General features: G+C 52.9%; 47 protein-coding genes and 1 pseudogene (1 of these 48 only partly in view). 27 read left to right on the forward strand and 21 right to left on the reverse strand.

Translation table 11 applies throughout. The features are described 5' to 3' along the window. Window positions 1–9 carry the 5' end (the start) of an Hsp70 family protein gene (locus H0O22_RS12955; RefSeq protein WP_185187019.1) on the reverse strand. The gene continues 1,548 nt to the left of window position 1, outside the view, so only the first 9 of its 1,557 coding nucleotides appear in the window; it begins with the start codon at window positions 7–9; its stop codon lies off the left edge, out of view. 86 nt (window positions 10–95) lie between these two features. Between H0O22_RS12955 and H0O22_RS12960 the strand changes: the two genes are divergently transcribed. The 3 genes from H0O22_RS12960 to H0O22_RS12970 are packed head-to-tail and all read left to right on the forward strand — an operon-like array spanning window position 96 to window position 1,034. Continuing rightward, the gene (locus tag H0O22_RS12960) at window positions 96–401 is read left to right on the forward strand and encodes a hypothetical protein (protein ID WP_185187020.1); all 306 of its coding nucleotides are present in this window, start codon (window positions 96–98) and stop codon (window positions 399–401) included. A gap of 3 nt (window positions 402–404) precedes the next feature. Further along, a complete protein-coding gene (locus H0O22_RS12965) occupies window positions 405–635 on the forward strand; it encodes a DNA-directed RNA polymerase subunit omega (RefSeq protein ID WP_185187021.1) in 231 nt (76 codons plus the stop codon). A gap of 12 nt (window positions 636–647) precedes the next feature. Beyond that, window positions 648–1,034 carry a DUF1818 family protein gene (locus H0O22_RS12970; protein ID WP_370521455.1) on the forward strand — a complete coding sequence of 129 codons (387 nt, stop codon included), beginning with the start codon at window positions 648–650 and terminating at the stop codon, window positions 1,032–1,034. Here the strand turns inward: H0O22_RS12970 and H0O22_RS12975 are convergent. Continuing rightward, a complete protein-coding gene (locus tag H0O22_RS12975; protein ID WP_185187022.1) occupies window positions 997–1,875 on the reverse strand; it encodes an NAD(P)-dependent oxidoreductase in 879 nt (292 codons plus the stop codon). The genes H0O22_RS12970 and H0O22_RS12975 overlap by 38 nt on opposite strands. Window positions 1,876–2,232: 357 nt before the next feature. Here H0O22_RS12975 and H0O22_RS12980 point away from each other — a divergent pair, with 357 nt between their 5' ends. Next, window positions 2,233–2,460: a DUF2811 domain-containing protein gene (locus H0O22_RS12980; protein WP_010315385.1), complete on the forward strand. Its 228-nt coding sequence runs from the start codon at window positions 2,233–2,235 to the stop codon at window positions 2,458–2,460. On the opposite strand, the gene H0O22_RS12985 is transcribed toward H0O22_RS12980, so the two are convergent. The 4 genes from H0O22_RS12985 to H0O22_RS13000 form a co-directional block, all read right to left on the reverse strand. Next, window positions 2,441–3,202, reverse strand: a complete 762-nt coding sequence (locus H0O22_RS12985) for a hypothetical protein (RefSeq protein ID WP_185187023.1) — start codon at window positions 3,200–3,202, stop codon at window positions 2,441–2,443. The two genes, H0O22_RS12980 and H0O22_RS12985, sit on opposite strands and share 20 nt — an antisense overlap. Beyond that, the gene (locus H0O22_RS12990; protein WP_185188448.1) at window positions 3,199–3,657 is read right to left on the reverse strand and encodes an EVE domain-containing protein; all 459 of its coding nucleotides are present in this window, start codon (window positions 3,655–3,657) and stop codon (window positions 3,199–3,201) included. The genes H0O22_RS12985 and H0O22_RS12990 overlap by 4 nt, the downstream gene beginning before the upstream one ends. Window positions 3,658–4,207: 550 nt before the next feature. Then, complete coding sequence (locus tag H0O22_RS12995; protein ID WP_185187024.1) at window positions 4,208–22,114, reverse strand: S8 family serine peptidase; 17,907 nt, start codon at window positions 22,112–22,114, stop codon at window positions 4,208–4,210. 1,136 nt (window positions 22,115–23,250) lie between these two features. Beyond that, window positions 23,251–24,747 carry a tetratricopeptide repeat-containing glycosyltransferase family protein gene (locus tag H0O22_RS13000; RefSeq protein ID WP_185187025.1) on the reverse strand — a complete coding sequence of 499 codons (1,497 nt, stop codon included), beginning with the start codon at window positions 24,745–24,747 and terminating at the stop codon, window positions 23,251–23,253. A 37-nt stretch (window positions 24,748–24,784) separates the two neighbouring features. Between H0O22_RS13000 and H0O22_RS13005 the strand changes: the two genes are divergently transcribed. The 14 genes and pseudogenes from H0O22_RS13005 (at window position 24,785) to H0O22_RS13065 (ending at window position 41,448) form a co-directional block, all read left to right on the forward strand. Further along, entirely contained in the window at window positions 24,785–27,073 is a 2,289-nt protein-coding gene (locus H0O22_RS13005; protein WP_185187026.1) for a hypothetical protein, read from the forward strand. A 113-nt stretch (window positions 27,074–27,186) separates the two neighbouring features. Continuing rightward, on the forward strand, window positions 27,187–27,618 hold the full coding sequence (locus H0O22_RS13010; RefSeq protein WP_221625487.1) for a methyltransferase domain-containing protein: 432 nt from the start codon (window positions 27,187–27,189) through the stop codon (window positions 27,616–27,618). Between the two features lie 671 nt (window positions 27,619–28,289). After that, window positions 28,290–28,745: pseudogene (locus H0O22_RS13475) on the forward strand (hypothetical protein); the annotation flags it as partial. A 66-nt stretch (window positions 28,746–28,811) separates the two neighbouring features. After that, entirely contained in the window at window positions 28,812–29,522 is a 711-nt protein-coding gene (locus H0O22_RS13375; protein WP_255439346.1) for a hypothetical protein, read from the forward strand. A 27-nt stretch (window positions 29,523–29,549) separates the two neighbouring features. After that, window positions 29,550–29,861 carry a hypothetical protein gene (locus H0O22_RS13480; protein ID WP_370521522.1) on the forward strand — a complete coding sequence of 104 codons (312 nt, stop codon included), beginning with the start codon at window positions 29,550–29,552 and terminating at the stop codon, window positions 29,859–29,861. Beyond that, the gene (locus H0O22_RS13025; RefSeq protein WP_185187029.1) at window positions 29,858–32,140 is read left to right on the forward strand and encodes a hypothetical protein; all 2,283 of its coding nucleotides are present in this window, start codon (window positions 29,858–29,860) and stop codon (window positions 32,138–32,140) included. The genes H0O22_RS13480 and H0O22_RS13025 overlap by 4 nt, the downstream gene beginning before the upstream one ends. Window positions 32,141–32,317: 177 nt before the next feature. Then, window positions 32,318–32,716 (forward strand): hypothetical protein, encoded by a 399-nt coding sequence (locus H0O22_RS13030; protein ID WP_185187030.1) that lies wholly within the window; start codon window positions 32,318–32,320, stop codon window positions 32,714–32,716. After that, window positions 32,673–32,906 (forward strand): hypothetical protein, encoded by a 234-nt coding sequence (locus tag H0O22_RS13035; RefSeq protein ID WP_185187031.1) that lies wholly within the window; start codon window positions 32,673–32,675, stop codon window positions 32,904–32,906. Before H0O22_RS13030 ends, H0O22_RS13035 begins: the two co-directional genes overlap by 44 nt. Before the next feature lie 336 nt (window positions 32,907–33,242). Then, window positions 33,243–33,560 carry a hypothetical protein gene (locus tag H0O22_RS13040; protein WP_185187032.1) on the forward strand — a complete coding sequence of 106 codons (318 nt, stop codon included), beginning with the start codon at window positions 33,243–33,245 and terminating at the stop codon, window positions 33,558–33,560. A gap of 557 nt (window positions 33,561–34,117) precedes the next feature. Then, a complete protein-coding gene (locus H0O22_RS13045) occupies window positions 34,118–34,258 on the forward strand; it encodes a hypothetical protein (RefSeq protein WP_185187033.1) in 141 nt (46 codons plus the stop codon). 1,783 nt (window positions 34,259–36,041) lie between these two features. After that, window positions 36,042–36,251 (forward strand): hypothetical protein, encoded by a 210-nt coding sequence (locus H0O22_RS13050; RefSeq protein WP_185187034.1) that lies wholly within the window; start codon window positions 36,042–36,044, stop codon window positions 36,249–36,251. Window positions 36,252–36,261: 10 nt separating this feature from the next. Next, window positions 36,262–37,002, forward strand: coding sequence for a hypothetical protein (locus H0O22_RS13055; RefSeq protein ID WP_185187035.1), 741 nt, complete (start codon window positions 36,262–36,264; stop codon window positions 37,000–37,002). Window positions 37,003–37,105: 103 nt separating this feature from the next. Then, the gene (locus tag H0O22_RS13060; protein ID WP_185187036.1) at window positions 37,106–38,146 is read left to right on the forward strand and encodes a hypothetical protein; all 1,041 of its coding nucleotides are present in this window, start codon (window positions 37,106–37,108) and stop codon (window positions 38,144–38,146) included. Continuing rightward, the gene (locus H0O22_RS13065; RefSeq protein WP_185187037.1) at window positions 38,143–41,448 is read left to right on the forward strand and encodes a FlxA-like family protein; all 3,306 of its coding nucleotides are present in this window, start codon (window positions 38,143–38,145) and stop codon (window positions 41,446–41,448) included. The genes H0O22_RS13060 and H0O22_RS13065 overlap by 4 nt, the downstream gene beginning before the upstream one ends. A 744-nt stretch (window positions 41,449–42,192) precedes the next feature. On the opposite strand, the gene H0O22_RS13070 is transcribed toward H0O22_RS13065, so the two are convergent. The 5 genes from H0O22_RS13070 to psbD all read right to left on the reverse strand — a co-directional run bounded on the left by H0O22_RS13070 (window position 42,193) and on the right by psbD (window position 47,532). Beyond that, the gene (locus tag H0O22_RS13070) at window positions 42,193–43,647 is read right to left on the reverse strand and encodes a tetratricopeptide repeat protein (protein ID WP_185187038.1); all 1,455 of its coding nucleotides are present in this window, start codon (window positions 43,645–43,647) and stop codon (window positions 42,193–42,195) included. 1 nt (window position 43,648) lies between these two features. Further along, the gene (locus H0O22_RS13075; protein WP_185187039.1) at window positions 43,649–44,173 is read right to left on the reverse strand and encodes a DapH/DapD/GlmU-related protein; all 525 of its coding nucleotides are present in this window, start codon (window positions 44,171–44,173) and stop codon (window positions 43,649–43,651) included. Next, window positions 44,170–44,922: a hypothetical protein gene (locus tag H0O22_RS13080; RefSeq protein ID WP_185187040.1), complete on the reverse strand. Its 753-nt coding sequence runs from the start codon at window positions 44,920–44,922 to the stop codon at window positions 44,170–44,172. Before H0O22_RS13080 ends, H0O22_RS13075 begins: the two co-directional genes overlap by 4 nt. A gap of 182 nt (window positions 44,923–45,104) precedes the next feature. Further along, the gene (gene psbC, locus H0O22_RS13085; RefSeq protein ID WP_185187041.1) at window positions 45,105–46,493 is read right to left on the reverse strand and encodes a photosystem II reaction center protein CP43; all 1,389 of its coding nucleotides are present in this window, start codon (window positions 46,491–46,493) and stop codon (window positions 45,105–45,107) included. Then, complete coding sequence (gene psbD, locus H0O22_RS13090; protein WP_185186856.1) at window positions 46,477–47,532, reverse strand: photosystem II D2 protein (photosystem q(a) protein); 1,056 nt, start codon at window positions 47,530–47,532, stop codon at window positions 46,477–46,479. Before psbD ends, psbC begins: the two co-directional genes overlap by 17 nt. Before the next feature lie 184 nt (window positions 47,533–47,716). Between psbD and H0O22_RS13095 the strand changes: the two genes are divergently transcribed. Both H0O22_RS13095 and H0O22_RS13100 read left to right on the forward strand, forming a co-directional pair. Then, window positions 47,717–48,283 carry a photosystem I assembly protein Ycf4 gene (locus H0O22_RS13095; RefSeq protein ID WP_185188450.1) on the forward strand — a complete coding sequence of 189 codons (567 nt, stop codon included), beginning with the start codon at window positions 47,717–47,719 and terminating at the stop codon, window positions 48,281–48,283. 3 nt (window positions 48,284–48,286) lie between these two features. Then, window positions 48,287–48,988 carry a peptidylprolyl isomerase gene (locus tag H0O22_RS13100; RefSeq protein ID WP_185187042.1) on the forward strand — a complete coding sequence of 234 codons (702 nt, stop codon included), beginning with the start codon at window positions 48,287–48,289 and terminating at the stop codon, window positions 48,986–48,988. On the opposite strand, the gene ilvN is transcribed toward H0O22_RS13100, so the two are convergent. Both ilvN and H0O22_RS13110 read right to left on the reverse strand, forming a co-directional pair. Further along, on the reverse strand, window positions 48,985–49,515 hold the full coding sequence (gene ilvN / locus H0O22_RS13105; RefSeq protein WP_185187043.1) for an acetolactate synthase small subunit: 531 nt from the start codon (window positions 49,513–49,515) through the stop codon (window positions 48,985–48,987). The two genes, H0O22_RS13100 and ilvN, sit on opposite strands and share 4 nt — an antisense overlap. Further along, entirely contained in the window at window positions 49,512–50,495 is a 984-nt protein-coding gene (locus H0O22_RS13110; protein WP_255439347.1) for an alpha/beta fold hydrolase, read from the reverse strand. Before H0O22_RS13110 ends, ilvN begins: the two co-directional genes overlap by 4 nt. Between H0O22_RS13110 and H0O22_RS13115 the strand changes: the two genes are divergently transcribed. The 4 genes from H0O22_RS13115 (at window position 50,485) to H0O22_RS13130 (ending at window position 53,043) form a co-directional block, all read left to right on the forward strand. Then, window positions 50,485–51,627: a N2,N2-dimethylguanosine tRNA methyltransferase gene (locus tag H0O22_RS13115; RefSeq protein WP_185187044.1), complete on the forward strand. Its 1,143-nt coding sequence runs from the start codon at window positions 50,485–50,487 to the stop codon at window positions 51,625–51,627. The two genes, H0O22_RS13110 and H0O22_RS13115, sit on opposite strands and share 11 nt — an antisense overlap. An 18-nt stretch (window positions 51,628–51,645) precedes the next feature. Then, the gene (gene petM, locus H0O22_RS13120; RefSeq protein WP_185187045.1) at window positions 51,646–51,747 is read left to right on the forward strand and encodes a cytochrome b6-f complex subunit PetM; all 102 of its coding nucleotides are present in this window, start codon (window positions 51,646–51,648) and stop codon (window positions 51,745–51,747) included. Between the two features lie 61 nt (window positions 51,748–51,808). Next, window positions 51,809–52,771 (forward strand): NAD(P)H-binding protein, encoded by a 963-nt coding sequence (locus H0O22_RS13125; RefSeq protein WP_185187046.1) that lies wholly within the window; start codon window positions 51,809–51,811, stop codon window positions 52,769–52,771. A gap of 56 nt (window positions 52,772–52,827) precedes the next feature. Next, window positions 52,828–53,043, forward strand: coding sequence for a hypothetical protein (locus tag H0O22_RS13130; RefSeq protein WP_185187047.1), 216 nt, complete (start codon window positions 52,828–52,830; stop codon window positions 53,041–53,043). 18 nt (window positions 53,044–53,061) lie between these two features. Here H0O22_RS13130 and H0O22_RS13135 read toward each other — a convergent pair whose 3' ends face one another. From H0O22_RS13135 to H0O22_RS13150, 4 genes are all read right to left on the reverse strand, one after another. Continuing rightward, entirely contained in the window at window positions 53,062–53,940 is an 879-nt protein-coding gene (locus H0O22_RS13135; RefSeq protein WP_221625488.1) for a LysR substrate-binding domain-containing protein, read from the reverse strand. A 197-nt stretch (window positions 53,941–54,137) separates the two neighbouring features. Further along, a complete protein-coding gene (locus H0O22_RS13140; RefSeq protein WP_185187048.1) occupies window positions 54,138–54,620 on the reverse strand; it encodes a hypothetical protein in 483 nt (160 codons plus the stop codon). 17 nt (window positions 54,621–54,637) lie between these two features. Continuing rightward, complete coding sequence (locus H0O22_RS13145; protein ID WP_255439348.1) at window positions 54,638–55,141, reverse strand: DUF2808 domain-containing protein; 504 nt, start codon at window positions 55,139–55,141, stop codon at window positions 54,638–54,640. Window positions 55,142–55,190: 49 nt separating this feature from the next. Next, window positions 55,191–55,367, reverse strand: a complete 177-nt coding sequence (locus tag H0O22_RS13150) for a hypothetical protein (protein ID WP_185187050.1) — start codon at window positions 55,365–55,367, stop codon at window positions 55,191–55,193. A gap of 147 nt (window positions 55,368–55,514) precedes the next feature. Between H0O22_RS13150 and H0O22_RS13155 the strand changes: the two genes are divergently transcribed. Then, the gene (locus H0O22_RS13155) at window positions 55,515–55,685 is read left to right on the forward strand and encodes a hypothetical protein (RefSeq protein WP_185187051.1); all 171 of its coding nucleotides are present in this window, start codon (window positions 55,515–55,517) and stop codon (window positions 55,683–55,685) included. Here H0O22_RS13155 and H0O22_RS13160 read toward each other — a convergent pair whose 3' ends face one another. Then, window positions 55,686–55,850, reverse strand: a complete 165-nt coding sequence (locus H0O22_RS13160; protein ID WP_185187052.1) for a hypothetical protein — start codon at window positions 55,848–55,850, stop codon at window positions 55,686–55,688. Window positions 55,851–56,010: 160 nt separating this feature from the next. Here H0O22_RS13160 and H0O22_RS13165 point away from each other — a divergent pair, with 160 nt between their 5' ends. Then, window positions 56,011–56,196, forward strand: a complete 186-nt coding sequence (locus H0O22_RS13165; protein ID WP_185187053.1) for a hypothetical protein — start codon at window positions 56,011–56,013, stop codon at window positions 56,194–56,196. Here H0O22_RS13165 and H0O22_RS13170 read toward each other — a convergent pair. After that, window positions 56,193–56,699, reverse strand: coding sequence for a hypothetical protein (locus H0O22_RS13170; RefSeq protein ID WP_185187054.1), 507 nt, complete (start codon window positions 56,697–56,699; stop codon window positions 56,193–56,195). The genes H0O22_RS13165 and H0O22_RS13170 overlap by 4 nt on opposite strands. Window positions 56,700–56,787: 88 nt before the next feature. On the opposite strand from H0O22_RS13170, the gene H0O22_RS13175 reads away from it, so the two are divergent. Beyond that, on the forward strand, window positions 56,788–57,036 hold the full coding sequence (locus tag H0O22_RS13175) for a hypothetical protein (RefSeq protein WP_185187055.1): 249 nt from the start codon (window positions 56,788–56,790) through the stop codon (window positions 57,034–57,036). Here H0O22_RS13175 and H0O22_RS13180 read toward each other — a convergent pair. Both H0O22_RS13180 and H0O22_RS13185 read right to left on the reverse strand, forming a co-directional pair. Continuing rightward, entirely contained in the window at window positions 57,033–57,371 is a 339-nt protein-coding gene (locus H0O22_RS13180; protein ID WP_185187056.1) for a hypothetical protein, read from the reverse strand. The genes H0O22_RS13175 and H0O22_RS13180 overlap by 4 nt on opposite strands. Window positions 57,372–57,376: 5 nt before the next feature. Next, the gene (locus H0O22_RS13185) at window positions 57,377–57,556 is read right to left on the reverse strand and encodes a hypothetical protein (RefSeq protein ID WP_185187057.1); all 180 of its coding nucleotides are present in this window, start codon (window positions 57,554–57,556) and stop codon (window positions 57,377–57,379) included. Window positions 57,557–57,671: the final 115 nt, after the last annotated feature.

The following is a 57,671-nucleotide window of genomic DNA, read 5'->3' on the forward strand; positions in this document are numbered from 1 at the left end:
GCCGGCCATTGGCCAAAGCTGAAGGGAAACTGCCGTCTAAGAGGGTGACGCAAAATCAGGCTTCATGGTGAGACAAGCGGGACTTGTCTTGGGTCATGGAGCGGGTTGCTGTTGCCCTTTGGTCGTTCTATCGGGAAGACCCTGAGCAGGCGCGTCGCCTGGATCCGTTGCTGGCGGCCCGCCTGTCCCGGGGTTGGGGCTCCCTTCGGATCGAATGCAGGGATCTAGCCCACCGGGCCATGGTCTGCGGCGTGATCGATTTGCTGCGGCCCCCCTTGGAGGCGTTGCAGTTGGCCCGGGAGATTCGTCTAATGGTCGCCGGTGAGGAGCCAATGGTCTTCCCCGTCACCGTTCCCTTGCCCAGCAGTCTGCTGACCTACGATGAGTCGATCGGCGAATAGTGCATGTATCTCGGCGTCAACGTCAGCCCCAAAGAGCTCGCGCAGCGCGCTGAGAATCTCGTTCGGCACTCCAGCAACCGCTACCTGACCACCGTTCGCATCGCCTTCCGCGCCAAACAGCGTCGGTTTGATGATTTCGATGGTCTGCTGGAGGATTCGATGGTCAAGCCCGTTCAGCGCGCCATCATCGAGCTGAGCGACGAGCAGGATCAGCCTGACCTGCTGCCTGGCTGAGCTTCAAGATCCGTGCCCGTCGTGGCCGTGATTCAGCGTGAAGGAGAAGGGTGGCGGTTGGCTTGGGATGCCGGCCGTCACCCTTTTTCGGTCTTGATTGGCGGTGACGGTTGGGCCGCTGAGCTCAGTGAGGCTGAAGCCTTCGGCCTGCGCGATGGGCTGCGGGATTTGATCGATCAACACCGTCAGCTGATCGATCAGTTGATGGCCGAAGAAGCGATCGAGCTGGAGCTCGAGCGAGGGGGCTGGTGGATCTGCCTGGATGGTGATCGCCGGGGCTGGACCCTGCGGGTGATGCTCAGCCCTGAGCCAGGCCAGCGGGCGATTGAGGGCAGCTGGAGCCGTGGGGCCGCCGCCGGTTTCAGTGCGGCGCTTTCCCAGCTCCATGGCCAGCCGTGAGGGCATGCAGGGCGCAGTAATCGAGCCCATCCAGTCCGGCGTCGCTGGAGCGTTGCAGCAACTGCAGTAGCCCCTTCAGTCCTTCGCCATTGAGCCCCGCGGCTTGGGAGGCCTCGAGGAATAGCGCGAGGTCCTTGCGCAGGTGGGCCGTGGGGAAATTGGGGTTGGCGTAGTCCCCCTGGAGCTCCCGCTCCAATTTCTTGTCGAAGGTCGGGGCGTAGAGGGCGCTGCCCCGCAGGATCTCCATGAAGCTCTCGACGTCCACGCCGCTGCGCTGCACCAGATGCAGCGAGAGGCTGAAGGCGTGAGTGAGGCTCGCGATCAGTTGATTGAGGGCCAGCTTGCAGGCCATGGCGCTGCCGACTGGGCCGAGGTGCCGCGGGGCTTCGCTGAGCTGCTTGAGGAGGGGTTCGGCCGCGGCGAAAACCTCGGGCTCTCCTCCGGCCATCAGCTGCAGCCGACCGACCAGTGCTTCCGGTTTGCTGCCCAGGACGGGGGCTTCGAGGTAGCGCCCGCCCCGTTCCGCCACCCCGGCGGCCAGGGCCTGGCTTTGCTCGGGAGCGATCGTGGCGATTTGAATGACGCCGCGCCCGGCGAGCTGCTGATCGAGCTCCCCCAGGAGCAGCGCTTCCGTGCTGGGCCCATCGCTGAGCACGGTGACCAACCAGTCCGCCTTCCCGGCTACCTCCTGGGCCGTGGGGGCCGTCCGGGCCCCGGCCTGGATCAAGGACTGGCAGCGCTTGGCGGTGCGGTTCCAGACCCAGAGCTCCTGCTCGCCCTCCAGCAGTCGACTGGCGATGGCTCCCCCCAGGAGGCCGGTTCCAAACAGGGCGATGGCCATGGCGTTGGGGGTGAGATTGCTGATGAGATCATCGCTCTGATCAGGACTGCTGATCAGCGTTTTTCTCCCAGGGGAGCGCACGTCTTCCCCAGGGTTTTGCACCGTTTTTCCACAGCCCCAGCCCGAGAGCGGTCAGTGATAGCGGCGGGCTGGGGAGAACGGGACTGGAATCGGCAAGGCCTGTTGACAAGCCCTGAGGCCCCCCGCAGCGGCGCCCCCTGGTGCCCATGGACGGGGCTGCATCCCCTCTGCTGGCTGGTATCTAGGCCTGAGAACGGCTGGGAATGAGCCCGTCAGGGTGCTGTTGACCGTTCCCCCGCGTTGTGGGGAACTAGTCCCATCGACCGCAGGAACGGCATGGAAGCAACTGGAACGGTGAGCATGTGCGCTGAGGTTCCCGAGCCCCTGCTTCAGTCCATGCAGGGCTTCATCGAGGCCCACCCCAACTGGGACCAGTACCGCCTCTTCCAGGCCGCTCTGGCGGGGTTTCTGGTGCAGAACGGGGTGCAGACCCGCGAGATCACCCGTTGCTATCTCGCCAACCTCTTCCCGCAGCAATCGCGCTTCAGCGAGCCCCTCGCCTGATCAGGCGCCATTGGACGTAGCTGTTGGTCACGGTCGTAGCCATCAGACACAGGGCGGGCACGACCACCACGCAGGTGACCGACATACCTGAGCCATCCCAGAGCAGTTCGCTCAAGAGGCCCAAGGCGAAGGGGAGCACGGTGATGGCGAGCAGCATCCCCGCCAGGGCGATTAATCCAGGCCCCTGGTGCTCCAGCAGCACGAAGCCGGCGCGAAAGGCTTTCGTGGCCCCCAGCCCTTCAGCCACCACCAAGCAGGCGTTGAAGAGCTGGCTGAGGGCTAGCCCCCCTCCGAGGACCACACCCAGCACGAGGGGCAGGGGGGCCAGGGGCTGCGCCACCAGCAGCAGAAACGACCAACTCAAAAAGCTCATCAGCACGATCAGGCTGAGGGCGGCGGTGAGGCGCAGGACTCCCCGGGTGAGGTGCCAGCTGCAGGCCCCGTGCCAGCGATAGAGGGAGTGGGCCTGGGGGACCCGCCCGCGGCTCAGGTCCAGCCCAGCCCGGGTGAGCCCATCGATTAGCCAGATCAGGCTGACGGCATAGAGGCTGACGCCCAGCCCGTACAGCAACACCCTGAGGACGGCGTTGCTGACGCCATCCCCCAGACCAAAGACGGTCCAACCGAGCAGGTGCAGGCCAAACAGGCTGGCCGTAAATCCCAGAACAACCCACGGGTGAGCCCTCAGCTGGCTGAGGCTGTCGAGCAGGGCTCGCCCCGGGTGGATCTGGGGTTGCTTCAAAGGGGACCGAGGAGGGCCAAGAGTCGCTCTGCGCTGGCCTCGGGGACCGGCAGGATCGAGAGGCGATTGCCTTGCCGGACGACGGGCAAGTCCTCAACGCTGAACTGTTCCCGCAGGGCATCCAGGCTCAAGAGGGAACCAAACGTGCCGATGTACTTGAGCCGAACGCAGTCCCAGCGCGGTGCCTCCGGTTTGGATTTGGGATCGAAGTATTTGTTCCCTGAATCGAACTGAGAGGGATCGGTGATCCCGGTTTCGATCACTTCCATCATCCCGACAATGCCCGGCGGTTTGGCATTGGAGTGGTAGAAAAACGCCCGATCACCGATGGACATCGAGCGCATGAAATTGCGCGCTTGATAGTTGCGAATTCCATCCCAGAGGGTTGTACCCTCCTTCTGGAGATGCTGGATACCATAGACATCCGGCTCGCTCTTCATCAGCCAATAGTTCAACCTCATCTCACCATGCGTATCAAGGACATCATATCAAGGACATCAAGACAAGCGATGAATTTTTCATGTTCTATCTGATCATAGGCGAAAGTTTGATTCCTCACAAATTCTGCAAGCTATCAAATTGGAGCTGCTGCACTGGGTTCATGATCTGAGCCGCCTGACACACCTAAATGCTGGATGAGAAACCCCTGCAATTTAAATTGCTGGGCTATGAAATAGTATAGAGATTTGCGGATTAATATGTATGGGCAGCGTTGCTTTCGTTCAATAGAACTTTCATGTTGCCAACTCACCCCAACCAAATCTCTTTTATTGCTCTCGACCTGAGCCAGTCCCGATTTCAGCCCTCATCAAACCGCCTTGGAGTTTAAATTTATCTTGCATAGCAAATTATCGATAACCAATGCTGATTAATGGATTTGCAGCGCGACAGCCCTGCCTATGTGAGTGCAGATAACTTATGTTTTCCTCCTCGAGATCCTGATTTTGAGCGTATCAAGCACTCGATTTGATACCCTTCTCTAAGGTTTGATTTTATTGTAAATACTTACAGCATGGGCATACCCGTAATTGAATCAATACCAATCCTATTTGAACTTGTAGCAGTAATGACATCTTCAACTTGCTCATTTGTCAGGTCTGAATCAAGACCGAGCAAGAGTGCTGCGAGACCTGCAACGTGCGGAGTTGCCATTGAAGTGCCGCTCCAGACTTCATAGCTACTGTCCTTGTAAGAAGAATAAATTTCTACCCCTGGAGCAGTTACGTAATTGATGGTTGTTTCACCTGCCTTATTGGACCAGCTAGCAAACTCTTTGTTTCGATCGATAGCCCCGACAGCTATTCCGTAATCACTCGCATAGGCTGCCGGCTTCAAAGGTGAATCGAAACCGTTATTTCCAGATCCCATAACAATCACAACATTCTGCTCATGTGCGTACTTCACTGCACTAAATATTTCAGTAGAACCGCCCCCCGCGAGTGAGAGATTAATTACATCAGCTCCATGATCTGTGGCCCAACGTATACCCGAAGCAATATCTGTGTTGATACCAGCTCCATTTTCATCAAGAACTCGTATTGGCATGATGAGTGAAGACGGTGCCACTCCCCAAACACCCTGTCCGTCATCAGCACCAGCAATTATTCCTGCAACGTGAGTTCCATGTCCATTTAAATCATCAGGACTGTCGTCCATATCTACAAAATCAAAACCTTCAACCAACCGTCCTGAGAATTCCGGATGATCTAGATCAACACCTGTATCAATCACCGCAACAACAATATCTTTTCCGCTGCTGCCGTTTAAATTCTCCGATCCAGCCCAGACGCTTGGAGCACCCAAGAGGTCCAGATTCCAATGATTACCAGCTAGATTTGCTCTTGTATCAAGAGATATCCCAGTTAAAAACTCTGAAGCATACTCAGCGTTAACCGTACCATATCCGTCTACTGTTGAAAAGTTGTCAACAATAGAAAATGATACTTGATTAGAATTACTCGCCGGATTAGCTTCTGCATCAGATAGCAAAGATATATCTTTTACCGCTAAGTTGTACGTGCCCGTGTAGCGATTGTCCCAGCTTCTGACTTCTATGTAGTAGTCGCCGGAATACTCTGCGGTATATGAGAATTGCGAGTCACGCAATTGGCCCAGCAAAATATCATCATTCTGCGATAGTAGTCGGCCATCTTCTGCGCGTAGATACAAATATGTGTCTTCACAAGTAATACCATTACTCGAGAAATCATATGTATAGCCCTCCCGAAGTTGTACATTGAACCAATCCGAGTCTCCAAGAGACTCGAGATTGCCGTTGATGCTATTATCAACATTCAGATTACGTGCAGAGTCTGGTGTCTGACCACTGTCGTCAATAACCGAACTGTACCCTATCTCATAATCACCAGTAAAACGATTTTCCCAGCTATTTGCCTCTAAATAGTATTCACCTGAATACAATGCACGATAAATAAACTTAGAATCACGCTCTCTTCCAAGTACAATGTCATCGTTACTTGCTATCCAAGCCCCATTCTTATCGTAGAGATACATATAAGGATCTTCCAGGGATAACCCATTCATCCAGAATTCGTAGCCATTCCCCTCTTCTAGATGGACTTTAAACCAGTCTTTGTCGTTTATGAATGAAAGTGAGCTATGATCTTTGCCTCCTTCTTCTAGGTATCTATCTGTTGATTTGGAGGCATTAATATCGTTTTCTAGAACAGAGTAAGAAATGCTGTACTCACCTTCAAACATATCATCATGTGAACTTGCGGCAAAATAAACTACCTGGTCGGACTCTGCTTCAATTACTAGCCTAGAATCTTTCGTTGAGGTTGCCCAAGAATTATCGTTACTGGTGAGCACTTCTCCATCCTTATCAACCAAATAAAGATGTGGATCTTCTAGGCTTATTCCATTGAGTCTAATTTCATATGATTTACCCGTAGACACCGCAAGCTTGAACATGTCACGGTCTCCATTCCAATCGATCCTCCCTTCTGCGTTATTCCTATAAGTTAAATCTATTGCATCTTCAGGGAAATTAGTAATATCATCATCGATTGTGTCAATCAAAAGGCTATATTCGCCTACAAACGAGTCGTCAAACGATCCTATGTCAATAAAATACTCGTCCGTAATACTAGAGGTATAGTAAAGGCGGCTGTCGCGGACGACCCCAAGTTGAATATCGTCATTATATGAGATAAGCTGCCCTTGGCTATCTCTAAGTCGTAAATATGGATCCTCAAGTGTGATGCCGTTTAGGCTTATCTTATATGTCTGATTTTCGCTGAACTCAACTTTGTACCAATCACGATCCCCTAGATAATCAAGCGTTCCTCTTAGCTCTGTCTCCACTTCAACAGGATTCTTTGTTGAAGCATTGTCCGGCACAATATCAGATGTTTCTTCAATGCTAAGCGCTAGCTTATATGTTGTACTAAGCCTTTTATCAATCAGCTCAACTGAAATAAAGTAGTCACCTGCGTTTAGTGCTCCTAGCCTCGCCTCTTCGTCTAAATCTTCATCATTAAAAGTAAGAGTATTTATTTTTTCTTTATCTGCATCGAAAATAGTGACCTGTAGATCTGCGCTATATCCGCCCAGCCTAACAAGAACATCTCCAAAAGAATCTACTCGTATTTTGAAAAAATCAATAGTATCAAGTGGACCCAGATACTCTGTAACCTCTGAACCCTGTATTTCGAGTGCAAGACCATCACCATGTGTATTGCCAGCCTCATCCTTGTAGATATTTGACGGCCATGGCATAGCTAGGTTGCTATCTGTAAATATTACCTTTTCAAATCCAATCGCATTTATTCTACGCTCGGTTGAGTTGTTAACGATTAGGTTGTTAGCTTCGAAAGTGTAGTCTTCTAAAGAACCTTTGAGGACAAGGGTGTCATCGCCATCGCCTGCGTCTATCTTGTCTCCGTCTGCTGCATTAACCAAGTCATTTCCTGCACCTGTATTGATTGTCAAGTCTCCATTTGAAGTGATTGTATCCCCACCACGTGAGCCGTAGACAGTATTAAATCCAAGAACAGATATGGAACTACTAGATCCCTCGGCTAAATTAACTATCGATAGTCGGCCCAACTTGTCATCATACACAATTGTACTATCCGTACTGCCTCTGAAGTCTATTATATTGTCGAATAAAATATTGCCGCTGATAGATTCTATGCCACCTATAAAGCGATCTGTATTAGTGCCGCCTTTGACGATCTTCCAGTCCTTTGTAAGAGAAATAGACTGTTCAAACTCTCGATAGTCAATGGTGTCATAACCTTCCGTATTGAAGTAATCATCACTGCCGCCTGAAGCGGTGAATACGTCGTCCCATCTAGTGCCATAAAAGGACTCGCTAGCATCACTTCCATTGTGAGTAATTACTATCTTTCCATCTCGATTTATGTCCTGCTTGAAGAACTCTTCTTTCTTCTCAACTTCCTCAGCATCCAAAAATCCGGTTGAAGATATTGCTCTTCCGGACAAATCTACTGTTAATATTGCTACCTGCTCCCTCTCGGGATTACCAAAAAGAATGTCGTAATAATCGCCTTCAGCGGACATTTCAACGCCAAATGGCTGGTATAAAGCCAAACTGGCTTCGGAAATATTGCTTAACCGGACTTCGGGCGTGTTAATGTAGAAACCACTCGATCCATTGAGTAAACTTGATTCACCCATATTCTCAATGATTTCTAGATCTTCTGCTATGACTCCATTCTTATTTAAATCTCGATTGAAGTACCCTTCGTAGTCTTCAATATCCTGATCATTTAGTATTGAGCTTGACCACATCCTTTCTCCATACTGATTGAACCTGTAAAGCAAGTTTTCTTCTAGATTGCTCCGCCATGCAACTAAGAAGTGGTCGTCATATGTGCTTTTTATCGCTGTAGTAGCCGTCCATCCTGCAGCTAGTGACTGAAGTGGTGAAATGTATTGCTGTCCCTGCCTTAGTTCTATTGAATCATTGATTACAAATCTATCATCTCCTGAGATATTTAAAGTGACGTCGCCGTTTATATCGACTTCCTTGCTCAGGACTTTATTTGTGCTGTAGAGCCTGAAAAGCTCGCTGGTTCCATTCAGATCTATATATGAAACCTGAGCAGAGATTATGGAATCGACATCATTTTGAGAGAGAGAGTATGAGTTGGAGTTAGCGCCGTCAATGGGAGTGTTATTGCGTAACCACTGAATCGAGGGGGAATGAATGCCAGAGGAAGGAATGCCGTCCTGATCAACGAGAGAGGAGAGGTCAATGGAGAGAGTTTGCCCCTCGACGGCATTGCCAAGAATGGAGATGTTGTGTTGTGGTGAGTCGTTTGAGTTTTGAACGACTAGAGGATCAGAGAAGAAGGAAGTTTGTCCACCGCGAGAGTCAGTGGAGATAACGTGAAGCCGCAGAGATGAACCAACGAGTGATTGGTCATCAGGTATTTGGAAGGAGGAAGAATTAGCGGAGGAGATATTGTTCCATTGACCAGAGGAGGAGAGTCTTTGCCATTGGAAAGAGGGAGAGGCTGGTCCGTCCGGGTCAACGAGGTTAGAGAGGGAGGCAGAGAGTGTATTTCCTTCTAGAGGTTCGCCAGAGATGGCAAGAGAGGCAGTGGCTTGATGATCAAAATCAAGGACTGTAGATGGGTTTGATAGTGTGAAGGATTCGTTATTGCCGAAGTTATCTCGATAGGAGATCTGAGCAGAGATTATGGAATCGACATCATTTTGAGAGAGAGAGTATGAGTTGGAGTTAGCGCCGTCAATGGGAGTGTTATTGCGTAACCACTGAATCGAGGGGGAATGAATGCCAGAGGAAGGAATGCCGTCCTGATCAACGAGAGAGGAGAGGTCAATGGAGAGAGTTTGCCCCTCGACGGCATTGCCAAGAATGGAGATGTTGTGTTGTGGTGAGTCGTTTGAGTTTTGAACGACTAGAGGATCAGAGAAGAAGGAAGTTTGTCCACCGCGAGAGTCAGTGGAGATAACGTGAAGCCGCAGAGATGAACCAACGAGTGATTGGTCATCAGGTATTTGGAAGGAGGAAGAATTAGCGGAGGAGATATTGTTCCATTGACCAGAGGAGGAGAGTCTTTGCCATTGGAAAGAGGGAGAGGCTGGTCCGTCCGGGTCAACGAGGTTAGAGAGGGAGGCAGAGAGTGTATTTCCTTCTAGAGGTTCGCCAGAGATGGCAAGAGAGGCAGTGGCTTGATGATCAAAATCAAGGACTGTAGATGGGTTTGATAGTGTGAAGGATTCGTTATTGCCGAAGTTATCTCGATAGGAGATCTGAGCAGAGATTATGGAATCGACATCATTTTGAGAGAGAGAGTATGAGTTGGAGTTAGCGCCGTCAATGGGAGTGTTATTGCGTAACCACTGAATCGAGGGGGAATGAATGCCAGAGGAAGGAATGCCGTCCTGATCAACGAGAGAGGAGAGGTCAATGGAGAGAGTTTGCCCCTCGACGGCATTGCCAAGAATGGAGATGTTGTGTTGTGGTGAGTCGTTTGAGTTTTGAACGACTAGAGGATCAGAGAAGAAGGAAGTTTGTCCACCGCGAGAGTCAGTGGAGATAACGTGAAGCCGCAGAGATGAACCAACGAGTGATTGGTCATCAGGTATTTGGAAGGAGGAAGAATTAGCGGAGGAGATATTGTTCCATTGACCAGAGGAGGAGAGTCTTTGCCATTGGAAAGAGGGAGAGGCTGGTCCGTCCGGGTCAACGAGGTTAGAGAGGGAGGCAGAGAGTGTATTTCCTTCTAGAGGTTCGCCAGAGATGGCAAGAGAGGCAGTGGCTTGATGATCAAAATCAAGGACTGTAGATGGGTTTGATAGTGTGAAGGATTCGTTATTGCCGAAGTTATCTCGATAGGAGATCTGAGCAGAGATTATGGAATCGACATCATTTTGAGAGAGAGAGTATGAGTTGGAGTTAGCGCCGTCAATGGGAGTGTTATTGCGTAACCACTGAATCGAGGGGGAATGAATGCCAGAGGAAGGAATGCCGTCCTGATCAACGAGAGAGGAGAGGTCAATGGAGAGAGTTTGCCCCTCGACGGCATTGCCAAGAATGGAGATGTTGTGTTGTGGTGAGTCGTTTGAGTTTTGAACGACTAGAGGATCAGAGAAGAAGGAAGTTTGTCCACCGCGAGAGTCAGTGGAGATAACGTGAAGCCGCAGAGATGAACCAACGAGTGATTGGTCATCAGGTATTTGGAAGGAGGAAGAATTAGCGGAGGAGATATTGTTCCATTGACCAGAGGAGGAGAGTCTTTGCCATTGGAAAGAGGGAGAGGCTGGTCCGTCCGGGTCAACGAGGTTAGAGAGGGAGGCAGAGAGTGTATTTCCTTCTAGAGGTTCGCCAGAGATGGCAAGAGAGGCAGTGGCTTGATGATCAAAATCAAGGACTGTAGATGGGTTTGATAGTGTGAAGGATTCGTTATTGCCGAAGTTATCTCGATAGGAGATCTGAGCAGAGATTATGGAATCGACATCATTTTGAGAGAGAGAGTATGAGTTGGAGTTAGCGCCGTCAATGGGAGTGTTATTGCGTAACCACTGAATCGAGGGGGAATGAATGCCAGAGGAAGGAATGCCGTCCTGATCAACGAGAGAGGAGAGGTCAATGGAGAGAGTTTGCCCCTCGACGGCATTGCCAAGAATGGAGATGTTGTGTTGTGGTGAGTCGTTTGAGTTTTGAACGACTAGAGGATCAGAGAAGAAGGAAGTTTGTCCACCGCGAGAGTCAGTGGAGATAACGTGAAGCCGCAGAGATGAACCAACGAGTGATTGGTCATCAGGTATTTGGAAGGAGGAAGAATTAGCGGAGGAGATATTGTTCCATTGACCAGAGGAGGAGAGTCTTTGCCATTGGAAAGAGGGAGAGGCTGGTCCGTCCGGGTCAACGAGGTTAGAGAGGGAGGCAGAGAGTGTATTTCCTTCTAGAGGTTCGCCAGAGATGGCAAGAGAGGCAGTGGCTTGATGATCAAAATCAAGGACTGTAGATGGGTTTGATAGTGTGAAGGATTCGTTATTGCCGAAGTTATCTCGATAGGAGATCTGAGCAGAGATTATGGAATCGACATCATTTTGAGAGAGAGAGTATGAGTTGGAGTTAGCGCCGTCAATGGGAGTGTTATTGCGTAACCACTGAATCGAGGGGGAATGAATGCCAGAGGAAGGAATGCCGTCCTGATCAACGAGAGAGGAGAGGTCAATGGAGAGAGTTTGCCCCTCGACGGCATTGCCAAGAATGGAGATGTTGTGTTGTGGTGAGTCGTTTGAGTTTTGAACGACTAGAGGATCAGAGAAGAAGGAAGTTTGTCCACCGCGAGAGTCAGTGGAGATAACGTGAAGCCGCAGAGATGAACCAACGAGTGATTGGTCATCAGGTATTTGGAAGGAGGAAGAATTAGCGGAGGAGATATTGTTCCATTGACCAGAGGAGGAGAGTCTTTGCCATTGGAAAGAGGGAGAGGCTGGTCCGTCCGGGTCAACGAGGTTAGAGAGGGAGGCAGAGAGTGTATTTCCTTCTAGAGGTTCGCCAGAGATGGCAAGAGAGGCAGTGGCTTGATGATCAAAATCAAGGACTGTAGATGGGTTTGATAGTGTGAAGGATTCGTTATTGCCGAAGTTATCTCGATAGGAGATCTGAGCAGAGATTATGGAATCGACATCATTTTGAGAGAGAGAGTATGAGTTGGAGTTAGCGCCGTCAATGGGAGTGTTATTGCGTAACCACTGAATCGAGGGGGAATGAATGCCAGAGGAAGGAATGCCGTCCTGATCAACGAGAGAGGAGAGGTCAATGGAGAGAGTTTGCCCCTCGACGGCATTGCCAAGAATGGAGATGTTGTGTTGTGGTGAGTCGTTTGAGTTTTGAACGACTAGAGGATCAGAGAAGAAGGAAGTTTGTCCACCGCGAGAGTCAGTGGAGATAACGTGAAGCCGCAGAGATGAACCAACGAGTGATTGGTCATCAGGTATTTGGAAGGAGGAAGAATTAGCGGAGGAGATATTGTTCCATTGACCAGAGGAGGAGAGTCTTTGCCATTGGAAAGAGGGAGAGGCTGGTCCGTCCGGGTCAACGAGGTTAGAGAGGGAGGCAGAGAGTGTATTTCCTTCTAGAGGTTCGCCAGAGATGGCAAGAGAGGCAGTGGCTTGATGATCAAAATCAAGGACTGTAGATGGGTTTGATAGTGTGAAGGATTCGTTATTGCCGAAGTTATCTCGATAGGAGATCTGAGCAGAGATTATGGAATCGACATCATTTTGAGAGAGAGAGTATGAGTTGGAGTTAGCGCCGTCAATGGGAGTGTTATTGCGTAACCACTGAATCGAGGGGGAATGAATGCCAGAGGAAGGAATGCCGTCCTGATCAACGAGAGAGGAGAGGTCAATGGAGAGAGTTTGCCCCTCGACGGCATTGCCAAGAATGGAGATGTTGTGTTGTGGTGAGTCGTTTGAGTTTTGAACGACTAGAGGATCAGAGAAGAAGGAAGTTTGTCCACCGCGAGAGTCAGTGGAGATAACGTGAAGCCGCAGAGATGAACCAACGAGTGATTGGTCATCAGGTATTTGGAAGGAGGAAGAATTAGCGGAGGAGATATTGTTCCATTGACCAGAGGAGGAGAGTCTTTGCCATTGGAAAGAGGGAGAGGCTGGTCCGTCCGGGTCAACGAGGTTAGAGAGGGAGGCAGAGAGTGTATTTCCTTCTAGAGGTTCGCCAGAGATGGCAAGAGAGGCAGTGGCTTGATGATCAAAATCAAGGACTGTAGATGGGTTTGATAGTGTGAAGGATTCGTTATTGCCGAAGTTATCTCGATAGGAGATCTGAGCAGAGATTATGGAATCGACATCATTTTGAGAGAGAGAGTATGAGTTGGAGTTAGCGCCGTCAATGGGAGTGTTATTGCGTAACCACTGAATCGAGGGGGAATGAATGCCAGAGGAAGGAATGCCGTCCTGATCAACGAGAGAGGAGAGGTCAATGGAGAGAGTTTGCCCCTCGACGGCATTGCCAAGAATGGAGATGTTGTGTTGTGGTGAGTCGTTTGAGTTTTGAACGACTAGAGGATCAGAGAAGAAGGAAGTTTGTCCACCGCGAGAGTCAGTGGAGATAACGTGAAGCCGCAGAGATGAACCAACGAGTGATTGGTCATCAGGTATTTGGAAGGAGGAAGAATTAGCGGAGGAGATATTGTTCCATTGACCAGAGGAGGAGAGTCTTTGCCATTGGAAAGAGGGAGAGGCTGGTCCGTCCGGGTCAACGAGGTTAGAGAGGGAGGCAGAGAGTGTATTTCCTTCTAGAGGTTCGCCAGAGATGGCAAGAGAGGCAGTGGCTTGATGATCCTGGATACGTTGTTGTGGTATCCGGCCATCTCCATCTAGATCTATGTTTAAACTGCTTTCAATAGATTCTAGTACTGACCTGTCTGATATTTCTGTTGCGTTGATATTCGGATTTCCGAAAACTTCGCCATCCCTAATGTATGTGACAAGAAACGCCTCTTCCTGAATTGTGCTCTTGGTGGTGACTTCTTTGATTACGAGTGATCTGCCTTCTCTTACGAGGCTTCTTGTGGTTTCGAGATGTGCAATTTCCTCGAGGTGGCTTACGACGGCAGTGCTGTTTAGGCTTTCAATGTAAACGGTTCCGCGAACCGTTCCCTGAAATAGTCCATCAGCTTCCCATTGGCTGATGTCAGGAGAAGGTTCATCCGTCGACGCGGTTATATTGTCTCTTGTATCTGCAGTGGCTTGATGATCAAAATCAAGGACTGTAGATGGGTTTGATAGTGTGAAGGATTCGTTATTGCCGAAGTTATCTCGATAGGAGATCTGAGCAGAGATTATGGAATCGACATCATTTTGAGAGAGAGAGTATGAGTTGGAGTTAGCGCCGTCAATGGGAGTGTTATTGCGTAACCACTGAATCGAGGGGGAATGAATGCCAGAGGAAGGAATGCCGTCCTGATCAACGAGAGAGGAGAGGTCAATGGAGAGAGTTTGCCCCTCGACGGCATTGCCAAGAATGGAGATGTTGTGTTGTGGTGAGTCGTTTGAGTTTTGAACGACTAGAGGATCAGAGAAGAAGGAAGTTTGTCCACCGCGAGAGTCAGTGGAGATAACGTGAAGCCGCAGAGATGAACCAACGAGTGATTGGTCATCAGGTATTTGGAAGGAGGAAGAATTAGCGGAGGAGATATTGTTCCATTGACCAGAGGAGGAGAGTCTTTGCCATTGGAAAGAGGGAGAGGCTGGTCCGTCCGGGTCAACGAGGTTAGAGAGGGAGGCAGAGAGTGTATTTCCTTCTAGAGGTTCGCCAGAGATGGCAAGAGAGGCAGTGGCTTGATGATCAAAATCAAGGACTGTAGATGGGTTTGATAGTGTGAAGGATTCGTTATTGCCGAAGTTATCTCGATAGGAGATCTGAGCAGAGATTATGGAATCGACATCATTTTGAGAGAGAGAGTATGAGTTGGAGTTAGCGCCGTCAATGGGAGTGTTATTGCGTAACCACTGAATCGAGGGGGAATGAATGCCAGAGGAAGGAATGCCGTCCTGATCAACGAGAGAGGAGAGGTCAATGGAGAGAGTTTGCCCCTCGACGGCATTGCCAAGAATGGAGATGTTGTGTTGTGGTGAGTCGTTTGAGTTTTGAACGACTAGAGGATCAGAGAAGAAGGAAGTTTGTCCACCGCGAGAGTCAGTGGAGATAACGTGAAGCCGCAGAGATGAACCAACGAGTGATTGGTCATCAGGTATTTGGAAGGAGGAAGAATTAGCGGAGGAGATATTGTTCCATTGACCAGAGGAGGAGAGTCTTTGCCATTGGAAAGAGGGAGAGGCTGGTCCGTCCGGGTCAACGAGGTTAGAGAGGGAGGCAGAGAGTGTATTTCCTTCTAGAGGTTCGCCAGAGATGGCAAGAGAGGCAGTGGCTTGATGATCAAAATCAAGGACTGTAGATGGGTTTGATAGTGTGAAGGATTCGTTATTGCCGAAGTTATCTCGATAGGAGATCTGAGCAGAGATTATGGAATCGACATCATTTTGAGAGAGAGAGTATGAGTTGGAGTTAGCGCCGTCAATGGGAGTGTTATTGCGTAACCACTGAATCGAGGGGGAATGAATGCCAGAGGAAGGAATGCCGTCCTGATCAACGAGAGAGGAGAGGTCAATGGAGAGAGTTTGCCCCTCGACGGCATTGCCAAGAATGGAGATGTTGTGTTGTGGTGAGTCGTTTGAGTTTTGAACGACTAGAGGATCAGAGAAGAAGGAAGTTTGTCCACCGCGAGAGTCAGTGGAGATAACGTGAAGCCGCAGAGATGAACCAACGAGTGATTGGTCATCAGGTATTTGGAAGGAGGAAGAATTAGCGGAGGAGATATTGTTCCATTGACCAGAGGAGGAGAGTCTTTGCCATTGGAAAGAGGGAGAGGCTGGTCCGTCCGGGTCAACGAGGTTAGAGAGGGAGGCAGAGAGTGTATTTCCTTCTAGAGGTTCGCCAGAGATGGCAAGAGAGGCAGTGGCTTGATGATCAAAATCAAGGACTGTAGATGGGTTTGATAGTGTGAAGGATTCGTTATTGCCGAAGTTATCTCGATAGGAGATCTGAGCAGAGATTATGGAATCGACATCATTTTGAGAGAGAGAGTATGAGTTGGAGTTAGCGCCGTCAATGGGAGTGTTATTGCGTAACCACTGAATCGAGGGGGAATGAATGCCAGAGGAAGGAATGCCGTCCTGATCAACGAGAGAGGAGAGGTCAATGGAGAGAGTTTGCCCCTCGACGGCATTGCCAAGAATGGAGATGTTGTGTTGTGGTGAGTCGTTTGAGTTTTGAACGACTAGAGGATCAGAGAAGAAGGAAGTTTGTCCACCGCGAGAGTCAGTGGAGATAACGTGAAGCCGCAGAGATGAACCAACGAGTGATTGGTCATCAGGTATTTGGAAGGAGGAAGAATTAGCGGAGGAGATATTGTTCCATTGACCAGAGGAGGAGAGTCTTTGCCATTGGAAAGAGGGAGAGGCTGGTCCGTCCGGGTCAACGAGGTTAGAGAGGGAGGCAGAGAGTGTATTTCCTTCTAGAGGTTCGCCAGAGATGGCAAGAGAGGCAGTGGCTTGATGATCAAAATCAAGGACTGTAGATGGGTTTGATAGTGTGAAGGATTCGTTATTGCCGAAGTTATCTCGATAGGAGATCTGAGCAGAGATTATGGAATCGACATCATTTTGAGAGAGAGAGTATGAGTTGGAGTTAGCGCCGTCAATGGGAGTGTTATTGCGTAACCACTGAATCGAGGGGGAATGAATGCCAGAGGAAGGAATGCCGTCCTGATCAACGAGAGAGGAGAGGTCAATGGAGAGAGTTTGCCCCTCGACGGCATTGCCAAGAATGGAGATGTTGTGTTGTGGTGAGTCGTTTGAGTTTTGAACGACTAGAGGATCAGAGAAGAAGGAAGTTTGTCCACCGCGAGAGTCAGTGGAGATAACGTGAAGCCGCAGAGATGAACCAACGAGTGATTGGTCATCAGGTATTTGGAAGGAGGAAGAATTAGCGGAGGAGATATTGTTCCATTGACCAGAGGAGGAGAGTCTTTGCCATTGGAAAGAGGGAGAGGCTGGTCCGTCCGGGTCAACGAGGTTAGAGAGGGAGGCAGAGAGTGTATTTCCTTCTAGAGGTTCGCCAGAGATGGCAAGAGAGGCAGTGGCTTGATGATCAAAATCAAGGACTGTAGATGGGTTTGATAGTGTGAAGGATTCGTTATTGCCGAAGTTATCTCGATAGGAGATCTGAGCAGAGATTATGGAATCGACATCATTTTGAGAGAGAGAGTATGAGTTGGAGTTAGCGCCGTCAATGGGAGTGTTATTGCGTAACCACTGAATCGAGGGGGAATGAATGCCAGAGGAAGGAATGCCGTCCTGATCAACGAGAGAGGAGAGGTCAATGGAGAGAGTTTGCCCCTCGACGGCATTGCCAAGAATGGAGATGTTGTGTTGTGGTGAGTCGTTTGAGTTTTGAACGACTAGAGGATCAGAGAAGAAGGAAGTTTGTCCACCGCGAGAGTCAGTGGAGATAACGTGAAGCCGCAGAGATGAACCAACGAGTGATTGGTCATCAGGTATTTGGAAGGAGGAAGAATTAGCGGAGGAGATATTGTTCCATTGACCAGAGGAGGAGAGTCTTTGCCATTGGAAAGAGGGAGAGGCTGGTCCGTCCGGGTCAACGAGGTTAGAGAGGGAGGCAGAGAGTGTATTTCCTTCTAGAGGTTCGCCAGAGATGGCAAGAGAGGCAGTGGCTTGATGATCCTGGATACGTTGTTGTGGTATCCGGCCATCTCCATCTAGATCTATGTTTAAACTGCTTTCAATAGATTCTAGTACTGACCTGTCTGATATTTCTGTTGCGTTGATATTCGGATTTCCGAAAACTTCGCCATCCCTAATGTATGTGACAAGAAACGCCTCTTCCTGAATTGTGCTCTTGGTGGTGACTTCTTTGATTACGAGTGATCTGCCTTCTCTTACGAGGCTTCTTGTGGTTTCGAGATGTGCAATTTCCTCGAGGTGGCTTACGACGGCAGTGCTGTTTAGGCTTTCAATGTAAACGGTTCCGCGAACCGTTCCCTGAAATAGTCCATCAGCTTCCCATTGGCTGATGTCAGGAGAAGGTTCATCCGTCGACGCGGTTATATTGTCTCTTGTATCTGCAGTGGCTTGATGATCAAAATCAAGGACTGTAGATGGGTTTGATAGTGTGAAGGATTCGTTATTGCCGAAGTTATCTCGATAGGAGATCTGAGCAGAGATTATGGAATCGACATCATTTTGAGAGAGAGAGTATGAGTTGGAGTTAGCGCCGTCAATGGGAGTGTTATTGCGTAACCACTGAATCGAGGGGGAATGAATGCCAGAGGAAGGAATGCCGTCCTGATCAACGAGAGAGGAGAGGTCAATGGAGAGAGTTTGCCCCTCGACGGCATTGCCAAGAATGGAGATGTTGTGTTGTGGTGAGTCGTTTGAGTTTTGAACGACTAGAGGATCAGAGAAGAAGGAAGTTTGTCCACCGCGAGAGTCAGTGGAGATAACGTGAAGCCGCAGAGATGAACCAACGAGTGATTGGTCATCAGGTATTTGGAAGGAGGAAGAATTAGCGGAGGAGATATTGTTCCATTGACCAGAGGAGGAGAGTCTTTGCCATTGGAAAGAGGGAGAGGCTGGTCCGTCCGGGTCAACGAGGTTAGAGAGGGAGGCAGAGAGTGTATTTCCTTCTAGAGGTTCGCCAGAGATGGCAAGAGAGGCAGTGGCTTGATGATCAAAATCAAGGACTGTAGATGGGTTTGATAGTGTGAAGGATTCGTTATTGCCGAAGTTATCTCGATAGGAGATCTGAGCAGAGATTATGGAATCGACATCATTTTGAGAGAGAGAGTATGAGTTGGAGTTAGCGCCGTCAATGGGAGTGTTATTGCGTAACCACTGAATCGAGGGGGAATGAATGCCAGAGGAAGGAATGCCGTCCTGATCAACGAGAGAGGAGAGGTCAATGGAGAGAGTTTGCCCCTCGACGGCATTGCCAAGAATGGAGATGTTGTGTTGTGGTGAGTCGTTTGAGTTTTGAACGACTAGAGGATCAGAGAAGAAGGAAGTTTGTCCACCGCGAGAGTCAGTGGAGATAACGTGAAGCCGCAGAGATGAACCAACGAGTGATTGGTCATCAGGTATTTGGAAGGAGGAAGAATTAGCGGAGGAGATATTGTTCCATTGACCAGAGGAGGAGAGTCTTTGCCATTGGAAAGAGGGAGAGGCTGGTCCGTCCGGGTCAACGAGGTTAGAGAGGGAGGCAGAGAGTGTATTTCCTTCTAGAGGTTCGCCAGAGATGGCAAGAGAGGCAGTGGCTTGATGATCAAAATCAAGGACTGTAGATGGGTTTGATAGTGTGAAGGATTCGTTATTGCCGAAGTTATCTCGATAGGAGATCTGAGCAGAGATTATGGAATCGACATCATTTTGAGAGAGAGAGTATGAGTTGGAGTTAGCGCCGTCAATGGGAGTGTTATTGCGTAACCACTGAATCGAGGGGGAATGAATGCCAGAGGAAGGAATGCCGTCCTGATCAACGAGAGAGGAGAGGTCAATGGAGAGAGTTTGCCCCTCGACGGCATTGCCAAGAATGGAGATGTTGTGTTGTGGTGAGTCGTTTGAGTTTTGAACGACTAGAGGATCAGAGAAGAAGGAAGTTTGTCCACCGCGAGAGTCAGTGGAGATAACGTGAAGCCGCAGAGATGAACCAACGAGTGATTGGTCATCAGGTATTTGGAAGGAGGAAGAATTAGCGGAGGAGATATTGTTCCATTGACCAGAGGAGGAGAGTCTTTGCCATTGGAAAGAGGGAGAGGCTGGTCCGTCCGGGTCAACGAGGTTAGAGAGGGAGGCAGAGAGTGTATTTCCTTCTAGAGGTTCGCCAGAGATGGCAAGAGAGGCAGTGGCTTGATGATCAAAATCAAGGACTGTAGATGGGTTTGATAGTGTGAAGGATTCGTTATTGCCGAAGTTATCTCGATAGGAGATCTGAGCAGAGATTATGGAATCGACATCATTTTGAGAGAGAGAGTATGAGTTGGAGTTAGCGCCGTCAATGGGAGTGTTATTGCGTAACCACTGAATCGAGGGGGAATGAATGCCAGAGGAAGGAATGCCGTCCTGATCAACGAGAGAGGAGAGGTCAATGGAGAGAGTTTGCCCCTCGACGGCATTGCCAAGAATGGAGATGTTGTGTTGTGGTGAGTCGTTTGAGTTTTGAACGACTAGAGGATCAGAGAAGAAGGAAGTTTGTCCACCGCGAGAGTCAGTGGAGATAACGTGAAGCCGCAGAGATGAACCAACGAGTGATTGGTCATCAGGTATTTGGAAGGAGGAAGAATTAGCGGAGGAGATATTGTTCCATTGACCAGAGGAGGAGAGTCTTTGCCATTGGAAAGAGGGAGAGGCTGGTCCGTCCGGGTCAACGAGGTTAGAGAGGGAGGCAGAGAGTGTATTTCCTTCTAGAGGTTCGCCAGAGATGGCAAGAGAGGCAGTGGCTTGATGATCAAAATCAAGGACTGTAGATGGGTTTGATAGTGTGAAGGATTCGTTATTGCCGAAGTTATCTCGATAGGAGATCTGAGCAGAGATTATGGAATCGACATCATTTTGAGAGAGAGAGTATGAGTTGGAGTTAGCGCCGTCAATGGGAGTGTTATTGCGTAACCACTGAATCGAGGGGGAATGAATGCCAGAGGAAGGAATGCCGTCCTGATCAACGAGAGAGGAGAGGTCAATGGAGAGAGTTTGCCCCTCGACGGCATTGCCAAGAATGGAGATGTTGTGTTGTGGTGAGTCGTTTGAGTTTTGAACGACTAGAGGATCAGAGAAGAAGGAAGTTTGTCCACCGCGAGAGTCAGTGGAGATAACGTGAAGCCGCAGAGATGAACCAACGAGTGATTGGTCATCAGGTATTTGGAAGGAGGAAGAATTAGCGGAGGAGATATTGTTCCATTGACCAGAGGAGGAGAGTCTTTGCCATTGGAAAGAGGGAGAGGCTGGTCCGTCCGGGTCAACGAGGTTAGAGAGGGAGGCAGAGAGTGTATTTCCTTCTAGAGGTTCGCCAGAGATGGCAAGAGAGGCAGTGGCTTGATGATCAAAATCAAGGACTGTAGATGGGTTTGATAGTGTGAAGGATTCGTTATTGCCGAAGTTATCTCGATAGGAGATCTGAGCAGAGATTATGGAATCGACATCATTTTGAGAGAGAGAGTATGAGTTGGAGTTAGCGCCGTCAATGGGAGTGTTATTGCGTAACCACTGAATCGAGGGGGAATGAATGCCAGAGGAAGGAATGCCGTCCTGATCAACGAGAGAGGAGAGGTCAATGGAGAGAGTTTGCCCCTCGACGGCATTGCCAAGAATGGAGATGTTGTGTTGTGGTGAGTCGTTTGAGTTTTGAACGACTAGAGGATCAGAGAAGAAGGAAGTTTGTCCACCGCGAGAGTCAGTGGAGATAACGTGAAGCCGCAGAGATGAACCAACGAGTGATTGGTCATCAGGTATTTGGAAGGAGGAAGAATTAGCGGAGGAGATATTGTTCCATTGACCAGAGGAGGAGAGTCTTTGCCATTGGAAAGAGGGAGAGGCTGGTCCGTCCGGGTCAACGAGGTTAGAGAGGGAGGCAGAGAGTGTATTTCCTTCTAGAGGTTCGCCAGAGATGGCAAGAGAGGCAGTGGCTTGATGATCAAAATCAAGGACTGTAGATGGGTTTGATAGTGTGAAGGATTCGTTATTGCCGAAGTTATCTCGATAGGAGATCTGAGCAGAGATTATGGAATCGACATCATTTTGAGAGAGAGAGTATGAGTTGGAGTTAGCGCCGTCAATGGGAGTGTTATTGCGTAACCACTGAATCGAGGGGGAATGAATGCCAGAGGAAGGAATGCCGTCCTGATCAACGAGAGAGGAGAGGTCAATGGAGAGAGTTTGCCCCTCGACGGCATTGCCAAGAATGGAGATGTTGTGTTGTGGTGAGTCGTTTGAGTTTTGAACGACTAGAGGATCAGAGAAGAAGGAAGTTTGTCCACCGCGAGAGTCAGTGGAGATAACGTGAAGCCGCAGAGATGAACCAACGAGTGATTGGTCATCAGGTATTTGGAAGGAGGAAGAATTAGCGGAGGAGATATTGTTCCATTGACCAGAGGAGGAGAGTCTTTGCCATTGGAAAGAGGGAGAGGCTGGTCCGTCCGGGTCAACGAGGTTAGAGAGGGAGGCAGAGAGTGTATTTCCTTCTAGAGGTTCGCCAGAGATGGCAAGAGAGGCAGTGGCTTGATGATCAAAAGCACCTATTTCATTATCCCCATTACTTAGGTAGCTAGTACCAAAGAAATCGTTCAATCTATTCCAGAAAGCTAATGGATGAATTTCATCCAGGCTGATATAACCATTTACTTTTCCATCTGTATTAAGTACCAAAATCTTATGTCCTTCTTCCACTTGGCTCATGGGTAATTCCGCGTATTTATTTGCTGTCAGTACAAGGACTGTATTTGAATCGTAGTATCCAGCACCTATAATCTTCGACGAGTCGGCTTCTCGCCCTCCCCATGTTATGTATCTTGTTTTGCTGTCTTCGCCACGCAAGTAATAATCATTTGTATTAATACCTACTTCAACCTTTATCCCATCCTGATTTAAAACTACATTCGTATTCTCTCCGATTTCTCCATCTTGATTTAAGTCTATATCGGAAGCAAACTCCCACTTGGCAATCTCATTACTTTCCAGGCTGAAACCTAGCTCTACCTTTTCGAGGACTGCATCAGTTCTGTCGCTTTTTATACTCGTTAAATAGTACGCCTCAGACTCAACCAACTCTCTCTCAACTGTCTCTATCTCTACTAATGATCTTCCGACTTTAGTCAGCTTCCGTGAATAAGTGTATTCATATTCCGCTGGTGTATACGATAATATCGTGGCTTCAACGTCCGATGATGCATTTGCGCCGAGGACGATCTCTCTTTCTTTGAATATGGATGCTTTTAATTCAATACTTTCTGCGAAAAGACTCTTGTTCCAGAGTCTATAATGCTCCTCGTTTCTGCCTACATATGTATTGCCAAAGGTCTCAACTTGATTGTAAATATATACTGGCTTAGAGGTATGAAGCGTTAATTCGTCTTCCCCAACGACCCTGTATCGCACATGATTATCTTCATGCCTGGTCCCTAAAACCAAATCAAATCCTTCAACTCCTGTTGGAGCAAAAGCTGACAAATCCTTTGACTCTTCCCATACTATCTGATAACTTTCATCTACAATAGACTCTATAGCTGAGCTTGATGCTGATATTACCTCGCCGACTAGAGGTATATGATTACTGTAATGATCCGAGGGACTTCCAAGGCTGGATTCCCGCACATCTGCGTCCCAAAGCCTGTCAGGGCCCATCGCTAGTACTTCTCCCCAACCACAGCGTATATCATCATAGCCAACTCGTCAACAGAGTTGTGTTGCTCTCGGCTTTAAAGCCATTACTGCAGCGCTTTAATCTTTTTTTCGCATATAGCCCAATCATTCTGACGGATTAATGTCACCGATTTATACCAAAGCATTCTACGATGCGTTGCGATATCCAAATCTTCAATATATCGCCAACCTGGTGGACTTGCCGCAAGCACCAAGCATTCTTTGCCAAGGGCACCAGCTATATGGGCCACAGTCTGCTCACACGTAATAATTAAATCTAGATTTTCTATTAGTGCGGTTAATTCTTCTATATCTTCACCAAGTTTCTCGAATACCTTGATATCTACATTGTAGCAGCTATTTGCTGCATTGATCTGATCTCTGTCTGGTCTATGTTGCAACGAAATCCATTCTACATTTAATCCTTTGCCTAAGATCTTCCACTCTATAAGCGGAACTGATCGCTTCTCAATAGCATCTCTCCCAACTCCTCCCCGCCATCCTATTCCCACTCTTAAGCATTTTGAGTTTGCTAACTTCCTCGCCCACTTTTTCTTTTCAACCTCATCGCATGTTAGATAGGAGGATCTTTGTGCTATGTCCTCTTTAGTAGTGTAATAAACACCAGCAAGGCTTGCTAGCCTCATGAAAACGTCATATTCCTTATATCTATTGTCGTTTACCCTGGTTTCAATGATGAGGCCTGGTATGCATCGCTTGAAAACGCTTGCCAGCCTTTTATCAGCATAAACCACATGCCTTAGAGAATCTTTTACAACCTTAGCCAAAAGAGGCATAAACATTATTGCATCTCCAATCCCCTCATCAGTTATTATTGCAACACTTTTGCCTCTGATTTCATCTCCTGGATGCCAATTACATCTTAGCCAATCTAAGTTCCATGTTCTAGGACGATTCTCAAACTCACGCCAACCTTCCTCGAATCTCCCACTCCGCAGTAAACTTAGAGAAAGATTAAGACGTACATTATGTGCATCATTCTTTTTCAACGCTTGTTTATACCAAAATATTGCTTCACCATCTAATCCCAAGTTTTGATAGCAATTTGCGACCGAAAAGTAAGCCGCTCCCCATTCCGGTCTCTTTATAACTATCTCAAGCAATCTATCTATGGCCTCTCTGTATTTCTTCTTTTTGATAAGTGATAAACTATAGTTGAACTGAACTATCTCATCCTCTTTCTTTAATAATGCTAATTCTCTTAGAGCCTTTTCTGCCTTATCGACATCTCCTATCTCTTGTTCCACCAATGAGTAGTACATTATAGATAAATGCTGTTGGCTTTCTGTCAGTCCATGTGAGTTATACTTCTCATGCGCATCATCTAGGGTTCTTACAGCATCAAGCCAATTCTGCCTATTTATATAGCAAGCAACCTCATTCATCCTTATTGTGAAGCTATCTACCGAATCCTTGATGCTTGATTGCACGAATGCAATGCATTTCTCAAACTCTCTGCTGTTTACAAGTCTACAACTTATTTGTTCGGCAGCTTTTATACGATCTTCCATCGAAGCCTCATCGCCGGTCCAGTCTCTCATTATGCTGTTTATTTGACCAGCATACCTCACTTTGTTGATGCCACCTGATCAAAACCTATTTCACGAAGCCCTGTCCCATCATTTGAGTGGTCAGTTTTCCTTCGCTGAAGATAAATATCGTAAATACATAGAAAACTGCGATAGCCTTACAGTTGCTTGCACAAACTTGGCCGCCTTACTCATAAAAAAAGGGCAGCATCACGAAGCTTCTCTATTCTTAGACCGTGCACTTCTGTACAACCCTGCATATCCGGAGGCTTTGTCTAACCAGGGTTATCTCAATCTGCTTTCCTCAAACTACGAGCAAGCAGTAGAATTTCTAACCCGCTCTCTTTATTATAAACCTCATCTCCAAGAATCTCTTCATCACCTGTATACCATTTATACTCGAACGGATTGTCTTCAATCCTTATTGCCTTACCTTGAGCGTGCACTCTCATCATCCTTTGATCCTGATATTCTTTTACTTCATGCTCAAGTTCTCTATACCATCGAAGGCCCTGAAAGGGCATTACAAGTGTTTAATGAAAGCTTGGAAAAGTCAATACATGAACTACTCCCATCTATATACTCTCGCTTAGGCTACTTCCACTTATCCTTTACGCGTGACTATAATCGTGCCTTATATTGCTTTGATTATTCGATTACACACTCAGCCACTCCAGAAGAGGCCGACTTAGTCAATAAGGGTGAGTGCTTACGACTGCTCTTGCAATTGCCTGAGTGTATCAAGTGGATTAATAAGTGTCTCCATGTTCATCCTCGATCGGTTTCTCTCATTAACCTTAAAGCTGCTGTCAATCGTCAAGCAGGCGATAATAATTCAGCTTTAACACTCTTCAATCTTGCTTTAAAACTTGATTCAACTAATACTCAAATCCTTATCAATAAGGCACTATGCCTGTGCGACCTTGGAGATATACCCCAAGCTCTCTCTACCTTGATTCTCACACGTAAGATTGACCCCCAAAATGCATTCTGCTTACAAGCTTTAGGAGAAATCTACTTTAAGAATGCACAGCCTGTTTACGCACTTCAGAGCTTTTTACAATCCATATACTTCAATCCACGTTCTTTTGATGCCTGGGACTCTATCCTTTACTTCCTTAGCTTTACTCGCGTCGCATCTACCTTGGAACGTTCTAAGCTAGTCGATTCTTATCATGCTGCCTTATCAACTTTGCCAAGCTGTTCATTCAATAGTCCTTCTTCTTGCGAAAATAGGCCCTTACGTGTCGGTATCCTCAGCGCTGAGATTGGTAATCACGCAGTCTCCTTCTTCCTCGAATCACTTCTCTTAAGTTCTAACCCTGATAAAACTCTCTTTTTTGTTTTTCCCACACGAGACAGATCCCACGAAAAGGCATGGTCTACAATTAAAGACAGTGTATATGCATTCGTTCCGATTTATAATATTGATGATAATGCCGCACACCGACTCATACTTGACTTTGAATTGGATGTGGTTATTGATACATCCCACCATATGTCGTTCAATAGACAACTACTTCTTTATCGTAGGCTTGCACCTGTTCAGGCCCATTACATTGGAGTGCATGGTTCTACCTATTTACCCACAATTGACTATTTTATTGGCGATAATATTATTACGCCAGAGGAGTTCCAATGCGAATTCTCTGAGAGGCTGGTCAATCTCTCTAGGACTTGGGTTTCCTTTACTCCACCCCCACGTTTACCCCTGATAAACGATGCTCAGCTCTCTAATATTCGTTTCGGCTGCTTTAATAACTTTATGAAGATAACTCCAGAGACCATTGAGTTGTGGTCGTCTGTCCTAAGAGCTTTTCCTGGAACCTCTCTGCTTCTCAAGAGTTCTCTCCCTCGCGAGACTGATGACTCCAGGAAGTCCGATATAATCGCTTCTCTCTCTCAAGCTGGGGTCGACCCATCAAGAGTCGAATTTGCACCATACCAAGACTCCTGGATGTCTCATATGAACCTTTATAACTCTATCGACATTTCACTGGATACATTGCCGCTGACCAGCGGTACAACCGCCTTTGACTCTCTATTGATGGGCGTTCCACTTGTTGCATTCAGTTCACCCTGGATCGGTGGTCGCCTCTCTCATTCCATTATGAATGGTTTAGGACGTCTTGATCTTGTTGCATTCTCAACAAACGAGTATCTCGCTATTGTTGGCAATCTCACGGAGCATATCAATAAAAAAGCCTATTCTAGGTCGCAAATGCGACGACAATTCTTAGATTCTGAACTGTGCAACTCATTCTCCCTCTATGAATCTTTTGTCAGCACTCTTAAACGACTGCACAGTGAAGCACTGTCGTCTTATTCGAATACCTAAAAATGACTAAACTCCATCTTGGTTGCGGTTCAAAGTTCATCCCTGGTTATGTACATATAGACTCAACGCACTATCGACATCTTGACTTCTGCGCTGATGTCTCACATCTTCCGATGATTCCCGACCGATCGGTTGATCTTATTTATGCTTGTCATGTTCTTGAGCATTTTGACCGTAGATCCTTCCCTAATGTTCTGCGAGAGTGGTTTTCCAAGCTTAAGGATGGAGGAATTCTTCGTTTGTCGGTACCTAATTTTGAATCAATTGTTCAAGTTTACATCTCTGAAGGTTTCCAAGATGGGCTCAGCGGCCTAATTGGTCTGCTTGTTGGTGGTCAGCGTGATGCCTCTGATTTTCACAAAATGATCTTTGACTACAACTTGCTCTCTTCCTCACTTCTCGAAACTGGTTTTTCTCACTGTCGACTTTGGGATTGGCGGTCCACGGATCACTCATGCGTTGACGATTATTCTCAGGCCTATTTGCCTCATTTAGACAAAATCGACGGTCGTCTCATGAGCTTGAATGTTGAAGCAGTAAAGTGACCCACAACCCACGCGTCATTGATTTCTGTGCTTGCTCTAGCTGCCTTTTTGGCCACCAGCCCCTTATCTCTTTCATCGCCTTCGCTTTATCAAGGCGCTGGTCACCTTCTTTCACAGCAACCGGCTTCATCCCCAAAGTCTCGACAAACCTTCAAGGAATCGTTTATTAAGGGAGTTTCAGATTCGTGCACCGAATCTCCCAATTCTGATATCCCGGAGAGGAAACGTCCTATTTACTGCCCTTGCTACGCAAATATCTTTTCAAAATATACTGAATCTGAATTAAAAGCCATCAACAGTATTGCAATCGAGTCTGATCGCTCTCGTGCCATCTTGAGACTCATGATAGAGCCAGATAGACGCGTGTGCACTCGTCGCATCGAGTAGTCCAGCGAGACTAGTGGCATATCTTTTGCTGTGACACTTCCTCGCTTGGCTGCTGCATATCGGGGTTTTTCTTGGCTACTCTTCGCGGGATTTGCCAGCTTCTTGTGCAGCCTCGTAAGCAACCGAACGGCCGTAAGGGAATTGCTTTCAACCTTCTGCTGAGGGTCTCTCTCATCGGCACCAGCGGTTCGCCTACGAGTCGCTCGTCACGACGCTCATCGCCGATTAACAGAGCTTTAGGTCTGTTCGTCGCGCTTTTGTCTATAGGCAAGCTTTTGACGCCGATGGCCGCATTTGCGGCGGCCATCGAAGTCGATAACGGCGCTGGCGGTACCACCAACGCAGAAACAAGCACCCGCACTGCTGGGGAAGTACCAGTTGGCGCACTGAATCTCGGTACTTCTCGTGGAGACCCAGACGTCTCTGGTCTCACAACTATTACGGGAGCTACCGCTGGTGTCGTCGCAATCGGTGACGCTCAGACAACTGCGAACACCTCTGGTGCCATTGCTATTGGTTTTGACGCAACCGCTGTATCAGTTGACGCACTAGCCGTTGGCTCTAGCGCTAAGGCCACCGGTATTGCTGGTGCTGCCTTTGGTAATGACTCGTCCGCTTCCACAAACGCGGTCGCTGTCGGTACTAGTTCAACTGCTCAGGCTGATGGTGCTGTCGCTGTTGGTCAAGATGCACTAGCAGCTAGCGAAAACGCTATTGCCGTTGGTAACAGCGCACAAGCCACTGACGACAACGCGACAGCGATTGGCGCCCTGTCCAGTGCCACCACCAACGCAGTGGCAGCTGGTGTGAGCGCCAGAGCACTAGGTGCACAAGCAGTTGCGGTTGGTGATGACTCCGTCGCCACCACCCAGTCGATCGCAACAGGTGCCAGTGCCCGAGCCAACGGTGCAACAACAGTTGCGGTTGGTTATGACGCGAATGCAGTGACGCTGAACGGCATCGCCGTTGGTAACAGCGCACAAGCCACGGACGAAAACGCGACAGCGATTGGCGCCCTGTCCAGTGCCACCACCAACGCAGTGGCAGCTGGTGTGAGCGCCTCAGCAACAGGTGCACAAGCGGTTGCGGTTGGTGATGACTCCGTCGCCACCACCCAGTCGATCGCAACAGGTGCCAGTGCCCGAGCCAACGGTGCAACAACAGTTGCGGTTGGTTATGACGCGAATGCAGTGACGCTGAACGGCATCGCCGTTGGTAACAGCGCACAAGCGACGGACGACAACGCCACAGCGATCGGTGCCCTGTCCAGTGCCACCACCAACGCAGTGGCAGCTGGTGTGAGCGCCTCAGCAACAGGTGCATCAGCGGTTGCGATTGGTGATGACTCCGTCGCCACCACCGGACGGCAGTGTCAGCGGTCCGGTACTAAGCGCCACAGCAACAGGTGCATGCAGCAGTTGTCGGTTGGTGTGACTCCGTCGCCACCACCCAGTCGATCGCTACAGTGCCAGTGCCCGAGCCAACGGTGCAACAAACAGTTACGTTTGGTTTTATGAACGCGATGCAGTTGAACGCTGAACGGCATCGCCGTTGGTAACAGCGCACAAGCGACGGACGAAAACGCGACAGCGATTGGCGCCCTGTCCAGTGCCACCACCAACGCAGTGGCAGCTGGTGTGAGCGCCTCGGCAACAGGTGCATCAGCGGTTGCGATTGGTGATGACTCCGTCGCCACCACCGAAGCAGTGGCAGTCGGTATTACGCACCGCACAGGTTCACAGCGGTTGCGGTTGGTGATGACTCCGTCGCCACCACCCAGTCGATCGCAACAGGTGCCAGTGCCCGAGCCAACGGTGCAACAACAGTTGCGGTTGGTTATGACGCGAATGCAGTGACGCTGAACGGCATCGCCGTTGGTAACAGCGCACAAGCCACGGACGACAACGCGACAGCGATTGGCGCCCTGTCCAGTGCCACCACCAACGCAGTGGCAGCTGGTGTGAGCGCCTCAGCAACAGGTGCATCAGCGGTTGCGGTTGGTGATGACTCCGTCGCCACCACCCAGTCGATCGCAACAGGTGCCAGTGCCCGAGCCAACGGTGCAACAACAGTTGCGGTTGGTTATGACGCGAATGCAGTGACGCTCAACGGCATCGCCGTTGGTAACAGCGCACAAGCCACGGACGAAAACGCCACAGCGATCGGTGCCCTGTCCAGTGCCACCACCAACGCAGTGGCAGCTGGTGTGAGCGCCTCAGCAACAGGTGCATCAGCGGTTGCGATTGGTGATGACTCCGTCGCCACCACCGAAGCAGTGGCAGTCGGTATTAGCGCCACAGCAACAGGTGCATCAGCGGTTGCGGTTGGTGATGACTCCGTCGCCACCACCCAGTCGATCGCAACAGGTGCCAGTGCCCGAGCCAACGGTGCAACAACAGTTGCGGTTGGTTATGACGCGAATGCAGTGACGCTGAACGGCATCGCCGTTGGTAACAGCGCACAAGCGACGGACGAAAACGCCACAGCGATTGGCGCCCTGTCCAGTGCCACCACCAACGCAGTGGCAGCTGGTGTGAGCGCCACAGCAACAGGTGCACAAGCAGTTGCGGTTGGTGATGACTCCGTCGCCACCACCCAGTCGATCGCAACAGGTGCCAGTGCCCGAGCCAACGGTGCAACAACAGTTGCGGTTGGTTATGACGCGAATGCAGTGACGCTCAACGGCATCGCCGTTGGTAACAGCGCACAAGCCACTGACGAAAACGCGACAGCGATCGGCGCCCTGTCCAGTGCCACCACCAACGCAGTGGCAGCTGGTGTGAGCGCCTCAGCAACAGGTGCATCAGCGGTTGCGGTTGGTGATGACTCCGTCGCCACCACCCAGTCGATCGCAACAGGTGCCAGTGCCCGAGCCAACGGTGCAACAACAGTTGCGGTTGGTTATGACGCGAATGCAGTGACGCTGAACGGCATCGCCGTTGGTAACAGCGCACAAGCCACTGACGAAAACGCGACAGCGATCGGCGCCCTGTCCAGTGCCACCACCAACGCAGTGGCAGCTGGTGTGAGTGCTCAAGCAACGGGTACATCAGCGGTTGCGATTGGTGATGACACCAGAGCCACCGACAACGCAGTGGCAGTCGGTATTAGCGCCAACGCAACAGCTGCACAAGCAGTTGCGGTTGGTGATGACTCCGTCGCCACCACCCAGTCGATCGCAACAGGTGCCAGTGCCCGAGCCAACGGTGCAACAACAGTTGCGGTTGGTTATGACGCGAATGCAGTGACGCTGAACGGCATCGCCGTTGGTAACAGCGCACAAGCCACGGACGAAAACGCGACAGCGATCGGCGCCCTGTCCAGTGCCACCACCAACGCAGTGGCAGCTGGTGTGAGCGCCAGAGCACTAGGTGCATCAGCGGTTGCGATTGGTGATGACTCCGTCGCCACCACCCAGTCGATCGCAACAGGTGCCAGTGCCCGAGCCAACGGTGCAACAACAGTTGCGGTTGGTTATGACGCGAATGCAGTGACGCTCAACGGCATCGCCGTTGGTAACAGCGCACAAGCCACGGACGACAACGCGACAGCGATTGGCGCCCTGTCCAGTGCCACCACCAACGCAGTGGCAGCTGGTGTGAGCGCCAGAGCACTAGGTGCATCAGCGGTTGCGATTGGTGATGACTCCGTCGCCACCACCCAGTCGATCGCAACAGGTGCCAGTGCCCGAGCCAACGGTGCAACAACAGTTGCGGTTGGTTATGACGCGAATGCAGTGACGCTGAACGGCATCGCCGTTGGTAACAGCGCACAAGCCACGGACGAAAACGCGACAGCGATTGGCGCCCTGTCCAGTGCCACCACCAACGCAGTGGCAGCTGGTGTGAGCGCCTCAGCAACAGGTGCATCAGCGGTTGCGGTTGGTGATGACTCCGTCGCCACCACCCAGTCGATCGCAACAGGTGCCAGTGCCCGAGCCAACGGTGCAACAACAGTTGCGGTTGGTTATGACGCGAATGCAGTGACGCTCAACGGCATCGCCGTTGGTAACAGCGCACAAGCCACGGACGAAAACGCCACAGCGATCGGTGCCCTGTCCAGTGCCACCACCAACGCAGTGGCAGCTGGTGTGAGCGCCTCAGCAACAGGTGCATCAGCGGTAGCGATTGGTTGATGACTCCCGTCGCCACCACCGAGCAGTGCAGTCGTATCGGCGCCCACAGCACCAGGTGCCTCAGCGTTGGCGGTTTGTGATGACTCCCGTCCGCCACCACCAGTCGATCGCAACAGGTGCCAGTGCCGAGCCAACGGTGCCAACAACAGTTGCCGGTTTGGTTTATGCGCGAATGCAGTGACGCTGAACGGCATCGCCGTTGGTAATAGCGCACAAGCGACGGACGAAAACGCCACAGCGATTGGCGCCCTGTCCAGTGCCACCACCAACGCAGTGGCAGCTGGTGTGAGCGCCACAGCAACAGGTGCACAAGCAGTTGCGGTTGGTGATGACTCCGTCGCCACCACCCAGTCGATCGCAACAGGTGCCAGTGCCCGAGCCAACGGTGCAACAACAGTTGCGGTTGGTTATGACGCGAATGCAGTGACGCTCACGGCATCGCCAGTTGGTAAACAGCGCAAAGCGGACGGCGAAACGCGACTAGCGATCGCGCCGCCTGTCCAGTGCCACCACCAACGCAGTGGCAGCTGGTGTGAGCGCCTCAGCAACAGGTGCATCAGCGGTTGCGGTTGGTGATGACTCCGTCGCCACCACCCAGTCGATCGCAACAGGTGCCAGTGCCCGAGCCAACGGTGCAACAACAGTTGCGGTTGGTTATGACGCGAATGCAGTGACGCTGAACGGCATCGCCGTTGGTAACAGCGCACAAGCCACTGACGAAAACGCGACAGCGATGCGGGCGCCCTGTCCGTGCCACACCAATTAAAACCAATCAAAGAAAAAAGAGTGGTTTAGAGTAAATGGGAGTGCAAAAGAGGAAGTTAGTCACTAAATTGAAACGGAATGAAAGAAAGGCGAAGAGAAGAAGGAAAATGAAAAAAGATAAGGCGAGAAAAAACGAAAGGAGGAAGAAAAGAGGGGGTGAGACCAAATGGAACGAGGGGGGGCAAAAAAAAACCACATAAAGAGGGGGGGGGGAGGTAAGAAAAAAGGAAGGGGGGGGAGGAGGGGCGAAACGGAATGAAGGCAGGGGGACGGGGGGGGAAGAAAAAGAGAAAAAAGAACAAGGGATGGGGGGGGAGGGGGGGGGGAAAAAAAGGAAATGAGGAGGACAAAAAAGAGATGGGTAAGGAATAGGCAAAAGAATGACAGAAAAAACAAGAAAAAAGTAAGAAAGGGAAGGGGGGGAGGGGAAGAAAATAAGAAAGAAGAAGGGAGAGGGGGGGAAAAAACAAGGGAGGACAGAAAGGGGAGAAGAAGGAAGATGGGGGGGGAATGGGGGAAGAAAACACAAGGACAGGGAAAGAAGAAGGAGAGCAGGACAAGGGAGGGCGAGAAAAAAATAAAAGTAGGAAAGAGGGAGAGAGAAGAGAGAGGAGACGCGGAGGAAAGGGGAAAGAAAACAGGGGGGGAGGAGTAGGGGAAAGGGGGGGGGGGGGGGCAGAGAGAAAAAAAAGGAAAGGGGGAAAAAAAGCGAGGGACAGGGAGGAGAAAGGCAAGTAAAGAGAAGGGGAGGACGAAAAGGGGAGAGAGGAGGAGGAAAGGCAATAACAGAAGGGGGGGGGAGGGAAAAGAAAATAGGAGGGGGGGGGGGGGGAAGGGGAGGAGAGGGGGGGGGGGGAAGAGGAGGGGGGGGAGGAAAGAGAAAGAAAGAAACGGGGGGGGGGGGGACGAAGAAGAAGGAGCGCAGACACAAAGGGGGAAAAGAAAGAAGGAAAAAAGACAGGAGAAGAAGGAGAGAAAGTAGGGGCGAGGGAAGAGAAAGAGAACCGACAAAGAACAAAGAGTAGGGGAAAGGAGGAGAAAAGAGAAAGAAACAAGAAAAGGGGGGGAAGACAAAACAAGGGGGGGGGGAAAGGGAGAGGAAAGAAGGAGGAGAGAAAGAGAAACAATAAAAAGACCAAAAATAAAAGAACAAGGGAAACAAAGTACGAAAGGAGAGGGAGAAGAGCGGGAGGGGAAGAAGTAAAGAAGAGAATGGAGGACAACGAAAGAAAGGTCAAGGTGAGAACGAAGAAAAAAGAACAAGAAGGCAAAAAAAAAGAAGGGGGACCCGAAAGAAAAAAGGAGAGACTAAAGAACAAGAGAGGGAAAGGACACGAGACGAGCAGGGAATAGAGAAGGTGAAAAGGAGGAAAAAAAAATAAACGGGGGGGGGGAAAGAAACAGAGACGGCGCGACAAGGAAAAAGTTACCACAGACAAAAGGAGGGACAGGTAGAAATGAGAAAGGAGGGATAAAAAGAGGGGGAGGAAGGGGAAAGAGGGGAAAAAGAGGGCAAAAGTACAAGGAGAGGGCGGAGGAAAAGGAGAGAGGGAAAGGGGCAGGAGGGGGAGGGAAAGAGTAAAACGCGAGGGAGGGAGGAAAGGGGGAGAAGACAAGGGAGAAGGAGGGAGGAAAAAAAGCGGAACGGGGGGAAGGGGGACGGGGAGGGAGGGAAAAAGAAGGGGGGAGATGGGGAAGGGAAAGAGACGGGGCAGAAAAGAAGAGGAAGAACAACAGGGAGATGTATAAGGCAAGAGAGGAGGTAGGGCGAAAAAAAAGAGGGGGGGGGAAGAGAACAAAGGAAAGAGAAAGTGGGGGCCGGGGGAGGAACGGAAAGGGGGAGAGTCAAGAGCAAAGCGTTCAATTGAATTTACATGGAAAAATCAAAATAAAAAGAGGCTTGCACCTAGAAGGAAAACAAGAGCAAAACAGAAAAGAGAATAGATGACTCAACGGGGAAACGAGGAACGAAAGACCAACAAAAGGGGAAAAAGAAGGGCAACAACGGGAACGAAGACATCGCGGCCGGAAGGAAAGAGATGTCTATAGAAGAGCAAGAAGAAAGATAAGAGAGAAGCAGACGGAGGGCGGAATACGAACAAGGAATAAAGGAAGTATTGAGCGGATGGAGGGGGATAGGGAACAATGTGGCCAAGCGCAGGAAGAAAAATAAAAAGGTAAGTATACCAGGGTACTCGCTAGTTATCAAGGGTAATTAAATAAAGCAAGAATCACAAAAAAATAGAAAACAAAGTTAAGAATGGTAACGAACTGAAAGTCAATAGGACCAAAAAGAAACAGGTAGAAACAAGTTAAGAAAATGACAAGAAAGCGGAGAAAGAACTCCTGAGAGCAGGAATGGGTAGATAAAGCAAAGGGGCAACATGGGACAACAACAAACAAAATAAAACGTAAACAGCGAAAGCGGACCGGAACTAAAAGAGAAAGAAGTACAATTAAGAACAGACTAAAGCACCACAAACAAAGGAAAGGGCGACAAAGTGAAAAGTCGCGAAGAACGTAGCAAGAGCAATAACAGTGAGAGAAGAGGCTGTAACCAACAAAACAGCAGAAGGGAGGGGAAGAAAAAAGGGAGGAGAAATGTAAGAGCACAGAAAAACATATAAGACGCAGAGGGTAAGAAGAAAAATACGAGGGAAAAGACGCACAAGAGAGGAAACAGAAAGAAAGGAAAAGCCGTAGTAAGAAAGGGGAAAAAGAGCGGCAGAAAAAAAGAGGCGGGAAGAGCGAAAGGGAGCGAACAAAACGGATCGGAGTGCGCAAAAGATGGAGGGAACGAAGAGAGTGGAAAAGAGAAAAGCTATTCAGTGGAAGCGCCCGAGGGCATAGGATACAGAGACAAGAAAAGAACGGACGCACGAGACAAAATAAGAGAGGGAAGGACAAAAAGGGGGGGGAGAGAGAAGAAAGAAAGGAGGGGGGCCAACCACGACCTAATAAATAAAGAACAGGGGAGGAAAAAAAAGGAGACAAAAAAGAGAGCAAAGGGATAAAAGGTAGGAGAAAGAGACAGTGCGAGAGAGAGAGGAGGGAGAAAACAGAGACGTGTAAGAGGGGAAAAAAGGGATGAAAACAAAGGAATAAAGGACATGACAGCAGTCGCGTGGCAGCTGGTGTGAGTGCTCAAGCAACGGGTACATCAGCGGTTGCGATTGGTGATGACACCAGAGCCACCGACAACGCAGTGGCAGTCGGTATTAGCGCCAACGCAACAGCTGCACAAGCAGTTGCGGTTGGTGATGACTCCGTCGCCACCACCCAGTCGATCGCACAGTTGCCAGTGGCCCGGCCAACGGTGCAACACAGTCGGTTGGTTTTTTTCTGACGCGAATGCAGTGACGCTGAACGGCATCGCCGTTGGTAACAGCGCACAAGCGACGGACGAAAACGCGACAGCGATCGGCGCCCTGTCCAGTGCCACCACCAACGCAGTGGCAGCTGGTGTGAGCGCCTCGGCAACAGGTGCACAAGCGGTTGCGGTTGGTGATGACTCCGTCGCCACCACCCAGTCGATCGCAACAGGTGCCAGTGCCCGAGCCAACGGTGCAACAACAGTTGCGGTTGGTTATGACGCGAATGCAGTGACGCTCAACGGCATCGCGGTTGGTAACAGCGCACAAGCCACTGACGAAAACGCCACAGCGATCGGCGCCCTGTCCAGTGCCACCACCAACGCAGTGGCAGCTGGTGTGAGCGCCAGAGCACTAGGTGCATCAGCGGTTGCGGTTGGTGATGACTCCGTCGCCACCACCCAGTCGATCGCAACAGGTGCCAGTGCCCGAGCCAACGGTGCAACAACAGTTGCGGTTGGTTATGACGCGAATGCAGTGACGCTGAACGGCATCGCCGTTGGTAACAGCGCACAAGCCACGGACGACAACGCGACAGCGATTGGCGCCCTGTCCAGTGCCACCACCAACGCAGTGGCAGCTGGTGTGAGCGCCTCAGCAACAGGTGCATCAGCGGTTGCGGTTGGTGATGACTCCGTCGCCACCACCCAGTCGATCGCAACAGGTGCCAGTGCCCGAGCCAACGGTGCAACAACAGTTGCGGTTGGTTATGACTCGAATGCGTGACGCTGACGGCATCGCGTTTTAACAGCGACAAGCCACGGACGAAAAAACGCCCCAGCGTCGGGGCGCCCTGTCCAGTGCCACCACCAACGCAGTGGCAGCTGGTGTGAGTGCTCAAGCAACGGGTACATCAGCGGTTGCGATTGGTGATGACACCAGAGCCACCGACAACGCAGTGGCAGTCGGTATTAGCGCCAACGCAACAGCTGCACAAGCAGTTGCGGTTGGTGATGACTCCGTCGCCACCACCCAGTCGATCGCAACAGGTGCCAGTGCCCGAGCCAACGGTGCAACAACAGTTGCGGTTGGTTATGACGCGAATGCAGTGACGCTCAACGGCATCGCCGTTGGTAACAGCGCACAAGCCACTGACGAAAACGCGACAGCGATCGGCGCCCTGTCCAGTGCCACCACCAACGCAGTGGCAGCTGGTGTGAGCGCCTCAGCAACAGGTGCATCAGCGGTTGCGGTTGGTGATGACTCCGTCGCCACCACCCAGTCGATCGCAACAGGTGCCAGTGCCCGAGCCAACGGTGCAACAACAGTTGCGGTTGGTTATGACGCGAATGCAGTGACGCTCAACGGCATCGCCGTTGGTAACAGCGCACAAGCCACGGACGAAAACGCCACAGCGATCGGCGCCCTGTCCAGTGCCACCACCAACGCAGTGGCAGCTGGTGTGAGTGCTCAAGCAACGGGTACATCAGCGGTTGCGATTGGTGATGACACCAGAGCCACCGACAACGCAGTGGCAGTCGGTATTAGCGCCAACGCAACAGCTGCACAAGCAGTTGCGGTTGGTGATGACTCCGTCGCCACCACCCAGTCGATCGCAACAGGTGCCAGTGCCCGAGCCAACGGTGCAACAACAGTTGCGGTTGGTTATGACGCGAATGCAGTGACGCTGAACGGCATCGCCGTTGGTAACAGCGCACAAGCCACGGACGAAAACGCGACAGCGATCGGCGCCCTGTCCAGTGCCACCACCAACGCAGTGGCAGCTGGTGTGAGCGCCTCAGCAACAGGTGCATCAGCGGTTGCGGTTGGTGATGACTCCGTCGCCACCACCCAGTCGATCGCAACAGGTGCCAGTGCCCGAGCAACGGGCCAAACCAGTTTGCGGTTGGTTATGACGCGAATGCAGTGACGCTCAACGGCATCGCGGTTGGTAACAGCGCACAAGCCACTGACGAAAACGCCACAGCGATCGGCGCCCTGTCCAGTGCCACCACCAACGCAGTGGCAGCTGGTGTGAGCGCCTCGGCAACAGGTGCACAAGCGGTTGCGGTTGGTGATGACTCCGTCGCCACCACCCAGTCGATCGCAACAGGTGCCAGTGCCCGAGCCAACGGTGCAACAACAGTTGCGGTTGGTTATGACGCGAATGCAGTGACGCTCAACGGCATCGCCGTTGGTAACAGCGCACAAGCGACGGACGAAAACGCGACAGCGATCGGCGCCCTGTCCAGTGCCACCACCAACGCAGTGGCAGCTGGTGTGAGTGCTCAAGCAACGGGTACATCAGCGGTTGCGATTGGTGATGACACCAGAGCCACCGACAACGCAGTGGCAGTCGGTATTAGCGCCAACGCAACAGCTGCACAAGCAGTTGCGGTTGGTGATGACTCCGTCGCCACCACCCAGTCGATCGCAACAGGTGCCAGTGCCCGAGCCAACGGTGCAACAACAGTTGCGGTTGGTTATGACGCGAATGCAGTGACGCTGAACGGCATCGCCGTTGGTAACAGCGCACAAGCCACTGACGAAAACGCCACAGCGATCGGCGCCCTGTCCAGTGCCACCACCAACGCAGTGGCAGCTGGTGTGAGCGCCTCAGCAACAGGTGCATCAGCGGTTGCGATTGGTGATGACTCCGTGGCCACCACCCAATCGGTCGCAACAGGTGCCAGTGCCCGAGCCAACGGTGCAACAACAGTTGCGATTGGTTATGACGCGAATGCAGTGACGCTGAACGGCATCGCCGTTGGTAACAGCGCACAAGCGACTGATGATCAAGCGATCGCAATCGGCGCCAAATCGACAGCTACCACCAACGCCGTTGCTACTGGTCCGAGCGCAGAGGCTTCTGGTGTCAATGCTGTTGCGATCGGTCTTGATGCCACCGCAGTGACGCTCAATGGCATCGCCGTTGGTAACAGCGCACAAGCCACTGATGAAGAGGCAATCGCGGTTGGCAACCTTTCCTCGGCTACTACAAGTTCAGTTGCCATGGGTAACCAGGCGGTAGCAAATGGTTCCAGCTCGGTCTCTATTGGTAAATTCACCACAGCATCGACCACTGATGCTGTTGCTATTGGATCCAGTGCTATTGCATCTGGTGTCCAGTCAATTGCTCAAGGTCGTGATTCTGGAGCTGCCGGATCTAACGCATCGTCCATTGGTACCAACTCACGTGCGGCAAACGCCAACAGCATTGCTTTTGGTACTAGCGCCAGATCTAATGCTGTTCGAGCGGTCGCGGTAGGTACTGAGTCTTCCGCCTCCAAAGCTGACGCAGTTGCGGTTGGCTCTAGCACTGAGGCAGCTGGCGTAAGTTCTGTCGCTGTTGGTCTCGATGCAACAGCCTCCACAATCAACGCGATCGCCGTTGGTAACAGCGCACAAGCGACTGATGATCAAGCGATCGCAATCGGCGCCAAATCGACAGCTACCACCAACGCCGTTGCTACTGGTCCGAGCGCAGAAGCTTCTGGTGTCAATGCTGTTGCGATCGGTCTTGATGCCACCGCAGTGACGCTCAATGGCATCGCCGTTGGTAACAGCGCACAAGCCACTGATGAAGAGGCAATCGCGGTTGGCAACCTGTCTACGGCAACTACAAGTTCGATTGCTATGGGCAATCAATCTGTTGCCAACGCCTCCAGTTCACTGGCAGTTGGTCGTCAGGCTCAAGCAACGGGTATCAATTCGATTGCCCAAGGCGTCTCTGCGTCTGCTTCTGGCCTCCGCTCCACTGCCATAGGTCAGACATCTGGTGCAGACAGCACTGATTCGACTGCAGTTGGTACTAACGCCCAAGCTTCAGCCACTGGAGCTACCGCGATTGCAACCAACTCAGCCGCCCAGGGTCGTAACTCGATTGCTGTTGGTACATCCGCACGTGCAGTCACTTCTTCTGACGTGGCCGTCGGCACTAATTCAGTTGCTGACAGTCAGCAGGGGCCATTCGCTGCAACGGCAGTTGGTCGAGGAGCTCAAGCCCGAGGTCAAGGAACAATTGCTATTGGTGAAGGAGCCCAAGCAATCAACCAAGGCGGAACATCTGCAGGTGGTGCAGTAGCAATCGGTTCACGGTCGCAAGCTCTCGGTGAGGACTCCTCCGCGTTCGGTCTCGAAGCTGACGCGCTTGGAGCACGATCCACAGCTCTTGGTACTCAGTCATCTGCTACGGCACTTAATTCAACCGCTCTTGGTGCTGGAGCAAGGGCTGATTACTTTGGATCCACCGCAATTGGTGCCGGAGCTGCTACCTGGAGATCTAATCAGGTTGTAATTGGAACACAGAGCTCCAATTACGCACTTCCTGGTCTCGCACCTGGTGGTAATTATGTTGGCAAAGCCAATCAGAATCCTTCGATTAACGGCACAAGGATTCTCACCACTGATGCAAACGGCGTTCTTGGTACAGGCTTTGACCCTGACTTTGTTGAAAGCTCAATTCAGCAGCTGGGCCAGGGCATCAAATCTCAAGTTGCTATGTCTGCAGCCTTGAGTGCAGTACCCACCTACGTCCCCAGTGACGATGAGTTCGCTCGATGTGGAATTGGTGCAGGTGGCGCTTCCAGTGTTGGTGCAGCATCACTTGGCTGTGCTATCAAGATTGGCAACCGTGCCTCACTTAACGGTGCTGTTGCTATCTCTAACAACACCGATTACGGATATGGAACACTTAGCGGAACTGTCGGTCGTGTCGGCCTCACATTCCCGCTGGGCGTTATTCACAAGAAGGCAACCCCTGCTTCAGTAGATGATCAGGCAATTGCGGCTCTTGTGACTCAACGTGATGCTCAGATTACTTCTCTTAATGAGCAGATTTCTGATCTCACTGATCAAATTGAAGCCCTCACATCAAAGGCTTCTTCTGAACAGCCCAATGAACAGACTGATCAACTTATACAGGTTCTACGTGAACAAATTTCTGAGCTTGAGTCTCAGCTGTCTGATTACTCTGATCTTGCCGCTGCTAACCAGGAGCTCAACGATAAGCTTGCTCAACTTCAAGCACAGATTTCTGCCCTTGAAGCTGCAGCATCAGCACCTCCTTCCTCTCAGATCTCTGATTTGGAAGATCGCTTGAATCGTCAAGACGAACTTATTCAGAAGCTTCTTAATCGCTTAGAAGCCTCTAATGCGTCCCCATCTATTCAATCCTCGCTTCCACCATCAGATGCTTCTATAGTTGCTGTTCCAGTCAAACCTGTCTTCTAACGACACTCAAAAGCCCGATCTAAGATCGGGCTTTTTTTTTATGCGTTCACTCCTCACATTCATTCCCTGCCTTCTCTGCCTTCAGTCTCCTGTTTTTGCCGCGTGTTTTGACACCCTCTCTCGACCATCTGCTTCGAATTATCAACCAATCCCAATCTGCCCTGTCACAGAGATCCACAACTGCTTCGCCGCTCCACCCCTTGTTCTCATATTTGATTTCATACCATCTCCTGTCAATGCACTTCCTGCTTCATCACTCACACCATCACAACTTTCTGCGAGACTAAGAGATCTGGTACAAAGAAATATCGATAACAACACAATCCTCAAGTACGTCTGTCGCGCACTTCCCCTAAAGCCTTTTGACTTGCACGACTGCTTTAGTTCTTCAGATTCCAGGACACCACTCTATTCATCTCTTCCATTCTTTGCATCTGGCCTCCTCTTCCCCTCTCGGTCTAAATTCCCTTATTATCACAAATACCGACCTGCCAGTCTCCCAGGATACTTTGCAGAATATAATTGTCACCCTCAAAAACAAGACCAGATCCAGTTGAGGCAGTATCACTGGGGGCCTACTCAGAAAGAATATATCAAGGACGAAGTTCCGGTGATCTCTAACTACTCTGGAACATCCACGCTTGTATTGAAAATATCTACTTTCTCAACTTCAAGTTTCCTGCAAAAGAAATCCAGAAAAACCATGGGCTTCTCGATTGACCCAAGTGCACCGCAAATTCTCTATCAGAACCTAGTGCCAGATCGTTTAAGATAGTCAGTATTATATTGCTCCGACTTTTCATCCCTCAGTTGCTTTAGTCTCCTTCGTATCGCTTCAATTTCTTTATCCCAACTTCCAAAGCAATCTTGCCTTATAATTTCAACGCTTTCCCACCAGGCCATTCTGTTCCCTGAGGTTCCATACCTCCACTCGGGGACTTTGGGTACAAGCGCCAGTGTCTTTTTGCCCATAGCTCCCCCAAAGTGAACCGCAGTTTGTTGGACCGTAACCACCACATCCACTCTCTCAACCTGTTCGCAGAAAACTTCCATATCGTTCTTTTCATTAAACTCGCATGATATCTGTATACCGAGATTCTCATGTGCTTTCTCGATCTCGAGTCGAGTCTCACCATATTGTAAATTAACCCAATCTATCCCTTGCTCTTTTAGCAATGGGTAAAACGCTTCAAGACTTAGACTTCTACGCTCTTTCGTCCTTAACTCACCGCCTCCCCTCCATGCTATTCCAACACAAAGACGTGATGTACGGGTATTGTTAAATCTCGAGCTCTCTCTTGCGACTACATACGGTTTCACTGGCTTTATGCTTTTCCCTTTTGTGTTTCTACAGATATAGCCTAGGCTCGCAATCCCAAGGATCGCTTGACAAGCTCCTATTTCTTCCGCTTCTAGTCTGCTAGTAGCACGAATCCCTTTTAGTGACCTCTTCAGTATGGGTTCAAGTCTCCTATCGCATAACAATGTTATTGACTTGCACTCTTTCTTTATCTCTTGAAGTAAACCTGCAAACATTATTACATCGCCATAGCCCTGCTCAACCATCACAAGCACGTCCTTTCCCCTTAGGCTTTCACCTGGTTTCCAGGTTGGTTCAATCCCTGTGATTCTGGATATACCCGGTCGCTGCTCATATATCTTCCAACCTTCCCTATATCGCCCCCTTCGGAGGAGTGTATAAGCAATATTTGTGCGAGCTTGTTCACCCTCTGGCAAATACTCTATCGCCTTAAGATAGTATTCTTCGGCAATATCGCGTCTGCCGGCATCTTCAAGGGCAAGCGCAATATTATTCATTGAGGGTCCATGCTTCGGGTTGAGTCTAAGCGCATCTTCGTAATATCCTATTGCTTCTGTGGTATTCATTGTTTCTCTCTCGAGATTCGCTAAGTTGTAGTAAAGTCCAACTCTTTTGTATCCCGTCTCAACAGCTCTTTTGTATGCAGCTATTGCGCCTTCGGTGTCATTCAGTTCCGCTCTTGCAAAGCCGCAGTAAAACAGAGCCTCACCAGCGATATCTGTTTCATGTTCCTCTAAAGCAGTTGCGAACAGAAGCTCGCCGCTTATTAATGCATCCATGTAGTTTCTGTCTTGTATGAAGGCCTCTATCTCCCTTAGGTACTTATCAAATTCCTTCTTTTTTCTCGATCTTTTATCTGTTCCATGTCTTTTTGACATGCTACCTCCTCCGCTTCTCAGTGCATGATGCTCCTCCATATGCGACCCACCCTGCGCCGATGCTTCTTGTCACAATGCTTCCTGATCCAATTATTGCGCCATTCCCGATCACGACACCTGGATGAATAATCGAATTCATTCCAATGAGAACATCTTTGCCTATATGAATCATTTCGCTTGATGGTTCCTGAAAACGCATCGGTTTTTCTGTCGACATCCCGTGGCTTGTTCCGCATATCGTGACCCCCGCCGCGATCATTGTGTTATCACCGATTGTTAGCCCACTCCTCACCTCGTATATCTTGACGCCTGGTCCAAACGAGACGTCTTTGCCTGACTTTATTCTGCCCGACGACGTCCTAAATATCACTCCAGGGTAGAACGTATTTCTTTCACCTACATCGATTGATCCGTTCAATCCGGTGCAAAATATGCATCCTGGTTCTATATGAGACGATGATGGCAGCTTGATCTTCGGGCCTTCAATTATTGTCGTCTCGTGTATGAAAGGAAAATCTCTACTCATATCGCAGCTGCATAAATGCGCGCATCATCCTCGAACAGGGCTTGTGCAATCTCGTACAATTCAGCATCCATTATCGCAGATGCGAACTTATTGTCACTAACGAAATTTTCAATTGAATCAAGCTTCTTGTCCTTCAGCTCTTTCTTTGAGTCTAGTTCTCTTATATTCGGCACCATGCTCTCGCCGTTCTGTATTGTTTCCATTTGCACTCCCCTTTCTCCTAGCCACCAAGCAAGTTTATCTAGGCTACCTTCCTTGAAAATATTTGTGTATGACTCTGGCTTGAAGATCAAGCATGTTTCCTGTGGACACCACCAGTGGCTTGCTACTGAAAGGTCCTTCCTGCTTGCCAACATTCTTGCTAGTTCCATCATGCTCAGACTATCCCATTGCCTTCCTGTCATTTGATTCCATGTATCAGCGCAGCCATCTCTATTGCTCTTGAGATGAGCGGGAATCATTGCCAATCTTTTCGCTGGATGCTGAATAACTGCAAAACTATTGCACCTATATTTGTACAGTTCTTTTAATTCGATTGCGAATATGTGATCGTTTTGTTGGAGCGCTTGATCTTGTCCTGCAATCTCAAATCCATTCTCTCTGAACAGTGCGCGTCGTATTTGATTGCAACTTGCCCCCGGTACTCTTGAATACATAATCTTTTTCTCCCAAAAGCCAAGGGAGTGCAGCCTTGAGAATTCCAGCCATTCGTTCCTGAGTGAGTGGGAGCCGGACTCGTTGAATCTCACATTTATCATTTATTTATCCTACCAGAACCTTGGCCACATATCTTTTGTCTGGATTCCAGATTGCAATTTTTTCATCTTCCTGCTTCGACCTACCCCTTTTGCTACTTCTTTTGCTCCCCTTATTCGTCCAATAAAAAGCCCTCGCCATTCGGCGAGGGCTGTAGGACGATCGCTGAGATGAATCAGTCGAGGTCAGGCATGGCCAGGGTCGGCTCGGCCTTACGGTCGATGCCCTTCTCGAAGCCAGCAGCAGCAGCGCGGGCGCGGCCGGCGTGCCAGAGGTGACCCACCAGGAAGAAGAAGGCGAGAACGAACTGAGTCGCAGCCAACCACTGACGGAGGTTCACGAAGTTCACTGAGTTGGGCTCGGTGATGATGCCGCCCACGGAGTTCAGAGACGCGTTGGGGGCGTGGGTCATGTACTCAGCCGCGCGGCGCACTTGCCAGGGCTGAATGTCGTTCTGGAGCTTGTCGAGGCTCAGGCCGTTGGGGCCACGCAGGGGCTCCAGCCAAGGACCACGGAAGTCCCAGAACCGCATGGTCTCACCACCAAAGATGATCTCGCCGGTGGGGGAGCGCATCAGGTACTTACCCAGACCGGTGGGACCCATCGCGGAGCCGATGTTGGCGCCGAGGCGTTGGTCACGCACCAGGAAGGTGAAGCTCTGGGCCTGGGAGGCTTCGGCGTTGGTGGGGCCGTAGAACTCCGAGGGATAGGCGGTGTTGTTGAACCAGATGTAGGCCGAAGCGATGAAGCTCATGAAGCTCAAAGCGCCAAGGCTGTAGCTCAGGTAGGCCTCACCGTTCCAGATGAAGGCGCGACGTACCCAGCCGAAGGGTTTGGTGACCACGTGCCAGATGCCACCGAAGATCAGGGTCAGACCCAGCCAGATGTGGCCACCGATGATGTCCTCCATGGAGTTCACACCGATGATCCAGCCCTCGCCGCCAAAAGGTGCGCGGAAGAGGTAGCCGAAGATCACACCGGGATCGAGGGTCGGGTTGGTAATCAGGCGAACGTCGCCACCACCAGGTGCCCAGGTGTCGTAGACGCCGCCGAAGAACATGGCCTTGAAGACCAGCAGCAGGGCGCCAACGCCGAGAAGAATCAGGTGATAACCAATGATGTTGGTCATCTGGTTCTTATCCCGCCAATCCTGGGAGAAGAACGAAGAGTAGTTCTCGAGGATTTCGGGACCACGCAGGGCGTGGTAGAGGCCGCCGAGGCCGAGCACGGCGGAGCTGATCAGGTGCAGAACACCAACGACGAAGAAGGGATAGACATCCACAACTTCACCGCCAGGACCCACGCCGTAGCCGAGGGTCGCGACGTGGGGGAACAGGATCAGGCCCTGCTCGTACATGGGCTTGTCGAAGGTGAAGTGGCTCACCTCGAACAGCATCATGGCGCCAGCCCAGAAGACCATCAGGCCTGCGTGAGCGACGTGGGCGCCGAGAAGGCGACCGGAGAGGTTGATCAGACGGGCGTTACCCGACCACCAGGCGTAGCCGGTGGAGTCGAGGTCCTTCCCGCCGATCCCGGAGAGAGAAGGATTAGAGAGCGTTACCACGGGGCAGAACCTCTTCAGGGAAGACGAAGTTTTCGTGCGGTTGGTCCGCGGGGGCCATCCAGGCGCGCAGGCCTTCGTTCAGAAGAATGTTCTTCGTGTAGAAGGTCTCGAACTCGGGGTCCTCAGCAGCGCGGATTTCCTGCGACACGAAGTCGTAGGCACGCAGGTTGAGGGCCAGGCCAATGATGCCGATGGAGCTGGTCCAGAGGCCCATGACGGGCACGAACAGCATGAAGAAGTGCAGCCAGCGCTTGTTGGAGAACGCGATCCCGAAGATCTGGCTCCAGAAGCGGTTGGCGGTGACCATCGAATAGGTCTCTTCTTCCTGAGTGGGCTCGAACGCCTTGAAGGTGTTGGCCTGCTCGCTGTCTTCAAACAGGGTGTTCTCCACGGTGGCGCCGTGGATGGCACACAGCAGTGCCCCGCCGAGGATGCCGGCCACGCCCATCATGTGGAAGGGGTTCAGGGTCCAGTTGTGGAAGCCCTGGAGGAACAGCAGGAAGCGGAAGATCGCTGCCACGCCGAAGCTCGGAGCGAAGAACCAGCTGCTCTGGCCGAGGGGGTACATCAGGAAAACGCTGACGAACACCGCAATCGGGCCGGAGAAGGCGATGGCGTTGTACGGACGGATGCCGACCAGACGGGCAATCTCGAACTGACGCAGCATGAAGCCGATCAGGGAGAAGGCGCCGTGCAGGGCCACGAAGGTCCAGAGACCGCCGAGCTGGCACCAGCGCACGAAGTCGCCCTGGGCTTCTGGGCCCCAGAGCAGAAGGAGAGAGTGGCCCATGGCATCAGCCGGGCTGCTCACCGCAGCGGTGAGGAAGTTGCAGCCCTCCAGATAGGAGCTGGCAATGCCGTGGGTGTACCAGGAGGTGACAAAGGTGGTGCCGGTCAGCCAGCCACCCAGTGCCAAATAGGCAGTGGGGAACAGGAGCAGACCCGACCACCCGACAAAAACGAAGCGGTCGCGCTTGAGCCAGTCATCGAGGACGTCGAACCATCCCCGCTGCGGCGCGCGCCCTACAGCGATCGTCATGGGTGGGAAAACCGCGAGCTGTGGGTTACCGGGCGATGGTAACAACGTTCATTCGCGCTGCGAGAGGGGTTTTGACGGGCTGACACGGCACGTCACCATTGCGTTTTTGGGTATATGTGCCTACCGCTCTCTCAGACGGGTGCGTGGGGGAGCGAAGATGGCAAGCCCTCGGTTCCTGCCCTCCATGGCATCGGCCCCCGCCGCCAAGGCTGCCCCGTCCTCTGATCTGCTCGAGCAGGCCGTGGTGGGCTCCCGCCGTCTCTCCAATGTCTTGGTGGCCGCTGTGGTGAGCACCGGGGGCTTGGGCTTCCTCCTGACGAGTGCCTCCAGCTACCTGGGCAAGGATCTGCTCCCGATCGGCCACCCCGCCTCCCTCACCTGGGTGCCCCAGGGTTTAGTCATGGGCCTCTATGGCATCGCAGCGGCGCTGCTCTCTACCTATCTCTGGGCCGTGATCGCCATTGATGTGGGCGCCGGCAGCAACAGCTTCAATAAAAAGAGCGGAAAGCTCACGGTCACCCGCCGCGGCTTCCGGGAGTTGATCAGCGTGACCACCCCACTGAGTGAGATCCAGGCGGTCAAGATCGACGTCCGCGATGGCCTGAATCCCCGTCGTCGCTTGGCCCTGCGTGTTCAAGGTCGCCGTGATCTGCCCTTGACCACGGTTGGTGAGCCCATGCCCCTGGCGGATCTCGAGCGCGGTGGCGCCGAACTGGCTCGCTTCCTTGGCGTTCCCTTGGAAGGGGTCTGAGCCATGGTGCGCTCCCTACTTCTCGCTCTGCTCTTGGTGCTGAGCCCCATGGGGCTGGTGGCCTGCGCGGCTCCCACGACCAGCGCCGATGTCGGCTGCGGCACCTCCGGCGTCCCTTGCTTGCAGGGCAAGGCCCTCGTGGAACTCAAGACCAGCAAGGGCGTCGTTGAACTGAGCCTCGATGGCGCCGAAGCGCCCCTGACGGCGGGCAACTTCGTCGATCTGGTTCGCCGTGGCACCTACGACGGCACCGTCTTCCACCGGGTCGTCAAAGAGCCGATCCCCTTTGTGGTGCAGGGCGGAGACCCCCAGAGCTCCCAGCCGGACACCCCGGTGTCGGCCTTGGGCACTGGCAGCTTCATCGATCCTTCGAGCGGTCAACCGCGTTTCGTCCCGCTGGAGCTGCTCTTTGACGGCGAATCCAGCCCCCGCTACGGCGAGGTCGTGACCAGCCCGACCCAGCAGCAGCGCCTGAAGCTCTCCCACGAGCGGGGTTCCCTGGCGATGGCCCGCTCCAGTGACCCCAATTCAGCGAGTGCGCAGTTCTACATCGCCCTGCGCACCCTGCCGGAACTCGACGGCCGGTATGCGGTCTTTGGCCGCGTGACCAAGGGGATGGACGTCGTCGATCAGATCAACCAGGGGGACAAGTTGATCAGCGCCAGAGTCCTTGAAGGGGGAACGCTGGTGCGGGACCCCAATTAGGCCGGGACCCGCTTGTCCAGGCTGGTGACCTTCAGATAGGCCGTATTCACTCCGGAGGCGCGCTCCAGAGCGATGCGGCCCGTGCGGGCGATTTCCATAATCCCGTAGCCCTCGAGCACGTTTGTGATCGCGACGAGCTTGCCGGGGTCGCCCACGACCTCGATGACGAGGGCGCTGTCGGCGACGTCGACGACCTTGGCGCGGAAGACCTGGACGAGATCCAGGATTGCTGCACGGTTCTCGGGGGGTGCCGAGACCTTGATCAGCATCAGTTCCCGCTCCACCGAAGGAATCGGCGTGAGGTCGGTCACCGCCAGGACGTTCACCAGCTTGTCGAGCTGTTTGGTGAGCTGCTCCAGGGTTTGCGCGTCACCGTCCACCACCATGGTGAGCCGAGATTTGCCGCGGTTCTCGGCGGGGCCGACCGCGAGGCTTTCGATGTTGAAGCCGCGACGGGCAAATAGACCAGCGATGCGGCTGAGTGCACCGGATTCGTCTTCCACCAGCACCGAGAGGGTGTGCTTCATGCCCAGGGCTGTTCGTGTGGCTGACCGCTACCCAAGTTACGTGCCAGCCAGGTGATCACCACGCTGTTGAACAACTCCGGCCGCTCGTCATGGGGGCAGTGGCCCAGCTCCTGAAGCAGTTCCAGCTGCAAATCGCCCTTGTGGGGGTGCAGTTGCCGGCTGATCTGGGGCGGGACCAGGCGGTCCTGGCTGCCCCACAGCACCAGGAGCGGCTGCTGCATGCGCTGCAGCAGGCGCGCGGCGGTCGCCTCCCGGGGCCTGAGGGCCATGCCGATGCTCATCGCCCGTAAGGCCTGGGCCGCCTGGGGGCGCAGGGCGGGCCGAGCGATCAGGCGCCGCAGTTCGCCATCGACCGCCCCCTGGTCCTGATAGGCGCTGCGCAATCCCAGATCCAGCAGCGGCGTGCGGGCGATCAAGGGCACCAGCAGCTCCAGCGGCAGGATCCGGCAGAGCAGGACCACCACGCGGCGTTTCCAGGTGCGGCGCCAACGGGCCCGCCGCCGCCGGATGGGCAGCAGCAGCGTTGGATCCGGTAGAGGCGCAGCGACCACGCCCTGCACCCAGCTGGGGAAGAAGACCGCACAGGTCACGGCCACGAGGCTGCCCAGGGAATTGCCTACCAGCACCGCCGGGCCTTGGACGATCTGCTCGAGGAAGCCCTGGAGCTGCCGGGCCCAGAGCCGGTTGTCGAGCGGGCGATGGCGCCGGTGCGGCGGTTGGCTGGAGTCGCCAAAGCCGACGAGGTCCAGGGCGTACACGCACCAGCCGGCCTCAGCGAGCGCGGCGGCGTTGCGGCGCCAGTGACCGCTGGCCGCGCCGAAGCCATGGAGGAGCACCAGGGCCGGTGCCGTTCGCTCGCCGATGACACGCCAGTGGCAGGCATGGCCCTGCCAGTGCCAGGTCCCGTGCTCTCCCCAGTGCACCCCCGCAGAGGCAGGCTGGAGGTCGAATCGCGGTGGCGCAGTCACAGTGGCCGACACGGCTAGCCCAGCTCACTATTGCGAAGGAGCGGCGCAACTGCTGCTGGGACCTGGCTTTTTTCGGCCGCAATCCCGTCCCTCCCGGGATGCCGGGGTGCTGCTGACCCGTTGGCTGACGCGGGAGCGCCCTGGGCGGGTCCTCGATGTGATGGCGGGCTGCGGGATCCGGGCCCTGCGCTACGGCCTCGAGGGCCGGGCCCAGGAGGTGTGGGCGAACGATGCCGACGTCGATCGCTTGCCTCTGCTGCAGCAGAACCTGCAGCCCCTGCAGGAACGTCGCTTGGAGCTCAGTGCGCGAACGGCGCAGCACCTGCTGGCTGACTGCTTGATGCAGCAGCGGCGGTTTGATCTGCTCGATCTCGATGCCTTTGGCTGCCCGACGGCCCTGGTGCCGCTGGCTCTGGAGGCCCTGGAATTCGGTGGTGTTCTCTACCTGGCCAGCACCGATGGCCGCTCCCCCACCGGCCATGACCGCCCGGCGGCGATCCGCTCCCTGGGGGCCGCCGCCCGGGCCCACCCCTCCAGCTGGGAGTTGGCCCTGCGCCTGCAGCTCGCCGTGGTGTCCAAGGCGGCCTGGGCGATGGGTCGCGGGATTCGGCCCCTCTTCTCCTTTAGTGAGGGCCGGACCTTCCGGACGGCGATTCAATTGCGGCGTCGTCCCGAGCCGCAGGAGGAGGAGCAGCTCGGGCTGTGGGCCTACTGCCATCGCTGCGCCGAGCACTCCCAACAAAGCCTGCTGCGCCTCCGGCGCTGGCCGGCCTGTGGCTGCGGCGATGACCCAGCGGCACCCCTGGCGATTTCAGGACCCCTCTGGCTGGGCCCCCTTCAGGACCCGCAGGTCTTGGGGGAGCTGTTGCAGGACGCCCAGGCACTGCCCAAGGAAAGCGTGGCGCCAGCGAGCCGGCGGCTGCTGGAGGGACTGCGGGCGGATGACGGGCTGCCGGTCTCCTGTTGGCCCGTCGATGCCCTGGCCAAACGCCTCGGCGGCGGGCCGCCTCGCTTGGATGCGCTGATCGACTGTCTGCGGGCCGAAGGCTTTGCGGCCCAGCGCTCCGGGGTGATGTCTGCTCAGTTCCGCTGCAATGCGCCCTTCTCGCGCGTGGTGGAGCTGGCTTCTGCGCTAAATAGGTAGCCGTTACGGCTTGGGTTCATGGCCTCGGAAATCTTCGGCACCGCAGCGCTGTTCTGGATTCTGATTCCCCTGGGTCTGGTGGGTGGCGCCCTGCTGCTGAAGCTTCAAGGCGACAACTGATCCCCAAATCGCGGGCCGGATCGGCTCGCCTTTAGGCTCGCTCCTCTCTTGAGTCAGCCCGATGCAGGTCCTGGTGATCGGTGGAACCGGAACCCTGGGTCGCCAGATCGCACGTCAGGCCTTGGATGCCGGCCATCAGGTCCGCTGCATGGTTCGCTCGCCGCGCAAGGCAGCGTTCCTGCAGGAGTGGGGTTGTGAGCTGACCCGCGGCGATCTGCTCGAGCCCGACAGCCTCGACTACGCCCTGGAGGGCCAAGAGGCCGTCATCGACGCAGCCACCGCCCGCGCGACGGATCCCGGCAGCGTCTACGACACCGACTGGACCGGAAAGCTGAATCTCCTGAACGCCTGTGAGCGGGCTGGGGTCAAGCGTTTCGTCTTCCTGTCACTGCTCGGCGCGGAGAAGCATCGCGATGTCCCCTTGATGGACATCAAGCACTGCACCGAGCAGGCGCTGATCGACTCCGACTTCGATTACACGATCCTGCGGGGTGTGGCCTTCATGCAGGGCCTGATCAGTCAGATCGCGATCCCGGTTCTCGAAAGTCAGACGGTTTGGGTGAGCGGCACGCCGACGCCGATCGCCTACATGAACACCCAGGACCTGGCCCGCTTTGCTGTGGCGGCCCTGAGCCGGGCTGAAACCAGCCGCAAGGCGTTCCCGGTGGTGGGGAACCGTGCTTGGAGCACCGGTGAGATCACCCAGATGTGTGAGAAATACACCTCCAAGAGCGCTCGCGTGATCCGAGTGCAGCCCTTCCTGCTGCGTCTGATGCAGAGCATCAGCGCCTTCTTTGAGCCGTCGGTGAACGTCGCGGAACGTCTGGCCTTCGACAAGGTGATGGGCGGCGGCGAACCCCTTTCGGCACCGATGGAGGAGAGCTATGCCGCCTTTGGCCTCGATCCGGCGGAGACCACCGACATGGAGGCGTATCTGAAGGAGTACTACGACACGATCCTCAAGCGCCTGCGGGACATGGAGGCGGACCTGGACAAGGACGCCAAGAAGAAACTGCCCTTCTGACCCCTGGCAGGCGAACTGGTTCGCTTGTACTATTGAATCGGTTTTGAGGTGATTCGGTGGCCATTGCTCAGATCAAAAACCTGCAGCGCCGTCTCGGTTTGCTTGAGCAAGAGGCCGTCGAAGAAGTGAGCCGCGCCTGCGGTAACGACCTCTGGCAGACCGTCGGCTTCGATGTCGTCGACAGCATGGAAGACGCCGATCGCCGCGCCCGCGCGAACTACTACTACGGGCAGCTCCAGGTGGTGCGTGAGCTGAAGGACGTCATCGGCTAGGGATATCAGCGCTCCTGTCTAGAAGCAGAGCGTCAGATCCTCGTGCTCGGCTGCTTTACGGGCGACGCGCTCTTTGAGGCAAGCAAGAAGACTCTGGATTCTGTCTTCGCCAGCGAGGTCTCTCCTGACAACCAGGCTCTCGCCGCTGATCAAGTTGAGGTTGTAGTCAATTGGGGTGAGATCGTTCATGACCTCCAGTCCCAAGCAGGTCGCATAGCCAAGGGTGACTTCATCCTTGGTCCGTCCTTCCCAGTGCTCTTCTTGGTAGCGCTTCATTCGTGCTTCCGTTGACCAAAGGCCTTGCGAGCGAAGAATGGCTTCGGTCTTGGGAAACCAGCCCTCGGGTAACGCCAGGGACGGGAAGGCTTCTAAGTCTTGCTGTGAAAGATTGCTTTTTCCGACAAGGGGGTGATTCTGATTCGCCACAAGCTTGACGGGTGTGTGGCAAAGGTCGATCACATAAAAGTCGGGGTCATCGATCTCTGGAAGATCGGGTTGATAGCTTCCGATCCATGCATCGATAACGCGGTCTTTCAACAAAGAGAGCGGTCGATTCATCCCAAAGTGGTTCCAGACCCCGTTCTCCCAGCCTTCGGGGGCGGGCTGGGCCAGTGTTGGTCCCGCCCAGAATGTGGCTTCGAGTCGCAGGTTTTCGCTCTCGTTTCTGAATCTGTAGAGCTGATGAACTTTGCGTTCGAGATTGAGAAGCGTTGTATCGCCTTTGATTGACCACTCGCTGAGTGGGTCTCTGAAAAGCTTGATTCCAAAAAGTTTTTGTGTCTCGGTGTTTCTCCTCGAGACGGTGCTCTGCGCGACGAATAGCCTTTGTGCGGCCTCTTCTCCGGATCTCAACCAGATTTGAAGGTCAAAGGCATTTAAGTCTTCAACCGTGATCAAGGCTTTGGTCTTGTTTTTTTATTTCTACCCTCAAGAGGCTCGGAATGCAAGGGTTGGCATCTGGTATGCGTTTATTGCATAAATATCTACTCCATGTGTTGATTGCGCTCCTTGCGGTGTTCGATTGCTCGGTCTTTTGTGTTTTTGGGTTTGCTTCCTTGAATTGAGTCAATAGGAATCAAGTCTTTTGACTGTCGCTAGGCCGTCAGGGCCCGGATCGGCACGCCGCAGGAATAGAGGTGCCCCGGCACCAGGGCTACCAGAGCCAGTTCGCCGTCCTCATGGCAGGCCTTGCTCTTGGTGACAAAGGCAGCTGCGTCGTTGGCTCCCCAGACCAGTTCGCCCTTGGCCTCTTCCCGGTACTCCTCCCAGAGTTCAGCGAATTCCTCGCCGTCGGCTCCGTTGAGCAGGAACTGAATGGCGTTCTCGGGGCCGACCTCTTCGTGGAGCACGAAGAGCTGTTGGATCAGCGGGTGATCGACGGTGCGGGAGATGCGCAGCACGGACCCGATCGTGCCGATCGCACTCTCATGGACCCGGGTTGGCGCCTTTCGGGCATCGATGACGGCCACGGGCAGGGCCAAGGACCAGCTGGCTTGGGTTTCTGCTTTGCGCGCAATGTCTGCGAGCTCGTCGCGCACGCTCTCCACCAGAGCCTGGATCCCGCTGTCCTTCGCCATGGCAGCAGTGTCTCCTATTAACGATCCCAGCCATCCAGGATTTCCATCCGCGCGAACCCGAGCGGAGCAGCCGAAGGGTTCGGTCCTGCCGGAAGCGCCTCGACCGCAAACAGATAGAGGTCGTTCAGAGAGGGATTGTTGGGCGGCCGCAGAACCACGGTCAGTGTCGAACCTGGAGGTGGTGGATCGGGAAAATCCACACGCATGCTGCGTTTTTGCTCATGGAACTGGGCTTCGACTGGAATGGCCTCGCCTTCTTGGCGCGGGCGGCCGAAGAACGCGCTGGTTTCCTTGGGATCGATCCAGAAGGTTTGATCGCTCCCTGAGGTTTGGGTGATCACCAGGCCCCCGAGATGGACACCCGCGTTCTCGGCCAGCGCGACCGTGAAGTTGTACTCGGGGCCGCCGGCATCGACGTACCAGTCGTAGTTGGTGAACTCCACCCGCCAGGGGGGCTGGGTGAAAAAGCTCTGACCGTTGAGTTCGAGCGTCCAGCCTGGGCTGGAAGTCAGGACGCTCAATAAGCCGATCCTCAGCCAACGGCTCAGCTTGAGTGCGGCCATCGCTGGCTTACGCGGCGAGATCCTTCTGCTGTTGCTGGCGCAGGCGAAGGGCCACAAGCTTCTCCTTTTCGCGGAGGGCCTCCAGTTGCTCGCTTGAGACACGCGGGTTATGGACCTCCCAATCCCGATCTGCCGCCAGAGCGGCGTCTCCTGGGCCTGCGCTGTTGGAAACGCTGTGTTCCATGGTCTGGCGCTGCGGCTTCGTCTACTCCAGCACTCTCACGGCATCGCCGGATCAGGTCTTAATGCTTGTGTAAGGCCCGGTATTTCTGCTCTGGACGCCGTTCTTCCACTCGTCGTAGGAAAAGAGCCACAGCCAGAGGAGGAGACCATGGCTGATCAACGCAACCTCGAATCAGGCAGCTGCGAACGCCGGACCTGCTTGAAATGGCAGCCCTCTGGGGAGCTCTCCGAGCATGACTTCGCGAATCTGATGGAGCTCCTGCTTGTGGCAGACCAGGAGCTCCACGCTGACGATCACTGTGATCTGAAGAGCGCTTGATCAGCGCAGGGCAACGGGTTGCTGCTGCTCGCTGGCGCGGGCCAGGTCTTCGCTGAGGACCAGGAGCGCCATGCCCATCAGGGCGAGGGCAGTGCCGCGGTCTTCCGTGCTGCAGTTCTCGATGAGCCGGGCCGTTTCGAGGTGTTGGCTCCAACTCAGCTGCATGCGGGTGCATCAGGCGTGACTTGACTATCAATGCAGCGAGGACGCCTGCGTGGCTCTGATTACAACCTGAAACACTGACAATCCAGCGGCTCGGTAGTTCTGGTTACGTCTTTCCTGGTTCAGGCTGATACGTTTCGATTGCTCATCGGTTGAAGGCACGATGTCCAACTCGATTGAACTCACCGTTGGCCAACAGTTTGAAATGGAGCGGTTCAATCGCGCTTTGGATGCCACAACGGATCCAGATCAATTGCGCAGCCTGGCGAAGCAGTTGATGCAGGCTTGGCAGACGCAGAAAGCAGCGACGAAGTGGGTTGTTGAGCAGCAGAGCGGCCGCTGCGACTAAGACAGCCAGTCGAGGGGAAGCGAAAAGGTCAGGACCCCGTGGGTGTTGGCCGTTGGCCCGGGGGTGACCGCAACGCAGGCCAGCTCTCGATCGTTCCAGGCCTCCCGTGATTTCGCCACAAAGGCTGCAGAATCACCGACGGACCACACCGCGTGTCCCTTTTCTTCGCGCTCTTCTCTATAGCGCTCGTAGATCTCCGTGAAGGCTTCTGCCTCAGAACTATCGAGAAATTCCGATAACGCCAGCTCGGGGTCGCTCTCTCGAGCACGCTTCAGGAAGGACTGAAGCAAGGGGCTATCTAGGGCGCTGCTGGCGACCAGGACCGAATTAATCGTTCCCACGTGGGTGGTCACCACCTGAGGGGCTGCGTTGCGGGCATCGATCACCGCACAAATGGTGGAGAGGGACCACTCCCGCTCGGCCTTGACCAGGTTGGCCGGTGCGCGCAGCAGCTGACGCACGTCGCCGACGAGATTTTTGACGAACTGCTCGGAATCCCCCATCGCCCCATCTCCCCTTTGGCAGACCGTAGCGATTGCGGAGCTTGGATGAAGCGACTAGGACTGCTGGGCGCAGCCTGGATCCCGGCGGATGCTGGTTTTGAACATCACCAACGCCTCCAAGGTCGTGGCGGCCAAGACGAATCGCTTCTTTGAAGCGCTCACACCCGACCGTCTCGATCAGAAGCTGGTCGAGGAGCAGGTGATGAAGGGGCTGATCGAGCAGCTCAGGGCCGAGGGCATCGAGGCCGAGGTGGCCCTCGTCGATGGCCTCGAGTTCGGCAGCAAGGGGGTCTTGGTCACCGAGCGCCTGCGCACCAAGCACCGCGAACGCATCTAGCGCCGCTGGCGCCACTGCCAGAAGGCTCGGATCAGCTTCCGGTGGGGTGGGGTGACATCCACCATCGGCCGCGGGGCGGCCTGTCGATAGAGGGTCTCAAAGAACGGCTCCAGCGGCGTCCCCTGGCAGGGGTTGCGCTGTTGTGCCGCGACCGTCTGTTCGGCCTCCTTGCGCAGCCGCCGCAGGGTCGGGATCAGCATCAGGCTGACCACTAGCGCCATCAGCAGCAGGTAGGGCAGCAGGCTGGCCAGCCAGATCGTGGCCACCACGGCAGCAGCACCCTGCAGCAGGACCGTGATCCAGCGGGGTCGTGTGCGGCCAGGCAGCTGTTTCACAGGCGTTAGTCCTTGAGCACCGCGTGGAAGTCGCAGACCTTGCTCAGGCTCTCCTCGCCGCAAAAGTCAATGGTGTTCCTCGAGCGCTGCAGCCGCAGCTGGGAGGAGAGCAATCCGCTGCCCAGGAGTAGGACCCAGAAGCTGAGGACCGCTGCTGTTCGAAGCAGATCCCCGGCGCTCCTCAAGACTTAGCTGCTCCCGGCATGGCCCTTGTGCTCGAGCACAACGGCAACTTCTCGGATTAACTCTCGCACTCCATAGAGAGCCAGAGCGCTCACAATGCCTGCAACCAGTAGGGGC

The organism is Synechococcus sp. LTW-R, from assembly GCF_014217875.1.
GTDB lineage: Bacteria > Cyanobacteriota > Cyanobacteriia > PCC-6307 > Cyanobiaceae > Vulcanococcus.

Coding starts and splice junctions, on each gene's coding strand:
- H0O22_RS12960 (WP_185187020.1), top strand. CDS start 96: ATGGAGCGGGTTGCTGTTGCCCTTTGGTCGTTCTATCGGGAAGACCCT.
- H0O22_RS12965 (WP_185187021.1), top strand. CDS start 405: ATGTATCTCGGCGTCAACGTCAGCCCCAAAGAGCTCGCGCAGCGCGCT.
- H0O22_RS12975 (WP_185187022.1), bottom strand. CDS start 1,875: ATGGCCATCGCCCTGTTTGGAACCGGCCTCCTGGGGGGAGCCATCGCC.
- H0O22_RS12980 (WP_010315385.1), top strand. CDS start 2,233: ATGGAAGCAACTGGAACGGTGAGCATGTGCGCTGAGGTTCCCGAGCCC.
- H0O22_RS13000 (WP_185187025.1), bottom strand. CDS start 24,747: ATGAGAGACTGGACCGGCGATGAGGCTTCGATGGAAGATCGTATAAAA.
- H0O22_RS13005 (WP_185187026.1), top strand. CDS start 24,785: ATGCCACCTGATCAAAACCTATTTCACGAAGCCCTGTCCCATCATTTG.
- H0O22_RS13010 (WP_221625487.1), top strand. CDS start 27,187: ATGATTCCCGACCGATCGGTTGATCTTATTTATGCTTGTCATGTTCTT.
- H0O22_RS13040 (WP_185187032.1), top strand. CDS start 33,243: ATGAGGAGGACAAAAAAGAGATGGGTAAGGAATAGGCAAAAGAATGAC.
- H0O22_RS13045 (WP_185187033.1), top strand. CDS start 34,118: ATGGAGGACAACGAAAGAAAGGTCAAGGTGAGAACGAAGAAAAAAGAA.
- H0O22_RS13070 (WP_185187038.1), bottom strand. CDS start 43,647: ATGTCAAAAAGACATGGAACAGATAAAAGATCGAGAAAAAAGAAGGAA.
- H0O22_RS13075 (WP_185187039.1), bottom strand. CDS start 44,173: ATGAGTAGAGATTTTCCTTTCATACACGAGACGACAATAATTGAAGGC.
- psbD (WP_185186856.1), bottom strand. CDS start 47,532: ATGACGATCGCTGTAGGGCGCGCGCCGCAGCGGGGATGGTTCGACGTC.
- H0O22_RS13095 (WP_185188450.1), top strand. CDS start 47,717: ATGGCATCGGCCCCCGCCGCCAAGGCTGCCCCGTCCTCTGATCTGCTC.
- H0O22_RS13100 (WP_185187042.1), top strand. CDS start 48,287: ATGGTGCGCTCCCTACTTCTCGCTCTGCTCTTGGTGCTGAGCCCCATG.
- ilvN (WP_185187043.1), bottom strand. CDS start 49,515: ATGAAGCACACCCTCTCGGTGCTGGTGGAAGACGAATCCGGTGCACTC.
- petM (WP_185187045.1), top strand. CDS start 51,646: ATGGCCTCGGAAATCTTCGGCACCGCAGCGCTGTTCTGGATTCTGATT.
- H0O22_RS13125 (WP_185187046.1), top strand. CDS start 51,809: ATGCAGGTCCTGGTGATCGGTGGAACCGGAACCCTGGGTCGCCAGATC.
- H0O22_RS13140 (WP_185187048.1), bottom strand. CDS start 54,620: ATGGCGAAGGACAGCGGGATCCAGGCTCTGGTGGAGAGCGTGCGCGAC.
- H0O22_RS13150 (WP_185187050.1), bottom strand. CDS start 55,367: ATGGAACACAGCGTTTCCAACAGCGCAGGCCCAGGAGACGCCGCTCTG.
- H0O22_RS13155 (WP_185187051.1), top strand. CDS start 55,515: ATGGCTGATCAACGCAACCTCGAATCAGGCAGCTGCGAACGCCGGACC.
- H0O22_RS13160 (WP_185187052.1), bottom strand. CDS start 55,850: ATGCAGCTGAGTTGGAGCCAACACCTCGAAACGGCCCGGCTCATCGAG.
- H0O22_RS13165 (WP_185187053.1), top strand. CDS start 56,011: ATGTCCAACTCGATTGAACTCACCGTTGGCCAACAGTTTGAAATGGAG.
- H0O22_RS13170 (WP_185187054.1), bottom strand. CDS start 56,699: ATGGGGGATTCCGAGCAGTTCGTCAAAAATCTCGTCGGCGACGTGCGT.
- H0O22_RS13175 (WP_185187055.1), top strand. CDS start 56,788: ATGCTGGTTTTGAACATCACCAACGCCTCCAAGGTCGTGGCGGCCAAG.